Genomic DNA, 43688 nt, shown 5'->3' with positions numbered 1-43688 from the left:
CCATCTCGGCGACTTCATCGAGGACAAGGCCGCCATCATCCCGCTGGACGCCGCCATCCAGTCCAACCTGCGGGAGGCGACGACGCGGGTGCTCTCCTCCCTCACGCCGCGCGAGGAGCGGGTGCTGCGCATGCGCTTCGGCATCGGCATGAACACCGACCACACGCTGGAGGAGGTCGGGCAGCAGTTCAACGTGACACGGGAGCGCATCCGGCAGATCGAGGCCAAGGCGCTGCGCAAGCTGAAGCACCCCTCCCGCTCCCGCAAGCTGCGCAGCTTCCTGGACAACTGACCATGGCGACAGGCCGGCCGGCAGGGCTGGGATGATGGCGCCGGAACCTGTCATTCCCGTCGCGGTGGACGTCACCTTCCTGCGGATGGACCGGCGGCCGACCGATCCAGCCCCCCCTCTGCCCGCGGATACGCGGCTGGAGCGGCTGGAGCGCTGCACCGTGCCCTTCTACCGCTATCTCTACGACACGGTGGGGCACCGCTATGTCTGGTGGCTGCGCCGCACCGTGCCGGATGCCCAGCTCGCGGCGCTGCTGGCAGAGCCGGCCATTTCCATTCACGTGCTCTATCGCGGCGGCGAGCCGGCGGGGTTCTACGAGCTGGACCGCCGGCATGGCGGGCTGGTCAACCTCTCCTATTTCGGCCTGCTGCCGCATGCGGTGGGCACCGGGCTCGGCCGCGCCTTCCTGCGCCGCGCGGTGGAGGATGGCTGGGCCGAGGCGCAGCGCGCCGTCACGGTGAACACCTGCACCGCCGACCATCCCCGGGCGCTGCCCAACTATCTGGCCGCCGGGTTCCAGAAGCTGCGGACGGAGCGGGAGGTCTGGAACGTGCCGGTGCGGCTGGGGCTGCCGATTCCGGAGCGGCTGCGGCTGCGCTGAACGGATCTTTCCGCACCGGGCGTACGATTGGGCTTGTGGCCGGCCCGCCGCAGGCTCATATGCCCTGCGTCAACCCGTCCGGTTCGGCCTGTTTCGTTTCGCCCCGCCAGGGGCACCGAGCGTGGTTTCCGTCCTGAGAGGCAGATTGGCCCGTCTCGCGATGTTCGCGAGGTGGCATCCTTGCATGATGGGAATTCCCGCATGGCTACTGGTACCGTGAAATGGTTCAACGCCACCAAGGGCTACGGCTTCATCCAGCCTGAGGGCGGTGGCGCCGATGTCTTCGTCCACATCTCGGATGTGCAGCGCTCCGGCCTCAGCGGCCTGCAGGATGGCCAGCGCATCAGCTTCGAGATTCAGCGCGGCCAGCAGGGCAAGCTCTCCGCCTGCGACCTGAAGGCCGAGTGATTCGAAGGGGCCGGCGGCGCTGAGCTGCCGGCCCCACCGGCCTGCCTGCGTGTGGGAAGGAGACGCCGCATGACCCCGCATCTCTACAGCGTCGGCCAGAACGTCGAATTCGTGCCGGGGCGCTACGACACCAACGTGCCACGCGGCCTCTACACCGTGGTGCGGCAGCTTCCGGGCCCGCCGAACGACCGGGAATACCGGGTGAAGCACCAGCAGGACGGGCATGAGCGCGTGGTGCTGGAAAGCCAGCTCCGCAGCGGGCCGCCGAAGCTCTTCGCCTGACATGCAGCATTGAAGGGCGCGCCCCTTCTGACGAAGGAGGGGATGATGGCACGCAGGCCGAATTATGGTCAGCAACGCGCCGAGGTGAATCGCGGCAAGCAGGCGAAGCAGGAGGCCAAGCGGCGCGAGCGCGAGGCGGCCGTGGCGGAGCGCCGCACCGGCCGCGAGGAGATGGCCGCGCCGGAAGCGCCGGCGCCGATGCCGCCCCCCGTCCGAGGCCCCGCGGCCGAGAAGGCCAAACCCATGGCCAGGCAGCGAGATGACGGGAAGTGGGTGCTGTTCGACGTGACCTATGCCGATGGCAGCCGCCGGTCCAACCGCAAAGTGCCGGCGGAGTTGCTGGGCGGCCTCGATGGCGACGACCCTGCCCGCGCCGAGATCGAGGCGCAGGACCAGCGCATTGCCGAAGCTTCCGGCAAGCCGGCCGGCCAGATCCTGTCCCTGGTCCGCAGCCGGACCGCCTGAGCCGCCGTTCCGTCGCAGGTCGCAAGGGCTCGGCTGGGCCTGGAGCGTGATCGGCTGAGGTCGAATCGACCGAAGCCGTCAATCACGCGGCCGAATAGGGGGCCAGAGCGGGATGGTTGAGCGAAACTCAGCCATCCCGCCCTGCCGGCGCGCCGAAGAAGGGCGAGGGGACCGGCGGCCGTGCCGCCGATCCCCCCTGCAGCGTCAGCCGCTATGCGCCAGGATCGCCAGCAGCAGCAGCGCCACGATGTTGGTGATCTTGATCATCGGGTTCACCGCCGGGCCGGCGGTGTCCTTGTAGGGGTCGCCCACCGTGTCGCCGGTGACCGCCGCCTTGTGGGCCTCCGATCCCTTGCCGCCATGGTGGCCTTCCTCGATGTACTTCTTGGCATTGTCCCAGGCGCCGCCACCGGTGGTCATGCTGACGGCCACGAAGAAGCCGGTGACGATGACGCCGAGCAGCATCGCCCCCAGCGCCTCGAAGGCCGCGGCCTTCCCGGCAATGGCCTGGACGCCGAAATAGCAGACCAGCGGCGAGAGCACCGGCAGCAGCGAGGGGATGATCATCTCCTTGATCGCCGCCTTGGTCAGGATGTCCACGGCGCGGCCATAATCTGGCCGGTCGCGGCCCTCCATGATGCCGGGCTTCTCCCGGAATTGCTGCCGCACCTCCTCCACCACGCTCATTGCCGCGCGGCCGACCGCCGTCATCGCCATGCCGCCGAACAGGAAGGGCAGGGCCCCGCCGAAGAGCAGCCCCATGACGACATAGGGGGAGGAGAGGCTGAAGGTCAGCGCCCCGACCCCGGTGAAGTAGGGATACTGCGCTGCGTTGGCGGCGAAGTAGCTGAGGTCCTGGGTATAGGCCGCGAACAGCACCAGCGCGCCGAGGCCGGCCGAGCCGATGGCGTAGCCCTTGGTGACCGCCTTGGTGGTGTTGCCCACCGCATCCAGCGCATCCGTGGTGACCCGGATCTCCTTCGGCAGCCCGGCCATCTCGGCAATGCCGCCGGCATTGTCCGTCACCGGGCCGAAGGCGTCGAGCGCCACCACCATGCCGGCCAGCGCCAGCATCGTCGTCACCGCGATGGCGATGCCGTAGAGCCCGGCCAGGTTGTAGGCCACCAGCACGCCGGCGATGATGATCAGCGCCGGCAGTGCCGTGCTCTCCATGGAGACGGCGAGGCCGCGGATGACATTGGTGCCATGGCCGGTGACGGAGCTTTCGGCGATGGCCTTCACCGGCCGGAAGCCCGTGCCGGTGTAGTATTCCGTCACCACGATGATGGCGCCCGTCACCGCCAGCCCGACGATCCCGCAGAGGAAGAGCGCGAAGGGCCCGAAGCTGGTGCCGCCCGCAGTGATCGTGCCGCTGCCCCAGATGAGGTAGGTCAGCGGCAGCAGCACGACCAGGGAGAGCAATCCGGTGACGATGAAGCCGCGATACATCGCCCCCATGATGGAGTTGTTGGAAGGCAGCTTCACGAAATAGGTGCCGATGATGGAGGTGATGACGCAGACCGCGCCGATCGCCAGCGGGTAGAGCATGCCGGCCTGCAGCATCCCGGCATTGCCGGCAAAGGTGATCGCCGCCAGCACCATGGTGGCGACCATGGTCACCGCATAGGTCTCGAACAGGTCGGCCGCCATGCCGGCACAGTCGCCGACATTGTCGCCCACATTGTCGGCGATGGTGGCGGGGTTGCGGGGGTCGTCCTCGGGGATGCCGGCCTCGACCTTGCCGACCATGTCGCCGCCCACATCGGCGCCCTTGGTGAAGATGCCGCCGCCGAGCCGGGCGAAGATGGAGATGAGCGAGGCGCCGAAGCCGAGCGCCACCAGCGCGTCGATCACCAGTCGGTCATTCGGCGCATGGCCGCCGATCACCACCAGGATGAAGAAGTAGATGGCGACGCCGAGCAGGGCGAGGCCGGCCACCAGCAGCCCGGTGATGGCGCCGGATTTGAACGCCACGTCCAGCCCGGCGGCGAGCGACCGGGTGGAGGCCTGGGCGGTGCGCACATTGGCGCGGACCGAGACGTTCATGCCGATGAAGCCGGCCACCCCGGATAGTACGGCGCCGATCAGGAAGCCGATCGCGACGGTGATGCCGAGAGTCACGACCACCAGCACGAAGAGCACGATGCCGACGATGCCGATGGTGGTGTATTGCCGCCGCAGATAGGCGCCGGCGCCCTCCTGCACGGCCCTCGCGATTTCCTGCATCCGCGCGGTGCCGGCATCCAGCGCCATCACCTGCTTCGCGGTGACGACGCCGTAGGCGATCGACGTCGCCCCCAGCACAATCACCAAAACCAGAGTTAAGGTCATCAAGTCCGCAACCCCCCATTATTTCTGCCGTGGCGTTCGCGCCCGGCTGATGGGCGAGGCTAAAGCAAAGCCTTCGCACGGGGAATCACCCGGCACCGGATTCGGACCATGGACTCATGAAGGTCGATGGCGGTCCGGCGGGGCGCGCATCCGGCACGCCGACGCGCAGGCCGCGCCTTGCCCTTGCCATGGTGCATGGCCAGACTGCGGCAGAACGAAGGGAGGGCAGCGATGGAGAGACGGAGCATGCTCGGAGCCGGGCTGGCGATCGCTGCCGCGGCAGGCCCTGGGGCGGAGCGCGCCGCGGCCCAGGGCCAGGCGCCTGCCCAGGCCTCTGCCCTCATCGAGAAGAAGGTGTTCGAGGGCGGCGCCTTCCGCACCCGCGGCGGCGCCACCATCCCCAACCTCCGCCTCGGCTACCAGACGGAGGGCAGGCTCAACGCGGCGGGGGACAACGCCGTCCTCATCTGCCACTTCTTCTCCGGCAACAGCCATGCCTGGGGCCAGGTGACGGCCAACGGGCCACGGGGATGGTGGGACGCCATCATCGGCCCCGGCAAGGCGATCGACACCGGTCGTTACTTCGTCGTGGCAGTCGATACGCTGGTCAACGTCAACGTGCCGGATGCCGGCACCGTCACCACCGGTCCGGCGACGCTGAACCCGGATACCGGCCGGCCCTGGGGGATGAGCTTCCCGGTCATCGCCATGCGGGACTTCGTCGAGAGCCAGAAGAAGCTGCTCGACAGCCTCGGGGTGAAGAAGCTGGCGCTGGTCGCCGGCCCCTCCAATGGCGGGCTACAATCCATCGAATGGGCGGCTGCCTATCCCGATTTCTGCGCCCGAGTCATGCCGGTGATCGCCGCCGAGATCGATGCCTGGCTGCAGGGCTGGCTGAACATCTGGGCCGCGCCGATCCGGCTCGACCCGAATTGGCGGGAGGGCGACTACTACGGCCAGGGGCGGGAGCCGCCGCTGCGCGGGCTGGCCGAGGCCTGGAAGATCGTCACCCTGCATGCCCGCGACCGCGCCTGGGCCGCGCAATACGACCACAAGGTGCCGGAGGGCCAGGACCCGGCCCGCCGCATCGGTGACCGCTTCGCCATCGAGAAATGGCTGGATGACACGGTGGCGGCGCGGGCGCGGACCTCGGACGCCAACTCCTTCCTTTACATGGTCCGGGCCAACCAGCTCTTCCTCAACGAGTATCCTTCCCTCGCCGCGGCCATGGCCGGGGCGCCGCGGCGCTGGCTGATGCTGCCGGCGACCACCGACCGCATCTTCGCCCTCGAGGCCGTGCGGGATTTCGCCGAGGTGCTGCGCAAGGCCGGGAAGCAGGTGGAGATGGCGGAGCTGGCGGGCCCGCTCGGGCATCTCAACGGCGTGGCCGGCATGGCCCCGCATGCCGACCGGATCCGGCATTTCCTGGCGAGCTGACCGGACTGCCGGAACCTGACCCCAGGCCGGGGCCGGGTTCCGGTGGAGGGGGGCGGGCCTGCCGCCGACCGGCAAACCTCGACTCCGCCCCTCATACCGGCCCTGGCCGGCATATTGCTGAATTCGGGGCACAGCTGCCACATCGAGCCCGGGCGCAATACCGAGGCTGGGAAGTCTGGACTTCCCAAGCCGGTGATCATTGCAGGGATCGCAGCGGCAGGCCCTTCCGCTCCAGATAGTCCAGCCGCGCCGCCAGATCCTCCTCGCGGCAGGCCATCAGGCTGACTACGCCGAGGCTCACCTGGCGCTGCGGCAGGGTCCCTTCGGCGGGCAGGGTCACCGCCTCGCCGGGAGCGATCTCCACCACCAGCTCCCGCGCCGCGCCGGCCACCACCGGCAGGGCCACGAAGATGGTGCCGCCGGCCGTCAGCTCCAGGCTACGGAAGGGGCCGGGCTCGGCATCGGCGGCATGGGCGCGCAGCGCGGCCCGGCTGCCCGCCGGCGGGGCGCGCAGCTCCAGCATCACCCGCAGCCGGTCGCCCTCCAGCCCCTCCGGCAGGGGCAGGCGCAGCCGGGCCGGGCCTGCAGGCGTGGTCCAGCAGCCCCAGCGTTCCAGCCGCTCCCAGCCCGGGCCCTCGCGCAGCGCATCCGCCACCGCCATGGCGGGAGAGGGGCGATGGCCCGGCAGCAGTCGCAGCTCATGGATCTCGCCCAGGCGGAAGCCCAGCCGGGCGAGGGGCGGCGGCAACGCCGGCAGCTCCGCTTCGACGAGGCCCAGCAGCTCCCCGGCCAGGTCCGGCCAGCGCCGCAGCCGCAGCTTCTGTCCAATGGCGGCCTCCTGCGCGGCGCGGAAGCCGGGTTCGAAGATCAGCCGCTCCAGCTTGGCGACCAGGTCGGGCTCGTTCTGCGGCTGGAAATAGAGCGCCGCCTCGCCCCCGGCCTCGCGCAGCGAGGAATGGTCCGGCACCAGCGCCAGCTTACCATGCGCCAGGCTCTCCGTGACCGGCAGGCCCCAGCCCTCGTAGAAGCTGTTGTACACGGTGAAGAGGCAGTCCCGGTACAGCCCCTCCAGCACCGTGTCCGAGACATGGTGCAGCAGCCGCACCCTGGCGCGGAGGGTGGGGGAATTGGCGTGCAGCGCCAGCGCCGCCTCCGCCAGCCAGCCCTTCTTGCCGACGCAGACCAGCTCCGGCACCGCCTCCGCCCCGTGCTTGCGCACCAGGGTCAGCCAAGCATTGAACAGCAGCAGGTGGTTCTTGCGGCTTTCGATGGTGCCGACGCAGAGGATGAAGGGCGGCTGCCCGGCGGCGGGCGGCGGCGCCGCGACGGCCGGCTCCGCCGCATCCAGCCGCAGCACCCGGGCCGGCAGGCTGAGCCCGGGCAGGTACTGCGCGAGCTGATCGAGGAAATCCCGCTTGGTGCATTCGGAGTTGGTCAGCACCGCATCGGCATGCAGCGCCATGGCGGCGAACCAGCGGGCGAACTCCTCGACGAGCCCCGCGGCGCAATGCTCCGGCAGCAGCAGCGGGATGCAGTCATGAATGAAGGGGATGTAGCGCAGCCCGTGGCGCGCCTTCGCCTCCCGCACCCGGCGCAGATAGTCCGGGATCCACCAGGAGGTGCCGAGATTGACCAGCCGGCTGCCCTCGGGGAAGGCCAGCGGCGGACTTTCGCGCAGCAATTGCCGCACCTCCGCGATGGCGGCGGCCCAGTCCGGCTCGGCGATGTCGGTGCCGGTGCGGGACAGGGTGGCGAGGCGGAGGAAGAGCGCGGTGGGCAGCGCCACCCAGGTGCTGCGCTGCGGGTCGAAGGCGGCCGCCACCGCTGGCGCCGCGCCCTGCAGCGCTTCCCGGATCAGGTTGAGCTGGACCCGCTGGATGCCGGTGGGCGCCCGGTTGTGCCGGAAATAGTCGAGCAGGTCGGAGGCATCGAACACCACCGTGGCGGCGCTGCCGGGCGCGGCCGCCTCGGCCGGGGCCGGGGTGGGGAGGGACGCCGCAGCGGGCTCCGGCTGGCGCGGCGGCGCTGGCCAAGGGGGCGGCGCGGCCGTGGCGGGCTGGGCTGGGGGCGGGGCGGCGGGCATGGCCGGGGCGGGCGGCGGGGGGGCGGGCGCTGCTGCGGTCTGCGGTGCGTCGGGCACCGGGTCGGTCGCCATCAGCTCCTGCCGCGCCGCCGCATTGCCGGGGTCGAGTGTCAGGGCCCGGGCATATTCCTCGAAGGCTTCCTCCAGCCGGCCCAGCAGCTTCAGCGCATGGCCGATCTGCAGGTGCAGGTCGGCATCCTCCGGTTGCAGGCGCTCCGCCTCCCGGTAGAGCAGCAGCGCGGCGCGGGGGTCGCCTGCTTCCTTCATGCAGTGGCCGTACTGCACCCAGATCGGCCAGTCCTCCGGCCGCAGGCGGAGATAGCCGGCATAGGCTTGCGCCGCCTCCGTCCACTCCCGGTGGTCCCGCAGCCCATCGGCGCGGGCCAGCAATTCCTCCGCGGTGGGCCGGGTGCTGTCGGACGGGGCGTGCTGATCCATGCAGGCTTCTCCTCGCCGGCCGGCCGTGCCGGACCGCCTCGGGGCCAGCATTACCGCGACGCCGTGCGGCTGCGAACCCGGGGCGCGGAGCCCGCCTTCCGGCGCCCGCCCGAAGCACCGGGCGGGCAGTCCATCCCTCAGCCGAAGATCAGCAAGGCCCCGACCAGCAGCGGGGAGAGCAACACCAGGACCGCGGCGGCCCGCAGCAGCAGCAGGGCAAGATCGACGGCCCCAAGGGCGAGCGCCTGGCGCAGCAGCCCCGGCGGGGCCGCCGGGGTCGGGGATGCGGCGCTGCCCGCCGCCGCGCCGGGCGCCGCCGGCAGGGCCAGCGCATCGCCATGGGTGCGCTCCGGGATCAGATCCTCTGGGGAGTATGCCACATCCATCACCCGCATCTTTGGCGCGATAAAGCGCCAGCGATGTTCACCCCGCAAGCGATATTGGTGCGGCAGCGCGTCATCGAAAGAGGGCTTGCACACATCCCCGTTCACGTGGCGGTGTGAAGTTGCGCGGCATGATGCCGCCGCGAGGTTGCCGGAGATTGAACGGATGGGTGCCCCGAAACGGCCCAGGATCTTCCTCGATGGCTACAACCTGGCGTTGGACCAGGGGACCGGGGTGGCGACCTATGCGCGGAACCTCAGCTTCGCCATGGCCCGCCTGGGCGCCGAGGTGGGCGTGCTCTACGGCACCCGCGCCTCGCCCTCCCGCGATCCGCTGATTCGGGAGATCGCCTTCTTCGACGAAAGGGTGGGCGAGGCGCCGCAATGGCTGCAGGCCATCCGCCGCGGCTACCGGCTGATCGGCTCCCCGGGTGGGGAGGTGGCCAGCCGGGTGCCTGTCACCGGCCAGGTCATCGCCACCACCTTCCGCGACCGCCTGCCGCATTACGACGAGATCTGGAATGCGCGGGAGGTGTTCCAGCAGGCGCATGCGCATTTCCGCGTCATGCAGCGGCTGCTGCCGGTCCGGATGCGCGGCGGCCGGCGGCCGGAGCTGATGCACTGGACCTACCCGATCCCGATCGCCATGCCGGGCACCCGCAACATCTACACCATGCACGACCTGGTGCCGCTGCGCCTGCCCTACACCACCCTCGACAACAAGCGCCGCTATTTCCGCCTCAACCGCCTGCTCGCCCGCAGCGCCGAGCACATCGTCACCGTCTCCGAAGCGTCCAAGCGGGACATCGTCAGCCTGCTCGGCGTGCCGGAGGAGCGGGTGACGAACACCTACCAGGCGGTGGACATCCCGAAGAAGTTCCGCGAGGTGCCGATGCCGGCGGTCGCCGCCGAGATCGAGGGGAGCTTCGGCCTGGCCGCTGGCCGCTACTGGCTGTTCTTCGGCGCCATCGAGCCGAAGAAGAACGTCGGCCGGATGATCCAGGCCTATCTGGCGGCCAATGTGGCGGACCCGCTGGTCATCGTCGGCAAGAAGGCCTGGAAGTCGGAGCAGGAGCTCCGCCTGATGTTCGACGACCATATCCGCACCCTGGTACTGGAAGGCGGAACGCTCAGGACCCGGCGAAAGATCATTCTGCTGGACTACGCGCCCTTCCGCCTGCTGGTGAACCTGATCCGCGGCGCCCGCGGCGTGCTCTTCCCCTCGCTCTACGAAGGATTCGGCCTGCCGGCGCTGGAATCCATGCTGCTCGGCACGCCCGTCATCACCTCCAACTCCGCCTCCATGCCTGAGGTGGTAGGGGATGCGGCGCTGCAGGTGGACCCCTACGACATCTCCGGCCTCGTGCAGGCCATCCAGGCGCTGGACGGCGATGCCGAGCTGCGCGCCCGGCTGGCGGAAGCAGGACCGCGCCGCGCCGCCCTGTTCAGCCCGGAGCGCTATGCGGAGCGCCTCAGCGCCCTCTATGCGAAGCTCGGCATCGATCTGGCGCCGCCGGTCCCGGCCGAGGCGCCGCGCCTGGCCGCCGAGTGATGGCCCCCCCGCGCCGCCGCTTCGAGGCCGGGGACCTGCTCTTCGGCGAGGACCATGATTTCGTGGTCACTCTCTATATGGCGCTGCTGCGGCGCTGGCCGGATGCGGGCGGCTACCGCCACTATCTGGAGCTGGTCGCCGACCGGCCGGAGCGCCGTGCCGATGCGCTGCGGCAGATGATGGAGTCCGAGGAGGCGAAACGCGTCGCCGCGCCCATCCACCTGCCGCCCGGCCCGATCCTGCCGACCGACCCGCTCCGCGCGCTGCAGGCGGTGCTGGCGATCCGCAGCGAATTCCTGGCCGAGCAGCTGCTCGAGCTGCGCGAGGTGCTGGCGTTGCAGGATGGCGGCGGGGGCGGGCTCGGCGCCGAGGTGATCGAGGCGAGGGACGCCGCGCTGCGCCAGGAACTCGCCCTGCTGCGGCGGGAGGTGGGGGAGCGGCTGGAGGGCGTCGCCAGGCTGTTGCGCGACGCCGGCGCGCCGGAGGGCGCGCTCGCCACCGCCGAGGAGCGCGCCGCCGCCGCCCTGGCGCCGCTGCTGGCCGGCTATGTCGGGGATCTTCTCGCCGCCAGCCAGATGCAGATGGAGGCGCGGCTGCGCGCCCTGGAGGCCCGCATCCTTGCCCTCGAAGCACGCTGAGCCGGGAAGGGGGCGGGGATGAGCGCCACCCCGGCCGACCTCGTCGTCTTCACCCCGCTGCCGCCGGCGCGTTCCGGCATCGCCGCCTACAGCGCGGAGCTGCTGCCGCTGCTGGCGGAGCATCGCCGCATCGCCGTGGTGGTGGCGCGGATGGCCGACAAGGTGCCGCTGCCAGGCTGCGAGGTGCTGGCAGAGATGGAGTACCGGCGCGACCCGGCGCTCGCCGCCCTTCCGCATCTCTTCCAGCTCGGCAATTCGCTCGACCACGCGCATGTCTATCGCGCGGCGCTGCGCAGCCCCGGCATCCTCGTGCTGCACGACCCGGTGCTGCATCATCTGGTGGAAGCGCTGACCCTCGGCCGCGGCGACTGGGCGGGATACGAGCAGGCGCTGGCGGCGGAGTATGGCGAGGCCGGGCGGCGCCTCGCCCGGCGCCGCCGGCACGGGCTGTTCGACCCGGCGCAGCGCTTCCTGCTGCCGCTGAACGGCGCGGTGCTGGACCGGGCGCGCGGCGTACTGGTCCACAGCCGCTTCGCCGCCGGCCGCGTCGCCCGCATCGGCGGGCCGGAGGTGCGGGTGGTGCCGCACCACCTCTCGCCGCTGGTCGCCACGGCCGCAGGGCTGAGCAAGGCGGAAGCGCGTGCGCGCTGTCATCTGCCGCCCGACCGGCCGGTGCTGCTCTCCCTCGGCCACGCCACCCCGGCCAAGCGGATCGACCTGGTGCTGGAGGCGGTGGCGCGGCTGCGCGATGCCGGCTCCCCGCTGCTGCATGTCATCGCCGGGGCGGTGGAGCCGGGCTTCGACCTGGAAGGGCAGATCGCCCGGCTCGGCCTCGGCGACCGGGTCCGCATCACCGGCTGGCTGGGGGAGGAGGAATTCCTTGCCCATGCCAGGGCGGCGGATCTGCTGGTCAATCTCCGCTGGCCGCTGGCCGGGGAGAGTTCCGGCGCCCTGGTCCGGGCGCTCGGCCTCGGCCTGCCGGCGCTGGTGGATGCCGCCGGGCCGCTCGGTGAATGGCCGGACGCGGTCGTTGCGAAGCTGGAGTCGGGGCCGGAGCTGCTGCCGCGACTCGCCGCGGCGATCGGCGCCCTGCTGGCCGACCCGGCCGGGTTGGCGGCCCGCGGGGCGGCGGCGGCGGCGCATCTGCGGGTGGCGGCCGATCCCGCCCTCTCCGTCGCCGCCTATCTGCAGGCGATCCGGGACTGGGGCTGAATCCCGCGCGGATCGGCCGGCGACCGGGCCTTGCCGCCGCAGCCGCGGCACGTCATCGTTCCGCTTGCATCGGTCAATCACGCAACGGGTCCATGATATTCGGCGAATTCAACTGGGTTTGATCCCGCCCTGCCGATGGCGGCGCTAGAGCATCTTTGGATCTCGCGAGGCGAGGCGGAGGACAGGGCAGGTCATGACGGAGCGGGACGGGCCGGCCCTACGGGTGCTGGTCGCGGAGGACGAAGCCCTGGCAGCGATGGTGCTGGAGGATATTCTGGCCGAAGCCGGCCATCAGGTGGTGATGGCGCCCGATGGTGAGGTCGCACTGCGCCTGGCACGGGAGAGCCGCTTCGACCTGCTGCTGACCGACCTGGCCATGCCGCGCCTTACAGGATGGGATCTGATCTACGCCCTGCGGCAGGAGCAGCCCGACCTGCCGGTGGTGGTGATGACGGGCTACCTGCCGCCCGGCGGGCGGGAGGTGCTCTACCAGACCGCGCGGCCGCCCCGGGCCCTGCTGCACAAGCCCTTCGATATCGGTGAGCTGCTCACGGTGCTGGACGGCATCGCGCCGCGCCCCGCCGCGGGCCGCGCGCCGCTCGTGGCCATGGCGCCGCGCCTGGCGAGCTGATCCGGCGGCTGCGCCAGGGCGGGTCGGCGGCGATGGCGGGCAACCGGCCGCGGCCCGCCTCCCGACATGCACAGGCTTCGCGGATTCACGGTTTTTCGTCCTCCTCAGGCCATGTTGCTGTCACCATCTGCGTCAAGCTTCCGGAGCCGTTCCGGTTGACCACGTCCCTACCCCGCCGGCAGGGTGCCCCGATGCGAGCCTGGATCGTCCCACTCCTCTGTTCCGCTCTGCTGGCCGCCCCGGCCTGCGGGCAGAAGCCGCCGCCCCTGGGCGCCGAGCCCGCCCCCATGGGCCCAGGGGGCAAGCCTTCCTTCGGCAGTCCGCCGCCACGCGGGATGCAGCCCGGCCCCGGGGCGGCGCCCGGCCTTGCGCCCGCTCCCCCGCCTGCCCCCGGTCCCGCCCCGGGCGCCAGCCTGGCCGGCAAGCCGCCGCCCCTGCCCCCGGGCAGCGACCCCTTCGGCGGGCCGGGTGGCGGGCGCCGCCCGGTCTCCTCCGGCACCGGCTTCGTCGTGGCGCCCGGGCGGCTGCTGACCAATCACCATGTCGCCAATGGCTGCGCCGAGATGCGTGTCCGCCCAGCCTCGGGCGGGGAGGAGCTGGTGGCGACCGTCGCCGCCACGGATGAGCAGCGCGACCTGGCGCTGCTGAATGTCCGCGGCAATGCCGGCCCCCCGCTCACCTTCCGCGGCGGACCGGAGATGCGGCGCGGAGAGGGGGTGGTGACCTATGGCTTCCCGCTCGCCGGGCTGCTCTCCTCCGGCCCCACCCTGACCACGGGGGAGGTCTCGGCGCTGGCGGGGCTGCGCGACAACCCGCGCCAGTTCCAGATCAGCGCCCCGGTGCAGCCGGGCAATTCCGGCGGGCCGCTGCTGGACATGCAGGGCCATGTGGTGGGCGTCGTCGTCTCCAAGCTGAATGCCCAGCGCATCGCCCAGAGCACCGGCGACATCCCGCAGAACGTCAATTTCGCAGTGAAGGGCCATGAAGCGATGGACTTCCTCCGCCGCAACGGCGTGGAGCCGCGGGTGGCGCCGAGCAGCGCGGCGCGCAGCGCCGCCGAGGTCGGCGAGGTCGCGCATCCCTCCACCGTCTTCCTGCGCTGCATGCGCTAGCTCCCCATGACGTTGCCGTGCAACGTCATGGGGAGCCCCGGGAGTCGCGGGGCGACCGGCATTTCGCACAGCCTGCCGCGGCAAAGCTGCGGCAGGCAACAGGCGGCGTAAGTCCCGGGCGGGGCGCCGGGGGCCCGATGCCGGGGCGGGCGGTGCTGGTCCCGTGGGTGAGGGCAGGTTAGCCTCCGCGCGACGGAGGACCCACCCCATGCGCAGCATCGACGCGCCGACCCTGAAGAGCTGGATCCATGACGGCAGGGAGCTCGCCATCCTCGATGCGCGGGAAGTCGGGGAGTTCGGCCGGTCGCACCTCTTCTGGGCGAATCCCTGCCCGCTCTCCCAGGCCGAGCTGCGTGCCCGCGCCATCCTGCCCTGCCGCAGCACCCGCATCGCCTGCGTCGATGGCGGGGAGGGCGGGCTGGCGGCGCGCCTCGCCACTTGGCTGGAGCGCGTCGGCTACACGGATGTGAGCGTGCTGGAAGGCGGCACCCCAGCCTGGGAGGCGGCGGGCTATGTCCTCTTCTCGGGCGTGAACGTGCCGTCCAAGGCCTTCGGGGAGTGGGTGGAGCACCACTACCACACCCCCTCCATCGACCCGGCCGAGCTGGACGCCATGCGCCGCGGCGGCACCGACATGGTGATCCTGGACAGCCGGCCGATGGAGGAGTTCCGCCGCATGTCCATCCCCGGCGCCACCTGCGTGCCGGGGGGCGAGCTGGTCTATCGGATCGGCGAGCTGGCGCCGGACCCCGCCACCACCATCGTGGTGAATTGCGCCGGCCGCACGCGCTCCATCATGGGTGCCGAATCGCTCCGCAGTGCCGGGGTGCCGAACAAGGTGGTGGCGCTGCGCAACGGCACCATGGGGTGGGAGCTGGCCGGCTTCACCTGCGACCGCGGCAAGGCGCTGAGCTACCCCGAAGGCACCCCGGCCAGCCTGCCCGTGGCGCTGGAGCGTGCCCAGGCCTTCGCCGACCGGCATGGGGTGAAACCGCTGGACCGCGCCGGCCTCGTCGCCCTGCTGGCGGAGACGGGCCGCACGACCCTGGTGCTGGATGTGCGCGACCCCGCCGAATACGCCGCCGGCCATCTGCCCGGCAGCCGCAACGCCCCCGGCGGGCAGCTCGTCCAGGCCACCGACCAGTGGGTTGCGGTGCGCGGCGCCCGGATCGTACTGGTGGACGATACCGGGGTGCGCGCCCGCATGGCCGGGGGGTGGCTCCGTCAGCTCGGGCAATGGGAGGTCTTCGTGCTGGAGGGCGGGCTGCAGGGCGCGCTCGAGACCGGCACCCCGGCGCCGGACTGCCCGGAGGTGGCGGCGGTGGACGCCCCCTCCGTCACCCCTGCCACCCTGGCCGCGGCGCTGGAGAAGGGCGGCACGAAGGTGGTGCAGCTCACCCGGTCCCTCGACTTCCGGGAGGCGGCGATCCCCGGCGCCCTCTGGGGCGTGCGTACCCGCCTGGCCGGCTTGGCCCCGGCGCTGGCAGGCGCGGCACAGGTGGTGGTCGCCGCCGCGGAGCCGGTGACCGGCCGCCTGGCGGTGCCGGAGCTGCGCGGCCTGACCGCTGCCCCGGTGCTGCTGCTGGAGGGCGGTCTCGCCGCCTGGAAGGAAGCCGGCCTGCCGCTGGTAGTCGATCGCCGCAACCCGGAGGACGCCGCCTGCATCGACGTCTACCTCCGCCCCTACGACCGCAATGAGGGGGTGGAGGAGGCGATGCGCGAATACCTCTCCTGGGAGATCGACCTGGTGCATGAGGTGGCGCGGGACGGCGATGCCCGCTTCGGCGCCGCTTGAGGGGCTGCGCCGGATCGGGAAGCGGCTCGGCGGCGCCGCGCTGGACCTGCTGCTGCCGCCGCACTGCCTCACCTGCGACGCTCCGGTGCAGCTGCAGGGCACGCTCTGCGCCGCCTGCTTCGCCGGGCTGTCCTTCATCGGCGCGCCCTGCTGCGCCTGCTGCGGCGTGCCCTTCCCGCATGCCGGGCACGGGATGCCGGGGCCGGAGGGGCCGCTCTGCGAAGTCTGCGTCGCGATGCCGCGCGCCTTCGCCCGGGCCCGGGCGGCGCTGCGCTACGATGCCGGGGCGCAGAAGCTGATCCTGCCCTTCAAGCATGCCGACCGGACGGAGCTGGCCGGGCCGCTGGCCCTGCACATGGCCCGGGCGGGCGCGGCGCTGCTGGCGCGGGCGGATCTGCTGGCGCCGGTGCCGCTGCACTGGCGGCGACTGTTCCGCCGTCGCTACAATCAGGCTGCGCTGCTGGCCGGGCGCCTGGCCCGACACGCCGGCAAGCCGAATGTGCCGGACCTGCTGCGCCGCAGCCGCGCCACGCCGCCGCTGGGGGAGATGGGGGCGGCGGAGCGCGCGGCGGTGCTCGCCGATGCCTTCCGCGTCCCGGCCCGCCTCGCGCCGCGCTTGGCCGGGAAGCGGGTGCTGCTGGTAGATGACGTCATGACCTCCGGCGCCACGGCGGAGGCCTGTGCCCGCGCGCTGCTGGAGGCCGGCGCCGCTTCGGTGGAAGTGCTGGCGGCGGCCAGGGTGCCGGATCCGCGGCTCGAGCGGGCCTGACGAGGGGCTTCGTCGTTCCTTCCGGTTCCACCCGCCCAGGGGACCTGGGACCCCCGCGAGTCCTGTGGCGGAACCTCGGGCCGAAACTCTCAGAGGCTTTTCGGCCTTTGGCGGGTAGCGGACACCCGCGTTCAACCTGGAGGGGGAAGCCCCTTCCGGTACCGCCTTGATTCACCCACGAAAGGCCCCAAGCTATCTGCCATGCCGAAGATCGAGATCTACACCCAGCCCTTCTGCCCCTATTGCGAGCGCGCCGTGGCGCTGCTCACGCGCAAGGGCGTGCCCTTCGAGGAGTTCGATGCGCCGCACGGCTCTCAGGCCCGCAAGGACGCCATCGCCCGCTCCGGCGGCCGCACCACCGTGCCGCAGATCTTCATCGATGGCCGCTCCATCGGCGGCTCGGACGACCTGATGGCGCTGGAGCGTGCAGGCAAGCTGGACACGCTTCTGGCGGGCTGAGCACCGCTTTGGCACTCCACGCCGATGAGTGCCAGCGCTACACTCCGATGACACCCCGGCATGGGTGCCGGGCCGAGGATGATGGGGAATGATCCACTACGACCTCCGTTGCGCCTCCGGGCATGAATTCGACGGCTGGTTCAAGGACAGCGTGGCCTATGAGAAGCAGGCCAAGGCCGGCTTCGTGCAATGCCCGGTCTGCGGCGGGACCGAGGTGACCAAGCAGCTCATGGCCCCGGCGATTCCGAAGAAGGGCAGCAGCCGCGCCAAGCCGCCCGAGTCGCCCCCGGCCGCGCCGCCCGCCGAATCCCGCAGCCAGGCCGCTGCCGGCCCCATGCCCGCCCAGGTGCTGGCGCTGCTGCAGCGCATGCGGGCCGAGGTGGAGAAGCATTGCGACTATGTCGGCCGGGATTTCGCCGAGGAAGCGCGCAAGATCCATCGCGGTGAGAGCGACGCGCGCGGCATCTACGGCGAGACGACCGATGCCGAGGCCGAGACGCTGCGCGAAGAGGGCATCGAGCTGGCCCGCATCCCCTGGGTGCCGCGCGCCGATGGCTGAGCCTGAAGGGGTGGTGCCGGGAGTCATGCAGGGATTGGCACAGATCCCGCGGTGGCATTGAGGAGGGCTCTGCCCTCCTCAAACTCCACCCGCCAAAGGCCGAAGGGCCTTTGGAAACCGCGAATTCTAGAGCAGATCGCCGTAGGGCGGCATCGCCCGAAGGCGTGAATCAGCTCTGCAAACAAAGGCGTAGAGCGGTTTCGGTGAACGCATGTAAACCGAAAACGCTCTAGGGGGCGCGGATGTTGCGTTCGCGGATGACGCGGCCCCACTTCGCGGACTCGGCCTTCGCATAGGCCTCGAAGGCCTCGGGCGGCTCGCCCAGCACCAGCAGGCCGGCACTTTCCAGCTTGCCGCGCACCTCCGCATTGGCGAGCGACGCCCTCGTGGCGGCGTATAACCGCCGCACCACGGCATCGGGCGTGCCGGCCACGGCCATGAAGGCGAAGTCGGTCGAGGATTCGAATTCCGGCAGCCCGCTCTCCGCCAGGGTCGGCACCTCCGGCGCCAGCGGCGTGCGCTGCCTGGTGGAAACGCCCAGGGGACGGATCTGGCCGGCGGCGATGAAGGGCAGGGCAGTGATGGCATCGATGAAGGTCACCTGCACCTCCCCCGCCAGCAGCGCCTGCGCCGCCGGGCCGCCGCCGCGATAGGGGACGTGCAGCATGGAAATGCCGCCCATCGCCAGCAGCATCTCCGTCGCCATGTGGCTGGTGCCGCCGATGCCGGAGGTGGCGAAGCTGAGCTTGTCCGGCTGCGTCCTGGCCAGCGCCAGCAGCTCCTCCAGGCTCCGCGCCGGCAGGCTGGGATGCACGCAGAGGAGCTGCGGGCTCTTGGCGACCAGGGAGATGCCGGTGAAGGCACGCTCGCTGTCATAGGGGATGTTCGGCACCAGATGCGGCGCGATGCCATAGGTGCTGTTGGTGCCGAGCAGCAGCGTATAGCCATCCGGCCTGGCCCGCGCGACATAGGCGTGCCCCAGCGTGCCCGTCGCACCCGGCCGGTTCTCCACCACCACGGGCTGGCCGAGCTCCACCCCAAGCCGCTGCGCCAGGATGCGCGTCACGCTGTCCGAGGAGCCGCCCGCCGGCCAGGGGTTCACGATGGTCACCGGGCGGTCCGGGTAGGGCGCTTCCTGCGCCCGCGCGGCCACGGGCAGGAAGGGCAGGGCGAGCAGCGCGCGGCGGGCGAGCATCATCGGCGACCTCGGGGGTGATGCGTGCTCGCTTGCGGTGCAGCCACCGGCAAGCGTGGATCACGCGACCTGAAAGGGGGGTTGACCGTGCGGCGTCACCCCAGATCCAGCACCAGGTTGAGATGCTTGTCCACCGTGACGCGCGTCGCCGGGCCGATGACGCAGGTGGATTCCCGCTCCTCCACCAGCGCCGGACCGGGAAATTCCATGCCCGGGCGCAGCGCGTAGCGGTCATAGACCGGGGCGGGCAGGGGGCCGTGGCCCTCGAACACCACCGGCCGCGTGGCGCGCGGCGTGGGCGTGCCGCCCGCCCCCGCTGCGCCGCGGCCGATGCGGATATCCTGCCCCGGCGCGGCGCAGGCGAGCCGCCAGGACAGCGCCTCGATCGGCTGATCCTCCACCACCCGTCCGAAGCGGGTGCGGTAGGCGGCGAAGAAGGCCTCGCGGATGGCCGGGATGTCCGTCTCCGCCAGCCGCAGCCCCGGCAGCGGCACCGGAATCTCGAAGCCCTGCCCGACATGGCGCATATCGGCCGTCGGCGTCAGGGCGATGCTCGCCGGATCGGCCCCGGCCTCCTCCAGCAGGGTGCGGCCTTCCGCGTCCATCTCGGCGAACAGCGCGTTCACCCGCGCCCAGTCCAGCCGCTCCAGCCGGCCGACCAGGCTGCGCGCCATATCGGTGGCCGGCGGCGCGACCAGGAAGCCGAGCGCCGAGGCGACGCCGGCGCCGAGCGGCACCACGATGCGGCGGATCTTCAGCAGCTTCGCCAGGTTCCAGGCATGCACCGGCCCGGCGCCGCCGAAGGCGATCAGCGCATAGTCGCGCGGGTCGCGGCCCTTCTCCGCCAGATGCATGCGGGTTGCCGCCGCCATCGTCTCATCGACGATGCGCTGCACGCCGAGCGCCGCGGTATCGGCGGAGACATCGAGCTTCACCGCCACCCCCTCGGCGAAGGCGCGGCGCACCCGGTCCGGGTCCAGCGCCATCTCGCCACCGAGGAAATAGGCGGGATCCAGCCGCCCCAGCATGAGGTCGGCATCGGTCACGCAGGGCTCCGTGCCGCCGCGGCCGTAGCAGACCGGGCCCGGCACCGCCCCGGCGCTGCGCGGGCCCACCTTCATCAGCCCGCTGCCCGGCTCGACCCGGGCGATGGAGCCGCCGCCGGCGCCGATCTCGATCATGTCCACGACCGAGACCTTCAGCGGCAGCCCGCTGCCCTTGACGAAGCGGCGGACGCGCCCCGCCTCGAAGTCGAATTTGTGGTCCGGCGCGCCGTCCTCGACGAGGCACATCTTCGCCGTGGTGCCGCCCATGTCGTAGCTGACGACGCGATCAAGCCCCGCCAGCTTCGACAGGAAGGCCGCCGCCATCGCCCCCGCCGCCGGCCCGCTTTCGATCAGGCGGATCGGGAAGGCCTTGGCTTCGCGCACCGCGCAGATGCCGCCGCCCGAGAGCATGATGTAGAGCCTTCCCTCGAAGCCGATGCGCGCCAAGTCGCGTTCCAGCTTGTCGAGATAGCGCTGCATGCGCGGCTGCACATAGGCATTGGCGCAGGCGGTGCTGGTGCGTTCGAATTCCCGGATCTCCGGCGCCACCTCGGCGGAGAGGGTCAGCGGCAGGTCCGGGTAGAGGCTGCGGATGATCTCCGCCGCCCGCGCCTCATGCCGCTTGTCGCGGTAGCTGTGCAGGAAGCCGATGGCCAGCGCCTCGACACCCTCGCCCTCCACCAGTGCGCGGGCCTCGCGGGCCACGGCCGCCTCGTCCAGCGCCAGGAGCTCGGCGCCATCGGCATCCAGCCGCCCGGCGATCTCTCGCCGCAGGTAGCGCGGCACCAGGGTGGGCGGAGCCTCGAGGAAGAGGTCGTAGAGATCGTAGCGGATCTCCCGCCCGATCTCGAGGGAATCGCGGAAGCCGGCGGTGGTGAGTAGCCCCACCTTGGCGCCAGTGCGCTCGATGACGGTGTTCGTCACCAGCGTCGTGCCATGCACCATGCTGTGCAGCCCGGCGGGGGTCAGCCCGGCCTCCCGCAGCACGCGCTGGGTGCCCTCGATGATCGCCTCGGAGGGATCGGCCGGGGTGGTCAGCAGCTTGCCGGTATGCACCAGGTCACGGCTGGGGTCGTGCAGGACGAGGTCGGTGAAGGTGCCGCCGACGTCGACACCGATGCGTGCGGTTGCCATGGCTCAGCCCGCCTTCGTCACATAGCCGTCGCGCAAATCGGCGGCGAGCGCCGCTGCGTCGCGCTCCTCCGGCGGGCCATAGCCGCCACCTCCGGCGTAGCGCATCACCAGCCGCGTGCCGGGGGTGATCATGGTGCGGGATTTCGGGTGCGGGCGGGTGCCGTCGCTCATCACGATCTCCGCCGGCGCGCCCGGCGCGCCGCCGCAGATGCCCTGGGCCGGGTGGTCCCGCCGGTCGCTGAGCAAGGAGAGGCGCAGCGGGGCGGGCGAGCGGACCTCGATCTCCGCCTCCTGCCCCAGCCCGCCACGGAAGCGCCCGGCGCCGCCGCTATCGGGGCGGAGCTGCTTCTTCCAGACGATCAGCGGCGCCACGCTCTCGAAGGCCTCGATGGAGCCCGCCCCGGCATTGGTCGGGAAGGCGGTGGTGGGCAGCCCGTCCCGGTGCGGCGCGGCGCCCATGCCGCCGGAGGCGAAGAGGATCTGGCTGAACCGGTCGCCATTGCGGTCCACGCCGCTGAACAGCGCCCGCATAGTGGGCGCCCCGCCGCATTCGGCGATCACCTTCTCCGGCAGCACGCCCTCCAGCGCCTTGTAGATGGCCCCGGCCAGGAGATGGCCGGTGAGCTGGCGGGCGCTGACCGGCGCCGGGAAGCGCGGGTTCAGGATGCTGCCCTCCGGCGCCACCACCTGGATGGCGCGGTAGCTGCCCTCATTGCGGGGGGTGAAGGGGTCCAGCGCGCATTTCACCGGATAGACCGAATAGGCGTGGGTGTAGTTCCACACGCAATTGATGCCGCGGTCGATCTGCCGGCTGGTGCCGTCGAAATCGATCAGCATCTCCTCGCCCCGCACCGAGACGGCGCAGGCGATGCGCGTCACCGCCTCGTCGAAGCCATCGGCCTCGATGGTCGCGCGATAGGTGCCGTCCGGCACCGCCGCGATGGCCTGGCGCATGGCGCGGTCCGCGCGGCCATGCAGGGCGCGGCCCAGGCCGGCGAGGTCCGGCAGCCCGGCATCCTCCAGGAACTCCGTCACCCGCGCGGCGCAGACCTCGTTCGCCGTGATCTGCGCCTCGAGGTCGCCGGTCACCTGCTTCGGCAGCCGGACATTGGCGAGGAACATCTCCATCACCTGCTCGTTCCGCACGCCCTCCCGCAGCAGGCGGACGGGGGGGATGCGGATGCCTTCCTCGAACATCTCCCGGCAATCGGCGGACCAGAGCGCGCCGCCGACATCCGGGCTATGGGCGATGGAGCCGGCGAAGCCGACCAGCCTCCCCCGGTGGAAGATCGGCGTCACCGCAGTGATGTCCGGCAGGTGGCCGGTGGCCAGCCAGGGGTCGTTGGTGATGACGCAATCGCCCGGCCGCCAGGCCTCGGCGGGGAATTTCTGCAGGAAATGCTTGGTGGTGCGCGGCAGGATGCAGGAGAAGCTGGCGATGCCGCCGGTATTCTCGCTGATGCTGTCGCCATTCGCGTCCATCAGCACCGTGGCGAAATCATTCGATTCCCGGACGATGGTGGAGAAGGCGGTGCGCAGCAGCGCCGCCGCCGCCTCGTCGGCGATGGAGATCAGCCGGCTCCAGAGGATCTCCAGGGTGATGGGGTCGAAGCCGCCATCCGCATCCGCCGTCATGCAAAGGCCCTCTGCCTGATTTTGAAACGCTAGAACCATCACCCGAGAGCCACAAGCCACCGGTTGATTTCCGGCCGGGCGCTGCCAGGATCGGGGGTCGGGAAGGGAGGGTTGTCCATGCTGGCCATCGAGCCGAGCGGGCAGGTGCTGGGCGCCACGGTGCACGGGCTGGACCTGGCGCAGCCGCTCGCGGATGCGGATTTCGTGACGCTGCTGCAGGCGCTCGGCCGCCATGGCGTGCTGCGCATCCCGGGGCAGCGGATCGCGCCGCGCCATTTGCGGGACTTCTCCCGGCGCTTCGGCCCGATCCAGACCGGCATCGCCGATCGCTTCCGCGACCCGGAGGTGCCGGAAGTGGGCATCCTCTCGAACCTTGTGCGGGACGGGAAACCGATCGGCCTGGCGGACGCCGGGCAGGATTGGCACACCGACATGTCCTATACGGCGACCCGGGGCTTCGTGAACGTGCTCTACGCCGTGCAGGTGCCGCGGCGGGATGGCAGGCCTTTGGGCGCGACGCTCTTCGCCAATACCCGCGCCGCGGCCCGCGACCTGCCGGCGGAGGTGGTGCGGCGGCTGGAGGGGCTGACCGCCACGCATGACTTCAACGTGTTCTGGGAGCGCATGCGTCGCCGCCCCGGCAGCGCCCGCGCGGCGCTGACGCCGGAGCAGCGCGCCAAGCGCCCGCCGGCCCGCCACCCGGTGCTGCTGCCGCACCCCATCACCGGCGAGACGGTGCTGTACTGCAACCCCGGCTATGCCGAGCGGATCGATGGCCTCGACCCGGCGGAAAGCGCCAGCCTGCTGGACTACCTGATCGCCCATCAGCTGCAGGCGAAGTACCGCTACGCGCATCACTGGACCGAGGGCGACGTGCTGATCTGGGACCATATCGGCACCCTGCACAACGCCATCCCCGATTACCGGCCGGACGAGCCCCGGCTGATGCTGCGCTGCCAGGTGATGGCGGCGGATGTCTTCGACCCCGGTTTCCAGCAACGCTGGCTGAAGGCGGCCTGACCCTATGAAGATCATCAGCTTCGCCACCAGGGTGGGCGAGTCCTACGGCCTCGTCCAGGGCGAGGGTATCGTCGATTGCGGCCGGCGCCTGCATTACCCGGGCGTGAAGGCGGTGCTGGAAGCCGGGGCGCTCGGCGAGCTGACCGTCTTCGCCGCCGCGGAGCCGGACCACGCCCTGGCCGATGTCACCGTGCTGCCGGCGGTGCCGCAGGACAGGAAGGTGCTCTGCGTCGGGCTGAACTATCGTGCCCATGTCGCCGAGGCGGCGGGGCGGGAGGTGCCGGAGAACCCGCGCATCTTCGCCCGGCTGGCGGACACCATCATCGGCCATGGCGCGCCGCTCTGGCGCCCTGCCAACTCGACGCATTTCGACTACGAGGGCGAGCTGGCGGTCGTCATCGGCAAGCCGGGGCGCCGCATTCCGGCGGCGCGGGCGCTGGAACACGTCGCGGCCTACACCATCTTCCAGGATGGCAGCGTGCGTGACTACCAGAAGCATTCGGTGACGGCGGGGAAGAACTTCCCCCATACCGGCCCGCTCGGCCCCTGGCTGGTCAGCGCCGACGAGATCCCGGACCCGGCGGCCCTGACCCTGACCACGCGGGTGAATGGCGAGCAGCGGCAGCGCACCAGCACCGGCGACATGATCCTCAGCGTCGAGGCGCTGATCGAATACATCTCCGCCTTCACCCCGCTGGCGCCGGGCGACGTCATCGCCACCGGCACCCCGGAAGGCGTCGCCCATGCCCGCAAGCCGCCGCCCTGGCTGGTGCCGGGCGATGTGGTGGAGGTGGAGATCAGCGGCATCGGCACCCTGCGCAACCCCGTCATCGCGGAACCCACAGCTTGACCGCCTACCCACTGATCACCCGCCGGACCCTGTTGGCGGCGACGCTCGCCTCCCCCTTGGCCACCCCGGCGCTCGCGCAATCCCCCTGGCCCAACCGCCCGGTGCGCCTCGTCGTGCCCTTCCCGCCGGGCGGCTCCAACGACGTCATGGCCAGGCCGCTGGCGGAGCGGCTGCAGGCGAAGCTCGGCCAGCCCTTCGTGGTGGAGAATCGCGGCGGGGCAGGGGGCGCCATCGGGGCCGGCCAGGTCGCCCAGGCGCCGGCGGATGGCTACACGCTGATGGTCACCTCCTCCTCCTTCCCCACCTCGGCGGTACTGCAGAAGACGCCCTGGGATGCGGAGGGGAGCTTCGACGCGGTGGCGCTGCTGGCCCGCGCCCCCTTCTTCCTGATGACCAATCCCGGCTTCGCGCCGCGCGACGTGCCCTCGCTGGTGGCGCTGGCCAAGGCGCAGCCGGGCAGCATCGATTACGGCACCTCCGGCGCCGGCGGCATCAACCACTTCATCACCGAGTATTTCTGCCTGCGCGCCGGCATCCGGATGAACCACGTGCCCTATCGCGGCACGGCGCCGGCGGTGACGGATCTCGTCGCCGGCAACATCCAGCTCATGCTCACCACCGTCGCCAGCGCCAATGCCGCCATCCGCGAACAGCGCGTGCGGGTCATCGCCGCGACGGCCGAAGGCGGCGGGCTGCCGCCGGAGGTGCCGCCGGTCACCACGGTGAAGCAGCAGGGGGTGGATTACGAGGTGGCGATCTGGTGGGGGCTGCTGACCCCGCGCGGGCTGCCGCCGGAGATCCGCCGCGCCATCCACACCGCGGTGAACGAGGCGCTGGGGGACCCCAATCTCCGCCGCATCTATGCCGGGGAGGGCGCCACCCCCGCCCCGGTAGGGCCGGAGGAATTCCCCGCCATCCTGAAGGCCGACCTCGCCCGCTGGCGCGAGGTGGCGCAGGCCGCCAATATCCGCGCCGAATGACCGAGCATCCCACCCCGCGCCGCCGCGCCTTCGACCCCGCCGCCACCGGCGCCCTGCACGGGCTCCGCGTGGTCGATCTCTCCCGCCTCGTCGCCGGGAACATCCTCACCAAGGTGCTGGCCGACCATGGCGCCGAGGTGGTGAAAGTGGAGCCGCCGGAGGGCGACACGCTGCGCGCCTGGCGCATCCAGGGCATTTCCACCACCTGGAAGACGCTCAGCCGCAACAAGCTCTCCGTCTGCCTGGCGCTGCGGGACCCGCAGGCGATCGCGGTGGTGAAGCGGATGGCGGAGGAGGCGGCGATCTTCGTCGAAAGCTTCCGCCCCGGCGTACTGGAAGCCATGGGGCTCGGGCCGGAGGTGCTGCTGGCGCGCAACCCGCGCCTCGTCATCGTGCGCATCAGCGGCTGGGGGCAGGACGGCCCCTACCAGCACAAGCCCGGCTTCGGCACGCTGGTGGAGGGCTATTCCGGCTTCGCCGCGGTGAACGGCTTCGCCGACCGCGAACCCGTGCTGCCGCCGATGTACATGGCGGATGGCTATGCCGGGCTGTACGGCGCCGCCACCGCCATGATCGCGCTGCGCCATGCCGAGGCGACGGGGCAGGGGCAGGTGATCGACCAGACGCTGTTCGACCCCATCCACGTGATGATGGAGCCGCAGCACGCGAACTGGAAGATCAACCGCAAGCTGAAGCCGCGCACCGGCAGCCGCAGCACCAATGCGGTGCCGCGCAACGCCTACCGCACCAGGGATGGCGGCTGGGTCTGCCTCTCCGCCTCGACCCAGGGGATGACGGAGAAGCTGCTGCGCAGCATCGGGCGGGAGGAGCTGATCACCGACCCCCGCTTCCGCACCAATGCGGACCGCGTGCAGCATGGCGAGGAGCTGGACGGCATCATTGCCGACCACATAAGGGGCCTCACCCTGGCGGAAACCCTGGCGAAATTCGATGCCGCCGGCGTCACCATCGGCCCGATCATGGATGCGGAGATGCTGGAGCATGACCGTTACGTGGTGGAGCGGGAGGCGGTGATCGAAGTGCCGGATACCGAGATGCCGGGCGGCTGGCTGCCCATGCACGGGGCGGTGCCGCGGCTCTCTGCCACGCCGGGCATCCTGGCCCGCCCGGCGCCGCAGCTCGGGGAGCACAACGAGGCCGTCCTCGGCCCGCTGCTGGGCGCGGAGGAGCTTGCCCGTCTCCGCCAGGCCGGGGTCGTCCAGGGCGGCTGAAGCCCGGAACCCTTCCACCGCTGTCGATGTTCCTGCCGCGTGACGGCGGGAGGCAGGCATGCGGCTGGAAGGCGAGCGCGAAAGCAGCAATGTGGAGGACCGGCGCGGCGGCGGCGGCTTGCCGATCGGCTTGGCCGGCGGCGGCATCGGCACCGTGGCCCTGGTGGTGATCGCGCTGCTGCTCGGGGTGGATCCCTCCTTCATCCTCAATGGCGGCGGGGATGCGGGGCCGGAGCGGCAGGTGGTGCAGACCGGCCCGGGCCCCGATGGCGCGCAGGAGCCGGAGCGCCGCTTCGTCGCCCAGGTGCTGGCGACCACGGAGGATGCCTGGGGCGAGATCTTCCGCCGCGGCGGCCAGCGCTACGCCCCGCCCAGCCTCATCCTCTTCACCGGCGCGACCCAGAGCGGCTGCGGCTTCGCGCAGAGCGCGGTCGGGCCCTTCTATTGCCCCGAGGATCGGCGGGTCTATCTCGATCTCGGCTTCTTCCGGGACATGGAGCGCCAGCTCGGTGCGCCGGGGGATTTCGCCCGCGCCTATGTCATCGCGCATGAGGTCGGGCACCATGTGCAGAACCAGCTCGGCATCCTCGACCGCGTGAACGAGGCGCGGCGACGGATGGATGAGCGGAGCTCGAACGCACTACAGGTGCGGATCGAGCTGCAGGCGGATTGCTTCGCCGGCATCTGGGCGCGGCAGACCCAGCGGGTGCTGGAGCCGGGCGATATCGAGGAAGGGATCAACGCCGCCGCTGCCGTCGGCGATGACCGGCTGCAGCGCCGCGCCCGCGGCACGGTGGTGCCGGAAAGCTTCACCCATGGCAGCTCCGCCCAGCGCGTCCGCTGGTTCCGCCGCGGGCTGGACAGCGGCGACCCGCGGCAATGCGACAGCTTCGCTGCCGAATCACTCTGACGCGCCTCAAGGAACGTTCGGCCGCCCGTGCCGTTGGGGCCGGCAGGAAGGGCGGAACGCCCTCCAACGCCACGTCAAGGGAAAACAGGACATGCGTTCGAAGATTCTCGGCCTGGCCCTGCTGGGCGCTGCCGTCAGCTTGCCGGTTGCAGCGCAGGTGTCGCCGGCCGCGCCGGACCGCGCCCGCCCCAATGCCGCGACCGAAGGCACCACCCGGCCGGGGATGACCGCGCCGGATGCCACCAGCGGCGCCACCACGCCCAACCGCAGCAACGAAAGCTCGCAGCCCGCGGTGCGCACCGATAACGGCACCCGCACCGCGGATGCGCCGGTGCCCGGGGCCAACAGCTTCACCGAAGGCCAGGCGCGCAGCCGGATCGAGGCCGCCGGCTTCAGCGACGTCTCCGAACTGCGGAAGGACGACCAGGGCATCTGGCGCGGCCGCGCCATGCGGTCCGGCCAACAGGTCGGCGTCGCACTCGACTACCAGGGCAATGTGACCAGCCGCTGAGCCAAGGAGAGACGATCATGGCAACTCGTACGATTGCGCGGCTGTTCGACAGCTATGCGGATGCCGCCGCCGCGGTGAGCGAACTGGAAGCGGCCGGCTTTGCGCGTGACGATATCAGCCTCATCGCCCGCGGCGAGGATGGCAGCACGGCGGAGACCCATGAGGGCAGCGGCGCCGGCACGGGCGCGACGCTCGGCACGGTGGTCGGCGGCGGCGCCGGGCTGCTGGCCGGCATCGGCGCCCTCGCCATTCCCGGCCTCGGCCCGGTCGTCGCCGCCGGCTGGCTGGTGGCGACGCTGGCCGGCGCCGGCGTCGGCGCTGCGGCGGGCGGGCTGCTGGGCGCACTGACCAAGGCGGGGGTGAGCGAGGAGCACGCCCATGTCTATGCCGAGGGGCTGCGCCGCGGCGGCAACCTGGTGACGCTGCGCGCCGAGGAAAGCCGTGCCGCGGAAGCCGAGGCGATCCTGGCCCGCCACAATGCGGTGGACACCGCCGAGCGCGAGGCCTCCTGGCGCTCGGCCGGCTGGACCGGCTACGACGAGGCGGCGATGCCGGAAAGCGGCCTCGGCACCGCGGCCGGCGTCGGCACCACGACGGCGGCGGCGCAGATGGGCACCCGCACCGGGATGGGCACGCGGACCGATGCGGCGCTCTCCAGCCCGCCGGACGGCACCCCGGGCAACCCGCCGGGCACCAAGCTCTCCCGCGGCGTGGATGACGCGCTGGGGACGAACATCAGCGGCGCGCGGCCGGAGAACGAGGCGCGGCGCGGCGCGGCGGATGGCACCCCGGGCAACCCCCCCGGCACCGCCGCCAGCCGCGCGGTGGACCGCAACCTCGGCACCAATGTCAGCGGCGCCCATCCGGAGAATGAGAGGCGCGGGCCGGGGCGGAGCTGAGGCCGGCGGGGCCGTCGCGGCACGGCCCCCGGACGCCTTGTCAGGGGCCGGTTGCCCCTGACGCATCACTGACGGGCCCGCGCGAGCAATCGCCGGGCCCGTTCCACGACGGGCTCGTCGATCATCTGGCCCTCGAAGCTGACGGCGCCGAGCCCCTGGGCGAGGGCCGTCGCGAAGGCCTCCACCATCCGCTGGGCGCGGGCCACGTCCTCCGGCCGGGCGCCATATTCCTCGTTGACGACCGACACCTGGGAGGGGTGAACGCAGCTCGCGCAGGCGAAGCCCAGCGCGCGGGAGCGGCGCAGCATGGCGCGGTAGCCCTCAGGGTCGGATAGCCCGGCGACGGTGCCGATGAAGCCGAGCGGCAGCACGCCCGCGGCACGCGCTGCCAGCACCGCCAGCATCTTCGGCACGAAGAGCGCATCCGGCGTCGGCTCCATGCCGAGATCGGTGGCGAGGTCCTCGCCGCCCGCGCCCAGCGCCACCATCCGCGGGCTGGCGCCGGCGATCGCCTGCATGGCGGAGAGCGCCGCCGCCGTCTCCACCAGGCCGATGAAGCGGGTGTGGCCCACCGCCACGCCATGCGCGGCTTCCGATTCCGCCGTCAGCTCCTCCAGCAGCCGCACATGCTCCGGGCCCATCAGCTTGGTCAGCACCAGCACATCGGCGCCGGCGGCCACCGCCGCGTCGATATCCTGCACCGCCATCCGCAGCGGCCGGTTGATGCGGACGCAGACATCGGCGCCACCCTGGCGCACGCTCGGCACCGCCTTGGCGAGCGCCGCCCGGGCCGCCGGCTTCTCTGCCGGGGCCACCGCATCCTCGAGGTCGAGGATGATGGCGTCCGCCCCCCTGGTATGCGCCTTGGCGACGAAGCTCTCCCGCGTCGCCGGCACATAGAGCAGCGATCGCCAATTCGGCAGCGCGTGCATGTGCGTTTTCCCCCTGCAGCAGGCAGCGGATGCTGGGCCCCGGCCGGGGCTCGGTCAATGGTGCTTGCTTCCGGGATGCATACAAGCGTATGCATCTGCCATGCGCCGCATTGCCACCCTTCCCGCCGGGCAGAGCCTGGCCGGGCAGGCCTATGACCGCTTCCGCGAGGGGCTGCGCAGCGGCGCCCTGCGGCCCGGTCAGCGCGTGCTGGAATCGGAGCTGGCGGAGCGGCTGGGCATGAGCCGCACCCCGGTGCGGGAGGCGATCCGCCGGTTGCAATCCGAAGGGCTGCTGGCGCCCGGGCCGGGCGGCGGCCTCTGCGTTGCCGCCTATGACCATGCCGAGGTGGATGAGCTCTATGTGATGCGGGAGGCGCTGGAGGGCACCGCCGCCCGCCTCGCCGCGCAGCATGCCGGGCGGCCGGAGATCATGCTGTTGCAGCGCATGGTGGCGGATGAGGCGGCCCTGGCGCCGGAGCAGGTGGCGGAGCACAACCGCCGCTTCCACCGCGCCCTCTACCAGGTGGCGCATAACCGCTACCTGCTGCGGGCGCTCTCCTCCCTCTCCGACGCCCTGCTGCTGCTGGGCCCGACCACGCTGGACCTGCCGGGCCGCGCCGCGGCGGCGCGGGAGGAGCATGCGGACATCGTCGCCGCCATTGCCGCCCGCGACGCGGCGGGGGCGGAGGCGGCGGCGCGGGCGCATATCCTGGCCGCCCATGCCGCCCGCCTGGCCATGGCGGCGGCGGCGGGCTGACGCCGGGCATGCCGCTGCGCGGGGTGCGGCAGGGCAGGCGCTGCCGCCCGGCCCGGGACAGGCTGGAGGCCGCGCGCCGGGGCCTCGCTGGACAGCCTCCCCAGCCCGTGCATACATCGGTGCACAATTCCGCCGAGAAAGGGGGCCGGTCATGGCCGACGAATTCGACGTCATCGTGGTGGGTGGCGGCAATGCCGCCTTCTGTGCGGCGCTCTCCGCGCAGGAGCAGGGGGCCCGGGTGGTGGTGCTGGAACGCGCGCCGGAGGAGGAGGCGGGCGGCAATACCCGCTTCACCGCCGGCAACATCCGCTTCGCCTATCGTGGCGTCGAGGATCTGAAGGCGATCATGCCGGACCTGACCGAGGCCGAGATCGCCATCACCGATTTCGGCACCTACACCGAAGAGCAGTTCTTCGACGACATGTTCCGGGTGACCCGCAACCGCACCGACCCGGACCTCTGCGAGATCCTGGTGCGCCGCAGCTTCGAGACGATGAAGTGGCTGCACGGCAAGGGGGTGAAATTCGCGCCCATCTGGGGCCAGCAGGCCTTCAAGATCGATGGCCGCTTCAAATTCTGGGGCGGGCTCACCGTCTCCGCCTATGGCGGCGGGCCGGGCCTGGTGCAGGCGGAGACGGAATCCGCCAGGAAGCGCGGCATCGAGATCCGCTACGCGACGCGCGCACAGAAGATCCTCTATGACGGCTTCAAGGTGCAGGGCGTGCAGGTCAAGACGCCCGGCCGCATCTACGACATCAAGGCGCCGTCCGTGATCCTGGCCGCCGGCGGCTTCCAGGGCGATGCGGAGATGCGCACCCGCTATCTCGGCCCGGGCTGGGAGCTGGCGAAGGTGCGCGGCACCCGCTTCAACACCGGCGACGGCATCAAGATGGCGCTGGAGGTCGGCGCCTCGCCCTTCGGCAACTGGTCCGGCTGCCATGCCGTGCAGTGGGATTTCAACGCGCCGGAATATGGCGACCTCGCGGTCGGCGACGCCTTCCAGAAGCACTCCTACCCCTGGTCGGTGCTGATCAACGCGAATGGCCGCCGCTTCCTCGACGAGGGCGCCGATTTCCGCAACTACACCTATGCGAAATACGGCCGCGTCGTGCTGGAGCAGCCGGGCAATTTCGCCTGGCAGGTCTTCGACGCGAAGGTGGAGAAGCAGCTCCGCGATGAGTACCGGATCAAGCAGGTGACGAAGGTCGAGGCCAACACGCTGGAGGAGCTGGCGGAGAAGCTGGAAGGCGTGGACGGCAAGGCCTTCCTGGAGGAGATCCGTGCCTACAACGCCGCGGTGCGACAGGACATCCCCTTCAACCCGAACATCAAGGACGGGCGCCGCACCGAGGGCCTCGCGGTCAACAAGACCAACTGGGCCAACACCATTGACCAGGGGCCCTTCAAGGCCTTCCAGGTGGGCTGCGGCATCACCTTCACCTTCGGCGGGCTGCGGATCGACACCGAGGCGCGGGTGCTGGATGCCGACCAGCAGCCGATCCAGGGCCTCTACGCGGCCGGCGAGCTGGTGGGCGGCATCTTCTACTTCAACTATCCGGGCGGCTCCGGCCTCATCAACGGCGCCGTCTTCGGCAAGCTGGCCGGCGCCACGGCGGTGGCGGACCAGCGGAGCAACACCTAGAGCGTTTTCGGTTCACATGCGTTCACCGAAAACGCGCTACGCCCTTGTTTGCAGAGCAGATTGACGCCTTCGGGGATGCCGCCCTGCGGCGATCTGCTCTAGAGCGATATCCCGATCAGGCGGACCCGCCTGATCGGACTTCCTGCTCTGGAAAATGCAATTATTGGAGCAGCTTATCTCCGGGCTGATGGATCACGCCGCGATCCATCGGGTCGGAGGCTGCTCCAGGACAGGGCAGGGCGGGCCACCCGGGCCGCCCCTCGGGCCTGGTTCGGGTGGCCTATTCCAGCTTGACGTTGGCCGCCTTCACCACCGGCCCCCAGCGGTCGAATTCCGCCTTCACGAAGCGGTCCGTCGCCGCCGGGTCCATCCAGATCGGCTCGCTGCCCAGCTCCAGCAGCCGCGCCTTCAGCGCCGGCTCCTGCAATATGTCCTTCAGCGCCGCCGCCAAGCTATCGATGATCGGCTGCGGCGTGCCACGCGGGGTGAAAAGGCCGGTCCAGGACCGCACCGAATAATCCGGCACGCCCTGCTCCTGCATGGTCGGGATGTTCGGCTGGCTGCTGACGCGCTGGTCGGTGCCCACCGCCAGGATCTTCGCCCGCCCGGACTGCGCCGGGCCCAGCACCGTCGGCAGGTTGAGGAACGCCATCGGCACCGTGCCGGCGATGAGGTCCGAGATCGCCTGGCCGCCGCCGCGATAGGGCACATGGGTCAGATCGAGGCCCGTGCGCAGGCGGAACAGCTCCCCGGCCAGGTGGTTGGAGGACCCGACGCCGGAGGAGCCGAAGCTCATCCCGCCCGCCGCGCGGACCTTCGCGATCAGCTCCTGCACGCTGTTCACGTCGAGGCCGTTGGTGACGGCCAGGACATTCGGCACATCCACCAGCATGGCAACGCCGGCCAGGCTTTGCTGCACGTCATAGCCGAGGTCGGGCTGGATCAGCGCGTGGAAGACGTGGTTGGAGGCGGAGGAGACCAGCATGGTCGATCCGTCCGGCCGGGCCCGGGCCACCATGCCCATGCCGAGGCTGCCGCCGCCGCCCGGACGGTTCTCGATGACGAAGGGCTGGCCGAAGCGGGCTTCCAGATGCGGCGCGATGAGTCGCGCGGCGACGTCGTTGGAGCCACCGGGGGCCCAGGGGACGATGAGGGTGACGGGCCGGCTCGGCCAGGCGCCCTGCGCGAGGACGGGGCCGGGGAGCAGGCTTGCCGCCAGCAGGGTACGACGTGAGATGCGAGCCATGACGTTCCTCCCGGACGACCTCGGCTGCGCTGTAGCAGGCTGGGGCGGGGCGTAAAGCCCCCCGTTCCGCGGCGGGATCAGCCGCGGAACAGGCTCAGCAGGGATTGCGGCGCGTTGTTGGCGATGCCGAGGGCCTGGGTGCCGAGCTGCTGGCGGATCTGCAGCGCCTGCAGCCGGGCGGATTCCTTGGCCATGTCGGCGTCGATCAGCGCGCCGAGGCCGCTTTCCTGGGCGTCCAGGATGGACTTGTTGTAGTTGATCTGGCTTTCGATGTAGTTCGAGTAGCTGCCGAAATTGTTGAGCTGCGTCAGCACGTTGGTGATCGCCGACATGACCGAGCCGGTGGTCGAGAGCGCCGCCGCGGCGCTGCCCGCGGTCCAGGTATTGGCGGTGGAAACCACGTTGTAGACGTTGGTCAGCGCTGCATAGCCGCTGAAGGTGTAGTAGGTGCCCTGGCCGTTGGTGACGACGTTGACGCCGAGCGTCGCCGGGTCGTTCAGGATGTTCAGCCCGTTGTAGCTGGCATCCTGGATGAAGGACTTGATGTTGTTGGTCAGCTCCTTCACCTGCGCCTGGTACTGGGTGCGCTGGTCGGCGGTGATGGTGCCGTCGGCCAGCTTGACCGTGGTGCTCTTCAGGGTCTGCAGGGCGGTGGAGACATTCTCGAGTGCCGCATTGGTGACGTCCAGCAGGCCCTTCACGCCGCCGAGCTGCTCATTGGCCGAGGTGGTCGCCGAAATATCGCCGCGGATGCGTTCCGCCACTGCGAAGGCGGCGCCGTCATCCTTCGCATCCGCCACCCGGTAGCCGGTGGAGATCCGCTTCTGGGTTGCCGAGAGTTCGTCGCTCGTCCGGTTCAGCGACTGCAGCGCCACCATCGCGCCAACATTGGTATTCACCGAATTCAGCGGCATGGGCTTTTCCCTCAGTCGGCGACCTCGATCCTCGGGTCGGTCCCCGGCAGAATGCCGCGGCAGAATGAACAAGCGGTGAAAGCCAGGGTGAAAATTGTCGCTCGGTCACAACCAAAGCGAGCCGATTGCTTGACTTCCCAAGGTCTCAGCAGGCAGAAGGGCCGCGATCCCGTTCCATGCGGCCGCAGCGGCCCCGGACGGGCGGCCACCCGGCCCCGACATCATTCCGGGAGTGTTCAGTGCCCGCGCTCCAGAACGAGCCGACCCCAGCGCCGGAAACCATCACCGCCGGCAACTTCACCGCCTCCCGCTACGCCCTGCCGGGCCCGGTGCTCATCATCCCCCGCCGCTTCGGCGACCATCGCGGCTTCTTCTTGGAGACCTATAGCAGCCGCGACTTCGCCGCCCTCGGCATCCCGGATCTGTTCGTCCAGGACAACCACTCCCTCTCCGCCCAGCCTGGCACCATCCGCGGCATGCACTTCCAACTGCCGCCGCATCCCCAGGCCAAGCTGGTGCGGGTGCTGCGTGGCGCCATCCTCGACATCGCGGTCGATATCCGCCGCGGGTCGCCCACTTTCGGCCAGCATGTCGCCGCGGAACTTTCCGCAGACAATGCGCAGCAGCTCTACGTGCCGGTCGGCTTCGCCCATGGCTTCTGCACGCTGCAGCCGGATACCGAGGTCGCCTACAAGGTGACCGATCTCTACGCGCCGGACTGCGACCGCGGCATCGCCTGGGACGACCCTGATCTCGCCCTGCCCTGGCCCTTCGGACCGGACGCAGTGCAGCTCTCGGACAAGGACCGCCGCGCCCCCCGGCTGCGCGACCTGCCGCCCGCCTTCGAATATCAGGGGTCCTGATGCGCATCCTCCTCACCGGCGGCGCCGGCTTCATCGGCTCCGCCGTCACCCGTCTGCTCGTGCAGGGCAGGGGCGCGACCGTCCTGGTCGTGGACAAGCTGACCTATGCCGGCGACCGCCGCTCCATCCGCGACTGCGAGGGGAAGCACGGCTTCCGCTTCGTCCAGGCCGATATCTGCGACCTGCCGCGCATGCAGGCGCTGATGGCGGAGTTCCGCCCGGACGCGGTGATGCACCTGGCCGCCGAGAGCCATGTGGACCGCTCCATCACCGGCGCGGCGGATTTCATCCAGACCAACATCAACGGCACCTTTGCGATGCTGGAGGCGGCGCGGGCCTACCACGCCTCCCTTGATGCGGCCGGCAAATCCGCCTTCCGCTTCCACCACATCTCGACCGACGAGGTGTTCGGCTCGCTCGGCCCGACCGGCGCCTTCAGCGAGACCACCGCCTACGACCCGCGCTCGCCCTACTCGGCCAGCAAGGCGGCCTCCGACCACTTGGTGCGCGCCTGGCACGAGACCTATGGCCTGCCGGTGCTGGTGACCAATTGCTCGAACAATTACGGGCCCTACCACTTCCCGGAAAAGCTGATCCCGCTGATCATCCTGAATGCGCTGGATGGCAAGACGCTGCCGGTCTATGGCGATGGCAGCAACATCCGCGACTGGCTCTATGTCGAGGACCATGCCGAGGCGCTGGTGACGGTGGTGGAGCGCGGCAGGGTGGGCGAGACCTACTGCATCGGCGGCCGTTCCGAGAAGCGGAACCTCGAGGTGGTGCAGACCATCTGCGACCTGCTGGACCAGCGCGTGCCGGCGGCGCGGCCGCGGCGGGAGCTGATCACCTTCGTTGCCGACCGCCCCGGCCATGACCAGCGCTACGCCATCGACTGCTCCAAGATCGAGGCGGAGCTCGGCTGGACGCCGAAGCAGAGCTTCGAGACCGGCATCGCCGCCACCATCGACTGGTACTTGGCGAATGACTGGTGGTGGAAGCCGCTACGGGAGAAGAAGTACAGCGGCGAGCGGCTTGGCCTGATCGAGAAGAAGGCCGGCTGATGCGAATCCTCGTCATCGGCCGCACCGGCCAGATCTCGACGGAGCTGCTGGCGCGGCTGCCCAAGGCCGGGCACCAGGCGGTGGGGCTGGAGCCGCCGGAATTCGACATGACGGATGCCGCCCAGGTGGCGGCCGCCTTCGCCGAGTACAAGCCGGAGGCGGTGATCAACGCCGCCGCCTACACCGCCGTGGACCGTGCCGAGGATGACCGCGCCACCGCCTTCGCGGTGAACGCCACCGGCCCGCGCCTGCTGGGCGAGGCGGCCGCCTGCGCCGGCATCCCAGTGGTGCACTACTCCACCGACTATGTCTTCGACGGCGTCAAGGACAGCCCCTATACCGAGGAAGACGCGCCTGCCCCGGTCGGGGTCTATGGCGCCTCCAAGCTGGCCGGGGAGCTGCTGCTGCACCTGGCGCAGCCGCGCAGCGTCACCCTGCGCACCGCCTGGGTCTGCTCGGCGCATGGCAACAACTTCGTCAAGACCATGCTGCGCTTCGGCAAGGAAAGGCCGGAGATGCGGGTGGTGGCGGACCAGCACGGTGCTCCCACCTTCGCCGACGACCTGGCCGATGCCGCCATCGCCATCCTGCCGAGGCTGGTGGCGGCCAAGGCAGGCGATTCCTGCTTCGGCGTCTTCCACCTGACCGGCCAGCCCTTCACCACCTGGCACGGCTTCGCCGCGGCGATTTTCGAGGGTGCGGCGAAGCGCGGCCAGCCCGCGCCGAAGCTGACCGCCATCACCACCGCCGACTATCCCACCAAGGCGACGCGCCCGGCCAATTCCCGGCTGGATTGCAGCCGGGCCGCCGCACGGCTCGGCATCGCCGCTGCCGATTGGCGCCAGGGCCTCGATCGCTGCCTGGATGCGCTGCTGCCCGCGAAGGAGAGCAATTGATGAAAGGCATCGTCCTCGCCGGCGGCAGCGGCACGCGCCTCTACCCGGCAACGCTGGCTGTCTCCAAGCAGCTCCTGCCGGTCTATGACAAGCCGATGGTCTACTACCCGCTCTCGGTGCTGATGCTGGCCGGGATCCGGGAGATCATGGTGATCTCCACGCCGCATGACATGCCGCTGTTCCAGCGCCTGCTGGGCGATGGCAGCCAATGGGGCATCAAGCTCGTCTACCAGGTGCAGGAGAAGCCCAACGGCATCGCCATGGCGCTGGTGCTGGCGGAGGAATTCCTCGCCGGCGGTCCCTCCGCCCTGGTGCTCGGCGACAACATCTTCCACGGGCATGAGCTGGATGCGCGCATGGCGGAGGCGCAGGGAGAGCGAGGTGCGGCGGTCTTCGCCTATCGCGTCGCCGATCCCGAGCGCTATGGCGTGGTGGAATTCGATGCCACGGGCCGTGCCTTGACCATCGAGGAGAAGCCGAAGCTGCCGAAATCCGACTGGGCGGTGACCGGCCTCTATTTCTACGACGGTCGCGCCCCCGCCATCGCCCGCGCCCTCAAGCCCTCGCCGCGCGGGGAGCTGGAGATCACCGACCTCAACCGGGTCTATCTTGAGGAAGGCTCGCTGCGCGTCGCCCGGCTCGGCCGCGGCTATGCCTGGCTGGATACCGGCACGCATGACAGCATGCTGGAGGCCGGCGAGTTCGTCCGCGCCATCGAGAAGCGCACCGGCCAGAAGGTCGCCTCGCCCGAGGAAGTCGCCTGGCGCAAGGGCTTCATCGACGATGCCCAGCTCCTCAAGGTGGCGCGGCCGCTGCACAACAGCGGCTATGGCCGCTACCTGGAAGCCCTGCTGCATCACGCCGCCGGCTGAGTCCGCGCCCGCTTCCGCCCCGCTGCCGCCCGGCGCCGCCGGGCGGCAGCGGGCGTTGACAGGCGCCGCCGCCACCGCAGAGCATCCGCGCGCATGACGCCCCCCAGCGGCAAGGCCCCGTCCCACCCCTCGCTTCCGCCTGGCCCGTTCCGTGCCCGCTGAGGCCTATCGCGCGCTGCTCGGTCGCAGCCCGACGGCGGAGGAGATGGCGGCCCGGGCCGGGCTCGGCCCTGCGGCGCTGCGGGCGGCCGTGGTGCGCTCGGCGGAGTTCGGCACCGTCCTTTCCCGCCTCGCGGCCGGCAGGCTGACCCGCCACGTCACCCTCTCTCCCGAGGAGCTGCGCAGCGCCTGGGACTGGGCGGCGCGGGAAGGGCTGCTGAGTCCCGCGGCGCTCGCGCTGCCCTGCTCCCCCGGCACCCTCACCGCCGGGCTGCTCGGCGCGCCAGAGATCGCCGCCCGCATCACCGGCCTGCCCGCTGCGCAGCAGGCGCGGCTCGCCGCCCTGGCGGCCGACCCGGCGCGCAGCCCCTGCCATCTCGCCACCCAGACGGCCGGAGAGGAGGACCGGCGGCTCCTCGCCGCCCTGCTCTTCGCCGGCCCGCCAGAGGCACATCTGCCCGTCGGCCAGGCCCTGCCGCTGGCCGTTCTGCTGCGCCAGACCCTGGAAAGCCCGGCCTGCCGCGCCGCGGTGATCCAGCCCCTGCTGGCCGGCAGTGCCCTGCCGGAGGCGCGGCTCGACCCTTCCTCCCGCGCCGCCGTCGCCGCCTGGCTGCAGGAGAGGCTGGGGGCGGAGCCGCCCACCCTTTGGCCGGGCGGGCTGGTCGGTGCGCTGTTCCGCCTTTCCTTCGTCGCCGAGATGCTCGGCCTGCTCTTCCCCGGGGAGCAGGCGGCGCTGAACGCCGCCCTGCCGGGCCTCTCCTCCGGCCTCGCCCATCTGCGCGGCGCCCGCATCGGCGGCGAGGATGTGGCGATGTCCTATCTCGGCGTGCTCGGCCGGCCGGTGGAAAGCCCGGCCATCGCCGCCGCCCATGCCGGCGGCACGCTCTGGGGCCTGCTCTGCTCGCTCCTCGCCTCCCCGGAATTCCGGGAGAGGGTGCTGCACCGGCTGGTCGGCGACCATGCCGTGCCGCATCTTGGCCTCTCCCCGGCCCAGCTCATCGAGCTGGATGGCTGGCTCAGCCAACGCCTCTGCCTGCCGCCGGCACCGCCGGATGCGCTCGCCCTGCTGCATGCGCTGCTCACCCTGCCGGCGGTGGCCGAGGAGCTGACGCGGCTGCACGGCCTGCTCTGGACCGATGCCCGGGCGGCGCTGGAGGAGGGCATGGCCGCGGCGCGGGGCAGCGCCACCGGCGCCATCGCCTATGTCACCGGCGACCTCATCGTCGGCTGGGCGGAGGACCGGGCGCGGCCGGGCGAGCCGCTGGAGGTGGAGCTGCGCTGCAATGGCAGCCCGGTCGGCTTCGGCCGCGCCGACCGGCAGCGGCGGGACGCGCCGGATGCGCCGGCCTCCGGCTTCCGCCTCCAATGGGATGGCCGCGCCGCGCGGGGCAGCGGGCCGCGCCGCTTCCGCATCCATGACGCACGGACCGGGCGGCCGATCGGGCAGGAATTCCTGCTGGAGACCCTCTTCGCCGAGGCGGAGGAGACGGTGCAGCGCCTGGCCGCCGAGCTGGCCGAGGCGCGCGCCCTGCTGCAGCGGCTGGAGATGATGCTGCCCCAGGTGGAGAGCTTCGCCGCCTGGCCCCCCGCCCTGCACGGCACCTTCCGCCACCGCCATGCCATCACCCCGCCCGCCGGCCCCACCGCCCCGCTGCACCTGATGCTGGAGACGGCGGGGGCCACGGTGCGCGGTCTGCGGCGGACGCTGGACAGCCTGGCCGCACAGACCGCCACCGATTGGACCACGACGCTGCTGGTGCCGGAGAGCGGCGGGCTGCGCGCCCTGGCGGAGCAGGCGGCGGCGCGCGACCCGCGGATTTCCCTGGGCAAGACCGGGGCGGAGCGCGAACTGCCCCAGGCATCCCTCCTGCTGCTGGCCAGCGCCGGCACGCTCTTCGCCCCCGCGGCCTTCGCCTGGTTCGGCCATGCCCTGGCGGCGCATCCGACTTCCGTCGCCGCCTATAGCGACGAGGATGCCGTCACCGAGCGCTTCCGCGACCACCCCCTGCACCACGACCCGGTGCTGCGGGAAGCGCTGGACCCCTGGCGGTTCGCCTTCGCCAACCCGGCCGGGGAGCTGGTCTGCGCGCGGCGGGAGGCGCTGCTGGCGGCCTGGGAGGCGGTGGGCTCCGCGACCTCCCGCTGGCTGCTCTGGGCGGCGCTGGCCCGGCAGGGGCCGGTGGCGCACATCCCCCGGCTGCTGCATGCCCGGCTGGCGGAGGATTCGGTGGCCCCGGCCGCGCCGGAGATGCCGCCGCCCGGCCTCCGCCCCCTGCTGCGCCACCCCTGGCTGCTGGACCCGCCTGCCACCTGGCCGGGGGACGAGACGCGCATCAGCGTCATCGTGCCGACGCGCAATGGCGGGACGATGCTGCGGGAGGCGCTGGCCAGCCTGGCGGCGAAGGCCGCCCGCCCGACCCTGCTGGAGCCCCTGGTCATCGACAATGGCTCCGACGCGCCGGAGACGCTGGCGATCCTCGCCGGGCTCGGCTGCCCGGTGCTGCGGCTGGACGAGCCCTTCAACTGGTCCCGCCTGAACAACCAGGCGGTGGCCCGCACCCGCGGCGGCATCCTGCTCTTCCTCAATGACGACACGCGGATGCTGAGCGAGGGCTGGGATCTCTGGCTGCGGCGGCTGCTGGCGGAGCCGGAGGTCGGCGCCGTCGGCGCCCGCCTGCTTTATGAGGACATGACCATCCAGCATGCCGGCGTGCTGCTGGGGCAGGAGAAGCTGGCGGCGCATGAGGGCGTCGGCGCCGCGGCGGAAGAGGGCGGGCCGGGCGGCCGCTGGCAGGCGCTGCGGGCGGCGGGGGCGGTGACCGGCGCCTTCCTCGGCTGCCGGCGGGAGGCGTTCCTCGGGGTGGGCGGCTTCGACGAGACCTCGCTGCCCATTACCTTCAACGATGTCGATCTCTGCCTGAAGCTGCGGGCGGCGGGGCTGCAGGTGCTCTACGCGCCGCAGATCGCGCTGCTGCACTACGAGAGCAAGTCGCGCGGCCATGACGATGCCGACCGCGGCCGACAGGAACGCGCCGAGGCGGAGGCGCAAAGGCTGACGGAGCGCTGGGGGGAGGGGCTGCTGCTCGATCCCGGCTGCAACCCGCATTGGAGCCGCTGGGCGCGGCCCTTCTCGGCGCTGCGGGAACCCTCGGCGGCGGAGATCGCGCGGCATCTGGCGGCGACGGCGTCGGAGCGGCCCTGGGATCCGTTGGGGGCATTGCCCCCAGGCCCCCGGCAGAGGGCGCTGCCCTCTGCACTCCCGCCGGGGGGAAGAGCTTCCCTCCGGACCCTGCCCTGAGGCTGCGGACCAGGACCTATTTCGCTTCCATCATCGCCTTTGCCGGCAGCCGCCGCAGCGCGGCCTTCAGCGCCTCCGCGCCGGCGGTTCCGGCTTCCAGCGCCTTCTCCAGGTGCTTGCGGTAGGTCTCCGAGACCACGGCGGGCAGCAGCGGCTCGTTGGGATCCACCGCCACTTCCAGCACCGCCGGGCCGGGCGCCGCCATCCAGGCCTGCATCCTCTCCTCCAGCGCTCCCGGCTCGCTGACCGAGAAGCCCTGCGCGCCAACCGCCTCCGCCGCCTTGGCGAAGTCGATGGGCTGCAGGTCGCACTCGTATTCGGGATTCCCGAGGAACAGGATCTGCTCCCATTTGATTTGGCCGAGGGTGTTGTTCTTGATGACCAGCAGCTTCACCGGCAGGCGGTAGCGCACCGCCGTCGCCAGCTCGCCGAGCTGCATGGCCAGCCCGCCATCCCCCACCACGGCGAAGACCGGCCGCCCCGGGAAGGCCAGCGCCGCCGCCATGGCATAGGGCAGGCCGCAGGACATGGAGGCGAGCAGCCCGGAGACGCCGAAGGCATGGCTCGGCCCGAGATCCAGGTAGCGCGCGGTGAGGCCGGTATTATGCCCGCTATCCGTCACCACCACCGCATCCGCCGTCAGGCGGCGGGACAGGACGGCGAGCGGCGCGCCGGGATGCATCGGCGTGCGCGGCGGCGTGAGCCCCGCCGCCAGCACCTCCCGCCAGCGCCGCGCCTCCTTCTGGCAATCGGCGAGGAAGCTTCGATCCGCCTTCCGCTTCAGCCGTGCGTTCAACTCCTCCAGCACCGCCTTGGCATCGCCCACCAGCCCCACCTCCGCCGGGTGGCGCAGGCCGATATGCTGGGCGTCGCGGTCGATCTGCACTGCCCGCGCCTGGCCGGGCTGCGGATAGTATTCCACATAGGGGAAGGTGCTGCCGATGATGAGCAGCGCGTCGCAGCCCGCCATGGCGCGATGCGTGCCGAAGGTGCCGTAGAGCCCGATGCCGCCCGTGGTCAGCGCATGGTCATCCGCCATCACCGCCTTGCCGAGCAGCGCCTTGGCCACCGGCGCGCCGAGCAGATCGGCGCAGCGCTCCAGCTCCGCCGTGGCGCCGAGCGCGCCGCGCCCGGCCAGGATGGCGACGCGGGAGGCGTCGTTCAGCAGCGCCGCGGCGCGGTCGAGATCCTCCGGCCGCGGCAGCAGCAGCCCCTCGGCCGCCCGCATCCCCGCCGGGTGCGGCTTGTTGCGCGGCGAGGGGGACGCCTCCTCCAGCGTCTCCTCCTGCACATCCACCGGCAGGGTGAGATGCGCCACGCCCCGGCGGGCGAGGGCGCTGCGGCAGGCCAGCTCCACCGCCTTGCCGATATGCGCCGCGCTCATGATGCGGGTGTTGTAGATGCTCACATCCTGGAAGAGCTTGTCGAGATCGACATCCTGCTGGGTGAAGCTCTCCAGCATGTCGTGGTACTGTAGCCCGGTGATGGCCAGCACCGGCGCACGATCCAGCTTCGCGTCGTAGAGGCCGTTCAGCAGGTGGATGCCGCCCGGGCCGCTGGTGGCGAGGCAGCAGCCGATGCGCCCGGTCCATTTCGCATGGGCGCAGGCCATGAAGGCGGCCGTCTCCTCATGCCGGACCTGGATGAAGCGGAGCTTGTCCTGGCGGGTGCGGATCGCCTCCATCACGCCGTTGATGCCGTCTCCGGGCAGGCCGAAGATCGTGTCGATGCCCCAGTCGATCAGGGTCTCGACCAGGAAGTCGGCGGCGTTCCTCGGCATGGCGCGCTCCTCGGAGGGGATGGCGGGAGAGCGTCGCGGCGGGCCGCGGGTTCGTTGTGGCGGGGCGACGGTCGGGCGGCGCAATCGGGGAGGGAAGCCGCCGAGTGTCGCTCGCGTGAAGAATGGATGATGCCGTCGGGAGCGTGGAACTACGCTGCGGTGCAGCACTTCCCCTGGTTGACGGCCCGGTGTGGGTCCGGCCTGGGGCACGGCCCCAAGCGGCCACCCGACCGGTGCCGGCGGACCCAGTCAGGATGGGACAGCAGCCATGGCCGATGGAAAGCAGAACGAGCCGCAGGGCGGCGCCGAGGCCGCACGCCCGCGTGCGCGCAGCGGTGCGGCGGAGCCGGCGGGCGGCGCCTTGCCGGCCGCGGTGGGGCAGGCGGTGGGCCAGGGTGCCCAGGCGGGC

General features: G+C 71.4%; 39 protein-coding genes. 29 read left to right on the top strand and 10 right to left on the bottom strand.

The genetic code is table 11. The annotated features are described in order from the left end of the window. The 5 genes from NJ376_RS09385 to NJ376_RS09365 all read left to right on the top strand — a co-directional run. On the top strand, positions 1–292 hold a 292-nt coding region (locus NJ376_RS09385; RefSeq protein ID WP_252952983.1), incomplete at its 5' end, for a sigma-70 family RNA polymerase sigma factor. A 31-nt stretch (positions 293–323) separates the two neighbouring features. Then, positions 324–893, top strand: coding sequence for a GNAT family N-acetyltransferase (locus NJ376_RS09380; protein WP_252952982.1), 570 nt, complete (start codon positions 324–326; stop codon positions 891–893). A 201-nt stretch (positions 894–1094) separates the two neighbouring features. Next, complete coding sequence (locus NJ376_RS09375) at positions 1095–1301, top strand: cold-shock protein (protein WP_252952981.1); 207 nt, start codon at positions 1095–1097, stop codon at positions 1299–1301. A gap of 69 nt (positions 1302–1370) precedes the next feature. Further along, a complete protein-coding gene (locus tag NJ376_RS09370; RefSeq protein ID WP_252952980.1) occupies positions 1371–1583 on the top strand; it encodes a hypothetical protein in 213 nt (70 codons plus the stop codon). Positions 1584–1628: 45 nt separating this feature from the next. Beyond that, positions 1629–2048 carry a hypothetical protein gene (locus tag NJ376_RS09365; RefSeq protein ID WP_252952979.1) on the top strand — a complete coding sequence of 140 codons (420 nt, stop codon included), beginning with the start codon at positions 1629–1631 and terminating at the stop codon, positions 2046–2048. 204 nt (positions 2049–2252) lie between these two features. Here NJ376_RS09365 and NJ376_RS09360 read toward each other — a convergent pair whose 3' ends face one another. Beyond that, on the bottom strand, positions 2253–4379 hold the full coding sequence (locus tag NJ376_RS09360; RefSeq protein ID WP_252952978.1) for a sodium-translocating pyrophosphatase: 2127 nt from the start codon (positions 4377–4379) through the stop codon (positions 2253–2255). 246 nt (positions 4380–4625) lie between these two features. Here NJ376_RS09360 and NJ376_RS09355 point away from each other — a divergent pair, with 246 nt between their 5' ends. Further along, entirely contained in the window at positions 4626–5816 is a 1191-nt protein-coding gene (locus NJ376_RS09355) for an E22 family MetX-like putative esterase (RefSeq protein WP_252952977.1), read from the top strand. 196 nt (positions 5817–6012) lie between these two features. Here the strand turns inward: NJ376_RS09355 and NJ376_RS09350 are convergent, their stop codons facing one another. Beyond that, positions 6013–8337, bottom strand: a complete 2325-nt coding sequence (locus NJ376_RS09350; RefSeq protein WP_252952976.1) for a glycosyltransferase family 4 protein — start codon at positions 8335–8337, stop codon at positions 6013–6015. Between the two features lie 137 nt (positions 8338–8474). Further along, entirely contained in the window at positions 8475–8723 is a 249-nt protein-coding gene (locus tag NJ376_RS09345; RefSeq protein ID WP_252952975.1) for a hypothetical protein, read from the bottom strand. A 163-nt stretch (positions 8724–8886) separates the two neighbouring features. Between NJ376_RS09345 and NJ376_RS09340 the strand changes: the two genes are divergently transcribed. From NJ376_RS09340 to NJ376_RS09300, 9 genes are all read left to right on the top strand, one after another. Beyond that, the gene (locus NJ376_RS09340) at positions 8887–10272 is read left to right on the top strand and encodes a glycosyltransferase family 4 protein (protein ID WP_252952974.1); all 1386 of its coding nucleotides are present in this window, start codon (positions 8887–8889) and stop codon (positions 10270–10272) included. Continuing rightward, positions 10272–10910, top strand: a complete 639-nt coding sequence (locus NJ376_RS09335; protein WP_252952973.1) for a DUF4214 domain-containing protein — start codon at positions 10272–10274, stop codon at positions 10908–10910. Before NJ376_RS09340 ends, NJ376_RS09335 begins: the two co-directional genes overlap by 1 nt. An 18-nt stretch (positions 10911–10928) precedes the next feature. Continuing rightward, positions 10929–12122, top strand: coding sequence for a glycosyltransferase (locus NJ376_RS09330; RefSeq protein WP_252952972.1), 1194 nt, complete (start codon positions 10929–10931; stop codon positions 12120–12122). Between the two features lie 193 nt (positions 12123–12315). Then, positions 12316–12753, top strand: coding sequence for a response regulator (locus NJ376_RS09325; RefSeq protein ID WP_252952971.1), 438 nt, complete (start codon positions 12316–12318; stop codon positions 12751–12753). A 335-nt stretch (positions 12754–13088) separates the two neighbouring features. Further along, complete coding sequence (locus tag NJ376_RS09320) at positions 13089–13865, top strand: S1C family serine protease (protein ID WP_252952970.1); 777 nt, start codon at positions 13089–13091, stop codon at positions 13863–13865. A 208-nt stretch (positions 13866–14073) separates the two neighbouring features. Continuing rightward, positions 14074–15660 (top strand): rhodanese-like domain-containing protein, encoded by a 1587-nt coding sequence (locus NJ376_RS09315; protein ID WP_252952969.1) that lies wholly within the window; start codon positions 14074–14076, stop codon positions 15658–15660. Then, positions 15638–16429: a ComF family protein gene (locus NJ376_RS09310; RefSeq protein WP_252952968.1), complete on the top strand. Its 792-nt coding sequence runs from the start codon at positions 15638–15640 to the stop codon at positions 16427–16429. Before NJ376_RS09315 ends, NJ376_RS09310 begins: the two co-directional genes overlap by 23 nt. Positions 16430–16630: 201 nt before the next feature. After that, positions 16631–16888, top strand: coding sequence for a glutaredoxin 3 (gene grxC, locus NJ376_RS09305; RefSeq protein ID WP_252952967.1), 258 nt, complete (start codon positions 16631–16633; stop codon positions 16886–16888). A gap of 88 nt (positions 16889–16976) precedes the next feature. After that, positions 16977–17447: a DUF1178 family protein gene (locus NJ376_RS09300; RefSeq protein WP_252952966.1), complete on the top strand. Its 471-nt coding sequence runs from the start codon at positions 16977–16979 to the stop codon at positions 17445–17447. Between the two features lie 229 nt (positions 17448–17676). On the opposite strand, the gene NJ376_RS09295 is transcribed toward NJ376_RS09300, so the two are convergent. From NJ376_RS09295 to NJ376_RS09285, 3 genes are all read right to left on the bottom strand, one after another. Beyond that, the gene (locus NJ376_RS09295; RefSeq protein WP_252952965.1) at positions 17677–18645 is read right to left on the bottom strand and encodes a Bug family tripartite tricarboxylate transporter substrate binding protein; all 969 of its coding nucleotides are present in this window, start codon (positions 18643–18645) and stop codon (positions 17677–17679) included. A gap of 92 nt (positions 18646–18737) precedes the next feature. Beyond that, on the bottom strand, positions 18738–20822 hold the full coding sequence (locus NJ376_RS09290; RefSeq protein WP_252952964.1) for a hydantoinase/oxoprolinase family protein: 2085 nt from the start codon (positions 20820–20822) through the stop codon (positions 18738–18740). A gap of 3 nt (positions 20823–20825) precedes the next feature. Then, a complete protein-coding gene (locus NJ376_RS09285; protein ID WP_252952963.1) occupies positions 20826–22457 on the bottom strand; it encodes a hydantoinase B/oxoprolinase family protein in 1632 nt (543 codons plus the stop codon). Between the two features lie 117 nt (positions 22458–22574). Between NJ376_RS09285 and NJ376_RS09280 the strand changes: the two genes are divergently transcribed. The 7 genes from NJ376_RS09280 (at position 22575) to NJ376_RS09250 (ending at position 28859) form a co-directional block, all read left to right on the top strand. Beyond that, a complete protein-coding gene (locus tag NJ376_RS09280; RefSeq protein WP_252952962.1) occupies positions 22575–23477 on the top strand; it encodes a TauD/TfdA dioxygenase family protein in 903 nt (300 codons plus the stop codon). A gap of 4 nt (positions 23478–23481) precedes the next feature. Next, positions 23482–24327 (top strand): fumarylacetoacetate hydrolase family protein, encoded by an 846-nt coding sequence (locus tag NJ376_RS09275; protein WP_252952961.1) that lies wholly within the window; start codon positions 23482–23484, stop codon positions 24325–24327. Then, the gene (locus NJ376_RS09270) at positions 24324–25307 is read left to right on the top strand and encodes a Bug family tripartite tricarboxylate transporter substrate binding protein (protein ID WP_252952960.1); all 984 of its coding nucleotides are present in this window, start codon (positions 24324–24326) and stop codon (positions 25305–25307) included. Before NJ376_RS09275 ends, NJ376_RS09270 begins: the two co-directional genes overlap by 4 nt. Next, complete coding sequence (locus tag NJ376_RS09265; RefSeq protein ID WP_252952959.1) at positions 25304–26539, top strand: CaiB/BaiF CoA transferase family protein; 1236 nt, start codon at positions 25304–25306, stop codon at positions 26537–26539. Before NJ376_RS09270 ends, NJ376_RS09265 begins: the two co-directional genes overlap by 4 nt. A 58-nt stretch (positions 26540–26597) precedes the next feature. Further along, positions 26598–27449 (top strand): KPN_02809 family neutral zinc metallopeptidase, encoded by an 852-nt coding sequence (gene ypfJ / locus NJ376_RS09260; protein WP_252952958.1) that lies wholly within the window; start codon positions 26598–26600, stop codon positions 27447–27449. 91 nt (positions 27450–27540) lie between these two features. Next, positions 27541–27960 carry a hypothetical protein gene (locus NJ376_RS09255; protein ID WP_252952957.1) on the top strand — a complete coding sequence of 140 codons (420 nt, stop codon included), beginning with the start codon at positions 27541–27543 and terminating at the stop codon, positions 27958–27960. A 17-nt stretch (positions 27961–27977) separates the two neighbouring features. After that, positions 27978–28859, top strand: coding sequence for a hypothetical protein (locus NJ376_RS09250; RefSeq protein ID WP_252952956.1), 882 nt, complete (start codon positions 27978–27980; stop codon positions 28857–28859). Between the two features lie 65 nt (positions 28860–28924). Here NJ376_RS09250 and NJ376_RS09245 read toward each other — a convergent pair whose 3' ends face one another. Next, entirely contained in the window at positions 28925–29791 is an 867-nt protein-coding gene (locus tag NJ376_RS09245; RefSeq protein ID WP_252952955.1) for an HpcH/HpaI aldolase/citrate lyase family protein, read from the bottom strand. Between the two features lie 100 nt (positions 29792–29891). Between NJ376_RS09245 and NJ376_RS09240 the strand changes: the two genes are divergently transcribed. Then, entirely contained in the window at positions 29892–30548 is a 657-nt protein-coding gene (locus NJ376_RS09240; protein ID WP_252952954.1) for a GntR family transcriptional regulator, read from the top strand. Between the two features lie 151 nt (positions 30549–30699). After that, positions 30700–32190 carry an FAD-dependent tricarballylate dehydrogenase TcuA gene (tcuA, locus tag NJ376_RS09235; RefSeq protein ID WP_252952953.1) on the top strand — a complete coding sequence of 497 codons (1491 nt, stop codon included), beginning with the start codon at positions 30700–30702 and terminating at the stop codon, positions 32188–32190. A gap of 280 nt (positions 32191–32470) precedes the next feature. Here the strand turns inward: tcuA and NJ376_RS09230 are convergent, their stop codons facing one another. Then, positions 32471–33436, bottom strand: a complete 966-nt coding sequence (locus tag NJ376_RS09230) for a Bug family tripartite tricarboxylate transporter substrate binding protein (protein WP_252952952.1) — start codon at positions 33434–33436, stop codon at positions 32471–32473. Between the two features lie 77 nt (positions 33437–33513). Next, positions 33514–34350, bottom strand: a complete 837-nt coding sequence (locus NJ376_RS09225) for a flagellin (protein WP_252952951.1) — start codon at positions 34348–34350, stop codon at positions 33514–33516. Between the two features lie 281 nt (positions 34351–34631). On the opposite strand from NJ376_RS09225, the gene rfbC reads away from it, so the two are divergent. From rfbC to NJ376_RS29250, 5 genes are all read left to right on the top strand, one after another. Continuing rightward, positions 34632–35213: a dTDP-4-dehydrorhamnose 3,5-epimerase gene (gene rfbC, locus NJ376_RS09220; protein ID WP_252952985.1), complete on the top strand. Its 582-nt coding sequence runs from the start codon at positions 34632–34634 to the stop codon at positions 35211–35213. After that, the gene (rfbB, locus tag NJ376_RS09215; protein WP_370288124.1) at positions 35213–36274 is read left to right on the top strand and encodes a dTDP-glucose 4,6-dehydratase; all 1062 of its coding nucleotides are present in this window, start codon (positions 35213–35215) and stop codon (positions 36272–36274) included. The genes rfbC and rfbB overlap by 1 nt, the downstream gene beginning before the upstream one ends. Then, entirely contained in the window at positions 36274–37170 is an 897-nt protein-coding gene (rfbD, locus tag NJ376_RS09210) for a dTDP-4-dehydrorhamnose reductase (RefSeq protein WP_252952950.1), read from the top strand. The genes rfbB and rfbD overlap by 1 nt, the downstream gene beginning before the upstream one ends. Next, entirely contained in the window at positions 37170–38042 is an 873-nt protein-coding gene (rfbA, locus tag NJ376_RS09205; RefSeq protein WP_252952949.1) for a glucose-1-phosphate thymidylyltransferase RfbA, read from the top strand. The genes rfbD and rfbA overlap by 1 nt, the downstream gene beginning before the upstream one ends. A 151-nt stretch (positions 38043–38193) precedes the next feature. After that, positions 38194–41499 (top strand): glycosyltransferase, encoded by a 3306-nt coding sequence (locus tag NJ376_RS29250; RefSeq protein WP_252952948.1) that lies wholly within the window; start codon positions 38194–38196, stop codon positions 41497–41499. A 16-nt stretch (positions 41500–41515) separates the two neighbouring features. Here NJ376_RS29250 and NJ376_RS09195 read toward each other — a convergent pair whose 3' ends face one another. Next, positions 41516–43279: a thiamine pyrophosphate-dependent enzyme gene (locus tag NJ376_RS09195; protein WP_252952947.1), complete on the bottom strand. Its 1764-nt coding sequence runs from the start codon at positions 43277–43279 to the stop codon at positions 41516–41518. Positions 43280–43688 lie beyond the last annotated feature (409 nt).

The organism is Siccirubricoccus soli (genome assembly GCF_024178315.1).
Classification (GTDB): Bacteria; Pseudomonadota; Alphaproteobacteria; order Acetobacterales; family Acetobacteraceae; genus Siccirubricoccus; species Siccirubricoccus soli.
The sequence above is the reverse complement of the archived record's forward strand: the minus strand, read 5'-3'. Positions and strand labels throughout refer to the sequence as shown.

Bases quoted from the DNA above. Each gene is read 5' to 3' on its own strand.
- NJ376_RS09380 (WP_252952982.1), top strand. From the start codon at position 324: ATGATGGCGCCGGAACCTGTCATTCCCGTCGCGGTGGACGTCACCTTC.
- NJ376_RS09375 (WP_252952981.1), top strand. From the start codon at position 1,095: ATGGCTACTGGTACCGTGAAATGGTTCAACGCCACCAAGGGCTACGGC.
- NJ376_RS09370 (WP_252952980.1), top strand. From the start codon at position 1,371: ATGACCCCGCATCTCTACAGCGTCGGCCAGAACGTCGAATTCGTGCCG.
- NJ376_RS09365 (WP_252952979.1), top strand. From the start codon at position 1,629: ATGGCACGCAGGCCGAATTATGGTCAGCAACGCGCCGAGGTGAATCGC.
- NJ376_RS09360 (WP_252952978.1), bottom strand. From the start codon at position 4,379: ATGACCTTAACTCTGGTTTTGGTGATTGTGCTGGGGGCGACGTCGATC.
- NJ376_RS09355 (WP_252952977.1), top strand. From the start codon at position 4,626: ATGCTCGGAGCCGGGCTGGCGATCGCTGCCGCGGCAGGCCCTGGGGCG.
- NJ376_RS09350 (WP_252952976.1), bottom strand. From the start codon at position 8,337: ATGGATCAGCACGCCCCGTCCGACAGCACCCGGCCCACCGCGGAGGAA.
- NJ376_RS09345 (WP_252952975.1), bottom strand. From the start codon at position 8,723: ATGGATGTGGCATACTCCCCAGAGGATCTGATCCCGGAGCGCACCCAT.
- NJ376_RS09340 (WP_252952974.1), top strand. From the start codon at position 8,887: ATGGGTGCCCCGAAACGGCCCAGGATCTTCCTCGATGGCTACAACCTG.
- NJ376_RS09335 (WP_252952973.1), top strand. From the start codon at position 10,272: ATGGCCCCCCCGCGCCGCCGCTTCGAGGCCGGGGACCTGCTCTTCGGC.
- NJ376_RS09330 (WP_252952972.1), top strand. From the start codon at position 10,929: ATGAGCGCCACCCCGGCCGACCTCGTCGTCTTCACCCCGCTGCCGCCG.
- NJ376_RS09325 (WP_252952971.1), top strand. From the start codon at position 12,316: ATGACGGAGCGGGACGGGCCGGCCCTACGGGTGCTGGTCGCGGAGGAC.
- NJ376_RS09320 (WP_252952970.1), top strand. From the start codon at position 13,089: ATGCAGCCCGGCCCCGGGGCGGCGCCCGGCCTTGCGCCCGCTCCCCCG.
- NJ376_RS09315 (WP_252952969.1), top strand. From the start codon at position 14,074: ATGCGCAGCATCGACGCGCCGACCCTGAAGAGCTGGATCCATGACGGC.
- NJ376_RS09310 (WP_252952968.1), top strand. From the start codon at position 15,638: ATGCCCGCTTCGGCGCCGCTTGAGGGGCTGCGCCGGATCGGGAAGCGG.
- grxC (WP_252952967.1), top strand. From the start codon at position 16,631: ATGCCGAAGATCGAGATCTACACCCAGCCCTTCTGCCCCTATTGCGAG.
- NJ376_RS09300 (WP_252952966.1), top strand. From the start codon at position 16,977: ATGATCCACTACGACCTCCGTTGCGCCTCCGGGCATGAATTCGACGGC.
- NJ376_RS09295 (WP_252952965.1), bottom strand. From the start codon at position 18,645: ATGATGCTCGCCCGCCGCGCGCTGCTCGCCCTGCCCTTCCTGCCCGTG.
- NJ376_RS09290 (WP_252952964.1), bottom strand. From the start codon at position 20,822: ATGGCAACCGCACGCATCGGTGTCGACGTCGGCGGCACCTTCACCGAC.
- NJ376_RS09285 (WP_252952963.1), bottom strand. From the start codon at position 22,457: ATGACGGCGGATGCGGATGGCGGCTTCGACCCCATCACCCTGGAGATC.
- NJ376_RS09280 (WP_252952962.1), top strand. From the start codon at position 22,575: ATGCTGGCCATCGAGCCGAGCGGGCAGGTGCTGGGCGCCACGGTGCAC.
- NJ376_RS09275 (WP_252952961.1), top strand. From the start codon at position 23,482: ATGAAGATCATCAGCTTCGCCACCAGGGTGGGCGAGTCCTACGGCCTC.
- NJ376_RS09265 (WP_252952959.1), top strand. From the start codon at position 25,304: ATGACCGAGCATCCCACCCCGCGCCGCCGCGCCTTCGACCCCGCCGCC.
- ypfJ (WP_252952958.1), top strand. From the start codon at position 26,598: ATGCGGCTGGAAGGCGAGCGCGAAAGCAGCAATGTGGAGGACCGGCGC.
- NJ376_RS09255 (WP_252952957.1), top strand. From the start codon at position 27,541: ATGCGTTCGAAGATTCTCGGCCTGGCCCTGCTGGGCGCTGCCGTCAGC.
- NJ376_RS09250 (WP_252952956.1), top strand. From the start codon at position 27,978: ATGGCAACTCGTACGATTGCGCGGCTGTTCGACAGCTATGCGGATGCC.
- NJ376_RS09245 (WP_252952955.1), bottom strand. From the start codon at position 29,791: ATGCACGCGCTGCCGAATTGGCGATCGCTGCTCTATGTGCCGGCGACG.
- NJ376_RS09240 (WP_252952954.1), top strand. From the start codon at position 29,892: ATGCGCCGCATTGCCACCCTTCCCGCCGGGCAGAGCCTGGCCGGGCAG.
- tcuA (WP_252952953.1), top strand. From the start codon at position 30,700: ATGGCCGACGAATTCGACGTCATCGTGGTGGGTGGCGGCAATGCCGCC.
- NJ376_RS09230 (WP_252952952.1), bottom strand. From the start codon at position 33,436: ATGGCTCGCATCTCACGTCGTACCCTGCTGGCGGCAAGCCTGCTCCCC.
- NJ376_RS09225 (WP_252952951.1), bottom strand. From the start codon at position 34,350: ATGCCGCTGAATTCGGTGAATACCAATGTTGGCGCGATGGTGGCGCTG.
- rfbB (WP_370288124.1), top strand. From the start codon at position 35,213: ATGCGCATCCTCCTCACCGGCGGCGCCGGCTTCATCGGCTCCGCCGTC.
- rfbD (WP_252952950.1), top strand. From the start codon at position 36,274: ATGCGAATCCTCGTCATCGGCCGCACCGGCCAGATCTCGACGGAGCTG.
- rfbA (WP_252952949.1), top strand. From the start codon at position 37,170: ATGAAAGGCATCGTCCTCGCCGGCGGCAGCGGCACGCGCCTCTACCCG.
- NJ376_RS09195 (WP_252952947.1), bottom strand. From the start codon at position 43,279: ATGCCGAGGAACGCCGCCGACTTCCTGGTCGAGACCCTGATCGACTGG.